This is a genomic window from Fulvivirga sedimenti, assembly GCF_020328055.1.
Genome location: NZ_JAIXNE010000005.1, coordinates 288,357 through 345,868 on the forward strand (window position 1 = coordinate 288,357; position 57,512 = coordinate 345,868).

A 57,512-nucleotide genomic window follows, 5' to 3' on the forward strand; every position below is an offset into this window, starting at 1 on the left:
TGATCAGAAAAAGAAAGACGCCTCCATCAAGGATTTCGATGGGGTAATCGTAAACGAAGGGGTTCTTGAAATGATGCAGGACGGATATGGTTTCCTGCGTTCTTCAGATTATAATTACCTCGCCAGCCCGGATGATATATATGTTTCTCCGTCGCAGATCAAATTATTCGGACTGAAGACCGGGGATACGGTTCGCGGCCAGATTCGTCCGCCCAAGGAAGGAGAAAAATATTTTGCGCTATTACGGGTTGAAACCGTGAATGGCAAGACCACCGACGAAGTTCGTGACCGGGTTTCTTTCGAATACCTCACACCGTTGTTCCCTGAGGAGAAAATCAGACTCAGTGGAAAACCGGATAATTACTCTACAAGAATTCTGGACCTGTTCTCACCTATTGGTAAGGGCCAGCGCGGAATGATCGTGGCACAGCCAAAAACTGGTAAAACTGTACTGCTTAAAAACGTCGCGAATGCGATCGCCGAAAATCACCCCGAGTGTTACCTGATCATTCTGTTGATCGATGAACGTCCGGAGGAAGTTACCGATATGGCACGCAGTGTAAAGGCTGAAGTGATCTCGTCTACATTTGATGAGCAGGCCGAGCGTCACGTGAAAGTATCAAGCATGGTGCTGGAAAAAGCCAAACGAATGGTAGAATGCGGACATGATGTAGTCATTCTGCTGGATTCAATCACACGACTGGCAAGAGCATATAACATGGTGGTACCTTCATCAGGAAAAATTCTTTCCGGTGGTGTGGATGCCAATGCACTACACAAGCCCAAGCGTTTCTTTGGTGCCGCCCGGAATGTTGAAAACGGTGGCTCTCTTACCATTATCGCTACCGCGCTGATTGAAACCGGATCCAAGATGGACGAAGTGATTTTCGAAGAATTTAAAGGTACGGGTAATATGGAATTACAACTCGACAGAAAATTATCCAACAAGCGAATTTACCCTGCGATTGATGTGCCTGCTTCAGGTACCAGACGTGAAGATCTGCTGCTTTCAGATGAGGAACTTCAGCGCGTATGGATATTAAGAAAATTCATGTCTGACATGAATTCTATAGAGGCCATGGAATTCCTTCTTTCAAAAATGAAGGGAACCCGAAACAATGAGGAGTTTCTGATTTCCATGAACGGATAAATTCCTGACATAAATTAAAAAAAGCCATCTGCCAAAAACAGATGGCTTTTTTGTTTTATAATGTCCCTATCTTTGCCAAAACAAACGATTGCATTATGGGATTCAAACTCACAGATTTTGCCGGCTGGAAGGCTTATTGCCTGGAGAACGACCTGCCACTGTATCGCCCGATACTGGAATATGAGCTGGAGCAAAAAGGCAATACGGAGGAAGTGGTGTGGGAACGGCTTTCCTATGCATTCAATGTAATGAAAGAAGCCGTTGAAACAGGACTGAGTAAGGAGATGGAATCCCGCTCTGGCATGATCAAAAGCGGAGCAAGAAAAGTATATGGGTGTGAAATCACTGTTCTTTCCCCTGAATTTCAAAGACTCGTTTCACGTGCACTCGCAGCAAAAGAAGTAAATTCCTGCATGGGAAGAGTAGTGGCTGCACCAACAGCCGGCGCTTCAGGGATATTGCCCGGAGTCCTGTATACCCTCCAGGAAATTCATGATCTGGAAGAACGAAAGATACTGGAAGGCCTCCTCATCGGTGCAGGTATCGCTCTCATCATTGAACAAAGAGCATCACTGGCAGGTGCAGTAGGCGGATGCCAGGCCGAAACAGGAAGCGCAGCCGCAATGGCCTCCGGCGCGGTCGTCTATTGCCTTGGAGGATCTATAGACCAGGTATTCAATGCTGTGGCCATCACCATTCAATGTACCCTCGGATTAATTTGCGATCCGGTTGCCGGTCTCGTAGAGGTTCCCTGTGTGGTAAGAAACGCAAGCGCGGCGGCTATCGCTAATAGCTCGGCGCAAATAGCACTTGCCGATGTAGACAGCGTAATTCCCGTTGATGAATGTGTCGATGCAATGGGAGAAGTGGGACAAAGCATGGAGGACCGTTACAAGGAGACAGCTTTGGGCGGACTGGCGGCAACACCTACAGGCCAGGCTATTTCCAAAAAAGTTCTTATTCAGCAGATAGAGATACTGCCGGACGAAGATCAGCCGGACGAATAAATTCCGGAATGATTTCCTGACCGAAAGTATAGATAAGTGTGGTGAAAAAGAGCGACCAAAACACGGCGCTGATAAACATCGAGAAAAAAACCTTTCCTCGGGGTGCTCCCATACTTGCCATCAACAATGTTCCACCTATGGGAGTAAATATAAGCGGTGTTAAAAAGGCAACGCCCCTTAAACCATATTTATTCCAGACCATTACAAAACGGCGATTACGCTTTGTGAACTTTTTCCGCCGTGTAAACAACCTGTCGAGTACATGTTTCTTAAGTGTAGTTCCCAGGTAGGTAAAAAGAAAGACACTACTCATCATCCCGGTAACCGTGATGGCAATTGTTACCAGGAAATGAAATCCAGCCGCATACCCCCCAAGCGGGCCAGCGATAAATTTCAGCATTGTAAGCAGGTATATGGAAATTATTTTCCAGGTCACAGATCAATTAAGTTATTACGCTATAAGTATAGTATACGTAGAGTAACAACAAAATTCCTCCGGAAATTCGGCCAATGACCCTTTTATACAGCATCATGGGCAAAATGATAATCGTGACAAGAATCATTGCCATCAAATCATAACGAATGATTTCAGCGCCAACCGCAATTGGTGTAATGATGCTTGTAATACCCAGGATAGACAGAATGTTAAAAATGTTCGACCCCATCAGGTTTCCAACAGCCAGATCCGTTTCTCCCTTAACCGCCGCCACAATGGCCGTTACTAATTCCGGAAGACTGGTACCCAGTGCGAGGACTGTAATTCCGATCACGCGTTCACTAACCCCCAGCAGCATGGCCAGATCCCTTGCACCGCCCACAAACCAGTCTGAGCCGTAATAAAGTCCCACGCACCCAATGAGTATAAAGCTCACATCGCGAAATACATTTCCGGAACCTTTGGGAATATCGAAGTTCGCATCCTCCAGAATCTGGGCCTTCGTTTCCCGACGCGATTTCATAATGATAAACAGTGTGTAGCTGATCAGTATGGTCAGGAATAAAATCCCGGTCCAAACATTCAGAAGAGGATTCCATTTCAGAATAAAATACAGTAACAGGCTGCTCCCGATAGCTACAGGCCAGTCAATTTTAATACTATTCGCATTTACATTGATCGGCCCTATCAGGGCAGTAAGACCCAGCACAAGTGCCAGGTTACAGATATTGGAACCAACTACATTACCCATGGTCATATCAGGACTACCTGCCAGGGCTGCTTTTACACTGATCAGTAATTCCGGTGCCGAGGTACCAAACGCGACAATGGTCAATCCCACTACAAGCGGGGAAATCTTTGCTTTCAACGCAATGCTGGATGATCCGCGCACGAGTAATTCACCTCCTAAAATAAGGATTATCAAACCTGCGATCAATATGGCTACTTGTGAAAACATACTCTATATCTTGGCCCCGTACGAAAGGTCACCGGCATCTCCCAATCCCGGCACAATGTATGCCGAAGCATTGAGTTTCTCATCGAGAGATCCTGTCCAAATCTCATACGGTAATTTATTTTTTTCGCGAATATAATTTACACCTTCCGGCGCCGCAACTGCTGATACATAGTATATCCTGGCAGGCTTCCCGCTTTCGCTGATCAGCTGTGCAGCATCGATCATTGAATGGCCAGTAGCCAACATAGGATCAACAAGTATGACAGTCTTACCAGCTGTCTCCGGCAGCGCTTTGTAATTCATCTCAATGGCCGGTGCTGAATCGCCCGATTCCATTCGATACGCACCGATAAACCCGATGGTGGCGTCATCAAAAATCTCCTGAAAACCTTCAAGAAAAGCACTTCCAGCGCGCAATATAGTGATTAGAACGAGGTCCTCAGAAAGAACCTTCATCAATTTACTTCCAAGTGGGGTCTCCACCTCCACACTTCGGTATGACATTTTTTCTGACATCTTCAATGCCATGGCCATACCCAACCTTTTCATATTATTTCTGAAACGCCCTCTGTGCTTTTGAATATCTTTGTGACGCATTTCAAAGAGAAATTGGTTGGCTGCAGAACTGGTTTCAGTTAAAATTGTAAGCATGAAAAAAAATGCCGTTTCCCGTTGAAATGTAAAATTACGGTGGTAAAGATATAAAAATTAGTATTTGATAAAACAGGGATGACCATATATAAGTATAAAGACACCGGTTTACTCAGGAAGTTGTGCTCAATTCATGCTCCTTCCGGGGAGGAATCAGCAATGAAGGATTTTCTGCTGGCATACATTTCTGAAAATCAGCACCGCTGGAAAACCAGGCCGGAAATCATTGAGGGCGAAGATCTGCATGATTGTATAATGCTGCGTTTCGGGTCACCGCGAACGGCCGTTTTTGCACACATGGACAGCATTGGTTTTACCGTTCGTTATCATGATCAGCTTGTAGCTATCGGCGGACCTGATACCGATGGACCCCACTTACTTGTAGGAGAAGATCCTCTCGGACCAGTAGAATGTTGCCTGCGCACCACTCCTGAAGGACATCTTTTTTATGATTTCCCCAGGGCAATTGAAACAGGAACCTCACTTGTCTATAAGTGCAATTTCAGGGTAACTAAAGATTATATTACGAGCTGCTATCTGGATAACCGCCTCGGTGTCTACAATGCTCTTAAACTTGCCGAAACCCTGGAAGATGGCCTGATCATTTTCAGTACCTACGAAGAACACGGAGGAGGATCTGTCCCTTTTCTAGCTAAAATCATGGTTGAAAAATATAATGTTCGACAGGCCTTGATTTCTGATATAACCTGGATTACTGACGGGGTTGTTCCCGGCAAAGGAGTTGTGATTTCTCTACGTGACAGAAATATTCCGCGTAAAACCTACCTGCAAAAGATTCTCAGTGCAGCTGTTGGCTCAGGTTTACCCCATCAACTGGAAGTGGAAGGCGCCGGATCGTCGGATGGTCGTGAACTGCAGCAATCGCCTTATGCAATCGACTGGTGTTTTATCGGGGCGGCAGAACAAAATGTTCATTCCCCTGATGAAAAAGTCCATCGCGCTGATATCGATTCCATGATTGACATGTATAAGTATCTGATGAAACATCTTTAACCAAGACATCGAAGATAATTTCTATATTTGTGTCCTTGTAAGTGGCTTTGTCTGACCGGAATGATCATAAAAGATAAAAAATTTGTAAAACTGATTGATAATGAGCAGATCGGCCAGAGCATCCGGCGCCTCGCAAGAAAGATCAACAAGGATTATAAAGAGCGCAATCCTTTATTTATTGTAGTATTGAACGGAGCATTCATGTTCGCCGGAGACCTGATGAAGGAGGTGAAATCTAAAGTCCGCATTTCATTCATCAAAGTGTCATCCTACGACGCGATGGAAAGCACCGGAAACATTAAGCAACTGATCGGCCTGAATGAAAATATTTTTCAGCAGGATGTGGTAATCGTTGAGGATATTATTGACAGCGGACAAACCGCAAAAAAAGTTACTGATGAATTACAGACACTGGGAGCCAGGTCGGTAAGCATTGTAACCTTGCTCAGAAAGAATAAAGAAATCCACACTAAGCTGCCTGTAGATTACGTGGGATTTGATATTGAAAACAGGTTCGTTGTTGGCTATGGTCTTGACTACGACGGACTGGGAAGAAACCTTAAACATATTTATGCTCTGAAATGAGCTCCATTGCGTAAAAGAATAAGCATGTTAAATATTGTACTATTTGGCCCTCCGGGGGCGGGAAAAGGCACTCAAAGTGAAAGACTGATCGAAAAATTCAACCTTACACATATTTCGACCGGCGATTTATTCAGAAAACACCTGAGTGAAGGAACCGAACTCGGAAAGCTGGCACAAAAATTTATGGATGACGGCTACCTCGTTCCTGATGAAGTAGTTATTGGGATGGTGGAAGATCGGATCAAACAGGATGATGTCGTTAACGGAATCATCTTCGATGGTTTTCCCAGGACAGTCAATCAGGCGGAAGCCCTTGACAATCTGCTTCAAAAAAATGGCGAGCATATCTCAGGCATGATCGCACTGGAAGTTCCCCATGACGAACTTAAAAAACGCCTTCATGCCCGCGGTAAAATTTCAGGCCGTGCCGATGACCAGAACGAAGAAAAGATCAATAATCGAATAGAAGTGTATCTCAGGGAGACATTGCCTGTTTCAGAATTTTACAGAAATCAGGACAAGTTTTATGCTGTTAACGGAGTTGGCAGCATTGATTCGATCTTCAATTCCATTGTAGAGACGATCGAAAACCTTTCCTGACTTGGCGTCCTCCAATTTCATAGACTATATCAAATTCTGCGCCCGATCTGGCGCCGGCGGACCGGGTTCTGCGCATTTCAGGCGCGAGAAACATGTTCCTAAGGGAGGTCCGGACGGCGGTAACGGAGGTCGCGGAGGGCATATCATCCTGCGGGGAAATTCACAGCTATGGACTTTGTTACACCTCAAATACCAGAAACATGTGATCGCCGGAAACGGCAACCCCGGGGAAGGGGGCAAACGAACCGGAGCTGATGGTCAGGATATTGTCCTGGACGTCCCCTTGGGTACTGTTGCTCGTGAAGCTGAAAGCGGAAACCGGCTATTTGAAATCACCGAAGACGGGGAAGAGCGTATTTTGCTCGAAGGTGGTCGAGGGGGCCTCGGGAATGATAATTTTAAAACCGCCACAAATCAGGCTCCCCGTTATGCACAACCCGGCGAAGCAGGACAGGAAGTATGGATGATACTGGAACTGAAGCTTTTGGCCGATGTCGGCCTTGTTGGGTTTCCGAATGCCGGAAAATCAACACTTCTGTCAGTACTTTCTGCCGCAAAACCTGAAATCGCTGATTATCCGTTTACAACCCTCACTCCAAACCTCGGAGTAGTGGCTTATCGCGACCACCGCTCGTTCGTAATGGCCGATATACCCGGCATTATTGAAGGAGCCGCCGAAGGCAAGGGACTAGGAACCCGTTTTCTTCGTCACATTGAAAGAAACTCTGTCCTGCTGTTCCTAATCCCATCCGATGCCAGCAGTATAAGGAATGAGTATGACATCCTGTTGAACGAACTGAAAAAGCACAACCCTGAGTTGCTGGATAAGAAAAGACTTCTTGCGATTTCAAAATCAGATTTACTTGACCAGGAATTGATGGAGGAGATGCGCAATGAGATACCTTCAGAAATCAATTCAGTCTTCATTTCATCGATTACACAGTTCGGATTAACCGAACTCAAAGATGAACTTTGGAAAATGCTTCAGGACAAATAATGTCAAATTGACAGCATTAGTTGTTTGGCAACATAATTGTAAAATTAATCTGACTATCATATAGACCTATTTTTAGCAATGAAAAAGGAGAATAAGGAAAACCTGTCAAAAGAATCAATGAACGACATTGAAAATATGACAGATGAAAATATAAATGAAATGGATCAGGATCAGGAGTTGAGTGAAGATATTTCAGACGAGGCAGGCGATGAAACGATTCATAAACTTGAATCAGAACTTTCTGAAAGTAAGGACAAATACCTGCGTCTGTATTCAGAGTTTGAAAACTTCCGTCGACGGACAGCCCGGGAAAAATTGGATCTGATTGACACTGCAAATGAAGGTCTTATGTCTGCTTTACTCCCCGTTCTGGATGATTTCGAACGTGCCCTGAAGTTATCGAACGAGGAGACTGATGAGAAGTCTATCCGTGAGGGAATGGACCTGATACACCAGAAACTTCGCAAAACACTGGAACAAAAAGGACTGGTGAACATGAACACCCAAATTGGTGATGCATTTGACCCTGATTTTCATGAGGCCATTACACAGATACCAGCGCCGGAAGCGAAACTGAAGGGTAAAATTGTCGATGTTATTGAAAAAGGTTATCTGATCAAGGAAAAAGTGATCCGGTACGCTAAAGTTGTCACGGGAAGTTAAAAATTATGTCAAAAAGAGACTTTTACGAAATATTAGGGGTTGACAAATCAGCCACCCCGGAAGAGATTAAAAAAGCCTATCGTAAGGTGGCAATTAAATTTCACCCGGATAAGAATCCGGATAATCCGGAAGCTGAGGATAAGTTCAAAGAAGCGGCAGAAGCTTACGAGGTACTGAGCAACCCGGAAAAACGTGAACGCTACGACAGGTTCGGTCATGCCGGCATGAATGGTGGCGGTTTCGGCGGCGGCGGAATGAACATGGAGGATATTTTCTCCCAGTTTGGTGATATTTTCGGTGGTGGAAGTCCGTTTGACAGCTTTTTTGGAGGCGGAGGATCACGCCGCAGACAACGCAAAGGCTCTAATCTTCGCATCAAGCTGAAGCTAAACCTGGAAGAAATTGCCCACGGTGTAGAAAAGAAAATTAAGGTAAATCGTATGGTAAAGGCCGACGGTGTTACCTTTAAAACCTGTACAACCTGCCAGGGTAGTGGCCAGGTGAGAAAGGCCGTGAATACGATGCTGGGTCAGATGGTTTCGACCAGTACATGCCCTACCTGTAATGGCAGTGGTCAACTTATCGATCACCGTCCTCCCGGAGTAGACAGCTCCGGACTGGTTCCCAAGGAAGAAGTTATCTCAATAAAAATACCTGCCGGAGTAAGCGACGGTATGCAGCTTTCCATGTCCGGTAAAGGAAATGAAGCTCCCGGTGGTGGCCCTGCCGGTGATCTGCTGATTCTGGTGGAAGAACAGCATACAGGCCCGCTGAAACGTGAAGGAAATAATGTGGTGTTTGATTTGTATATCAGCTTTATCGATGCTGCATTGGGTACATCCGTCGAAGTACCCACGATCAGCGGCAAGGTCCGGATAAAGATCGATGCAGGAACACAAAGTGGAAAAATTCTTCGCCTTCGCGGCAAGGGCATCGAAGATCTCAACGGATATGGAAAGGGTGACGAATTAATCCATGTGAATGTCTGGACTCCCAAACATCTGACCGCGGATGAAAAAACCGCACTCGAAAAACTTCGTAATTCTCCTAACTTCGAACCAAAACCGGGGCGAAATGAAAAAGGATTCTTTGAGAAAATGCGCGAATTCTTTTAATTAAGAGCAGATTTCTTTTGACCCGAATATCGCTGTGTGTTTTTTTTACACATTGTGAAACCCCACGTGCATAACTTCCGTATTTAACCAACATGCAGCGTAACGTTATTTCGTTTTTGGTAATCGGTCTGCTTCTTGGTGTCTCGTCGGCACATGCCCAGGTGAAGAAGCAGTTTTCCGTAGAGGGGGATGCTAATGTAGAGCAAATCAATTTGAAATTTGCCGTCAATAGTGGGATATGTTCCATCAAAGCTGGTGACGGCGATGAGTCGGTAACAGTTTACAGTAATCAGGATTACGATAATTATAACCACTCTTTCAATAAATCTATCAGTGGTAAAGTAGCTACTATAGATCTTTCCCTGGAAGATAAAGTTAATCCGGGTATCAGTCAGTCTATAAGCCGGAGTGTTTTCGGATCAAAAAAGGATATCGAATCTAATCTTTGGCGCGTTTACCTGAACCGCAATAAAATCTATACCCTGGACCTCGTGTATGGATTGGGTCAGGCGGATATTGACCTTTCAGGGGTAGCGGTAAGAAATCTCAAAGTTCATACCGGAAGCGCCGATATCAATGTGGGTTATTTTTCAGAACTCGAAAATTCAGTTCAGATGGACACCTTCTATGTGAAGGTTGATATGGGCACCATTGCAGTGAAACAACTCAATCACGCCAACAGTAAGTTCGTCAAGGCTGATGTTGGATTCGGAGATTTGTTGCTTGATATGACCGGAAAGAATTCTACATCCAGTTCGGTTCATGGCAGTGTGGGTGCAGGGAATCTTTATATCTTACTACCCAACGAGCAGACTCCCATGATCGTACGCGTTCACGATTCATGGCTTTGCCAGGTAAAACTTAGCAAAAGTTTCAAACCGTATGGTAAAAACACATTTGTAAATGAAGCCTTCAGCGAAGACGCAGAAAATCTGATCTCCTTCTTTTTGGACGTAAGTATGGGCAATATCATTTTCAAAGAACGATAACCAAGCATCTGATTTTCAATTGATTTCTGAAACGTTCAGCCAAGAAATAAACCGCTGAGCGCAGTTCTTTAAATTTTCTTGCTATTCATTGTAATTTCAGGGTTGGTTCTAACACTAACAGAACAAACAACCTAAACAATGGAATATATGCTTCAGGCAGAGGGCATTACAAAGCGCTATTCACAACACGTAGCACTTAGTGATGTCACTCTTAACATTCCCGTGAACAGTATTTACGGGCTACTCGGCCCTAATGGCGCGGGCAAAACGACGTTTATCCGGATTATCAATCAGATCATTGAAGCCGATGAAGGTACCATTAACATTGAAGGAACACCATTAAATCCGGATCACATCGCCATCATCGGTTATCTCCCGGAAGAACGTGGGCTTTACAAGAAAATGACCGTTGGTGAACAACTTGTTTACCTTGGACAACTGCGCAATATGACCCGCAGGGATGCCATTGCCCAGAGCAAGGCATGGACAAAAAAACTGAGCATAGACGACTGGTGGGGCAAAAAAGTCGAAGACTTATCGAAAGGAATGGCGCAGAAAATACAGTTTATCGCTACGGTATTAAACAGACCCCGGCTGATAATTCTTGATGAGCCCTTTTCAGGATTCGACCCGGTAAATGCTAATCTAATCAAGGACGAAATCCTGCAACTGAGAGATGAAGGAAGTACGATCATTTTCTCAACACACCGCATGGAGTCTGTTGAACAGCTCTGCGATCATATCGCACTTATAAATAGATCGAAAAAGATCATGGAGGGCTCTAAGGCAGAAATTAAAAACCAATACCGATCCAATACCTATATCGTAGAGCATTCTTCAGAACTTTCTGCAAGTGGAACATTGTTTGACATCCTGTCGACCGAACCTGCAGAAAACGGATTGCGACGGACTACCCTCAGGATTCCTGGCACGAGCAGTCCGAATGAATTACTTCGATACCTGATCAACGAGACAGAAGTTCATGGGTTCACAGAAAAGATACCCAGCATCAACGATATATTCATTTCATCTGTAAACGGCGAATCTCATGAATAAGATATTCCTCATCATACAACGCGAATTCAGCAGCCGGGTAAAGAAGAAATCCTTCCTGCTGACAACCCTTCTGGTCCCTATTCTGTTTCCCAGTATCATTGGCCTGATCGTTTATTTCAGTCAGAATGAACGCGACAAAGCTGCAGCAGAAACTATATATGTACTGGATGAATCAGGAAACTTCAATTTCAATAACGAAGAGGGTGTTACCAAATATGTAGAGATCGAGGGAACACTGGAATCTGCACGTACAGCCTTTCTGGAGTCTGATGCATACGCCTTACTCTACATCCCTGAATATGATTTCGAAAGCCCGGATGGTTTTGAGTTTTTCACCCAATCGTCGGCTAAGGATCCGGTGGTATCGGCTGTGGAAAACCGGCTTGAATCAATGGTAAAAAACCAGCGGCTTGCCAATTACCAGATCGATGAGGCGACCTTGAAAAAGCTGAATGTAAACGTTTCACTCTCTCCATTGAATATCAGCGAAGGAGAGGGTACCCGCTCCAATGCGAAAATCAACATTGCCATTGGATATCTTACCGGTTTTCTGATTTATATGTTCATGTTCGCCTACGGCGGTCAGGTAATGCAGGGCGTGATTGAAGAAAAATCAAATAAAATCGTTGAGATCATTATTTCAACCGTTCGCCCGTTCCAGCTTATGCTGGGTAAAATCCTGGGTATCGCACTTGTCGGACTCACACAGGTGACGATCTGGATTGTCCTCATGTGGGCGGTTTGGACAGGCGTTATGTTCTTCCTCGGACCAGATTCAATGCCTGATGCAGGTGGAATGAACAGCGCTCAGATAGCAGAGGCAGCCAGTAGTCAGAGCAATGAAATACTGCAGGTGATTGAATCCATTCCGTTCGTGAAAATCATTCTGCTTTTCATCTTTTATTTTCTTGGAGGATACCTGCTGTACGGTGCACTCTTTGCCGCAGTCGGCTCAGCAGTGGATTCACCTTCGGAGGCCCAGCAATTTATGCTGCCCATTATGCTGCCATTGATCGTTGGTTTTGTGGGGATGAGTACGATTCTGGACAATCCCGACAGCAGCCTGGGCTTTTGGCTTTCCATGATACCCTTTACCTCGCCCATCGCCATGATGGGACGCATCGGTTATGACGTGCCCCTTTGGCAGCTTCTGCTGTCGATGGCCCTGCTCATCGCAGGATTCATAGGGACAACCTGGCTGGCTGGAAGAATATACAGAATTGGCATTCTTATGCATGGCACTAAAGTCAATTACAAAGTGCTGGCAAAATGGCTTACCATGAAATAGCTATGGAATAACATCGATAAAGCCGGATCAGCTAATATTGCTGATCCGGCTTTTTTCGTTTAATTTGTTTGAATTCTACGTTCTGCATGGCCCAATCACCGCTTACTACTGGATTTGATTTTTCTCAGGACCGCTCCAATCTGAAGTGGATTGTGCTCATTTTTAGTGTACTCATCAGCTTCGGTTCAATTTTCTACACAAATGTGCTCATCGACCAACTCAAAGAGCGCGAAACCCAGCAAATTAAATTGTATGCTAAAGCACTGGAATATACAATTAATGAAACGATGGACCAGGATATCTACTTTGTGACTGATGAGATTCTGATTCAGAATAATTCCATCCCCAGAATCCTGATATCAGAAAATGGGGAAATAATCAGTTACAGGAATATTGACGTGGATTCGAGCCTGAGCCCTGCCGACCAGAAAAAATTAATTTATGAAGAATTGGAAGAAATGAGAGATGATTACGATCCCATCGAAGTGGTAGACCGGGACAGCGAAACCAATGAGATCGTAACCATTAACTATGTTTATTACAAAAACTCCTTCCTGCTCACCCAACTCTCCTATTATCCCTATGTGCAGTTATCTGTAATTGCCATTTTCGGATTTATCTCCTACATGGCCTTTAATTATTCCAAAGCAGCCGAGCAAAACAGGGTATGGGTGGGTCTGGCGAAAGAAACCGCCCATCAGCTGGGAACACCTATTTCTTCTCTGATGGCATGGGTTGAGTACTTCAAGGAAGAAGCATCCATAAAGGATAAATCCCTGATTTCCGAGCTGGATAAGGATATTCAGAAATTACAGGTGATCACAGAGCGATTTTCAAATATTGGTTCGACACCCGTACTTAAAGAAGTGGATGTTGAGGAACTGGTTCAATCTGTAATTGATTATCTGAGACCGCGAATTTCACCTAAAGTTAATATCTCCATACATGCCCTTACCCCGGGTATCACAGCGCAACTAAATCCGCCCCTTTTTGAATGGGTAATCGAGAACCTGTGCAAAAATGCTGTAGACGCAATGGGCGGTAACGGAGAAATTCGTATTGACGTCCTTAAAGGCAGCGAAGGGCGCGTTTTCATCGACCTGAGCGATACAGGCAAGGGAATCCCGAAGTCAAAGATTAAGCAGGTCTTTAATCCAGGATTTACTACAAAGAAAAGAGGGTGGGGCCTGGGCCTCACACTGGCTAAACGGATTATTGAAAACTATCATCAGGGTAAAATTTTTGTTAAAAGTTCTGAAGAGAACCAGGGAACCACTTTTCGCATCTCCATTTGGGCTTAAAAATCCACCCCCTAAGTTTGGTTTATATATTATTCGGCGTACTTTTGCACTCTGAAATTCTGAGCGAATCATTACACGTATCATAAACAGATTATAATGGCGAATATTGGTAAAATTACCCAGGTTATCGGACCGGTAGTGGATGTTAGTTTTGAAGGAGAGAACTCCAAACTTCCGAACATACTTGACTCACTGGTAGTAACAAAAGAAAATGGCCAGAAGGTTGTACTGGAATGTCAGCAACACCTCGGTGAAGACAGGGTTCGTACAATCTCCATGGAAAGCACTGAAGGACTTGTACGCGGTATGGACGTGATCGATACCGGTAACCCGATTGAGATGCCTGTCGGTGATAATATTAAAGGACGTCTCTTTAACGTGGTTGGTGAAGCTATCGACGGTATCAAGCAGCCAGATTGTGAGCGCGGATTACCTATTCACCGCCATGCGCCAAGATTCGAAGATCTATCGACTTCTCAGGAAGTATTATATACTGGAATCAAAGTTATCGACCTGATTGAGCCTTATTCAAAAGGTGGTAAAATTGGTTTGTTCGGTGGTGCCGGTGTAGGCAAAACCGTACTTATACAGGAACTTATCAATAACATTGCCAAGGCATATTCTGGTCTTTCAGTATTCGCCGGAGTTGGGGAACGTACTCGTGAAGGAAATGACCTTCTGCGCGAAATGCTTGAGTCAGGAATTGTAAATTATGGTGACGCATTCAAGCACTCCATGGAAGAAGGAGGCTGGGATCTTTCTCAGGTTGATTTTGACGCACTGAAGGAATCCAAAGCCACATTTGTTTTTGGTCAGATGAACGAACCTCCGGGAGCACGTGCAAGGGTAGCACTTTCAGGTCTTACCATTGCTGAATATTTCCGCGACGGAGATGGCGAAGGTCAGGGACGTGATATTCTTTTCTTTATTGATAACATTTTCCGATTCACACAGGCAGGATCTGAAGTATCCGCACTTCTTGGACGTATGCCCTCAGCGGTAGGTTACCAGCCCACACTGGCGACAGAAATGGGTGCCATGCAGGAACGCATTACCTCAACAAAAAATGGTTCCATTACTTCGGTACAGGCGGTGTATGTACCTGCGGATGACCTTACAGACCCGGCACCTGCTACAACATTCGCCCACCTTGATGCAACAACGGTACTTTCACGTAAAATTTCTGAACTTGGAATTTACCCGGCGGTGGATCCCCTGGATTCAACTTCGCGAATTCTGAGCGCTGAAATTCTTGGTGATGAACACTATAACTGTGCTCAGCGCGTAAAGGAAATTCTTCAGCGTTACAAAGAGCTTCAGGATATCATTGCCATTCTTGGTATGGATGAACTTTCTGAAGAAGATAAAATGGTTGTTCACCGTGCACGTCGTGTACAGCGATTCCTTTCACAGCCTTTCCATGTGGCAGAGCAGTTTACAGGAATCCCCGGAACACTCGTGGATATCAAGGAAACCATCAAAGGATTTAACATGATCATGGATGGTGAGCTGGATCATTTGCCTGAAATGTCTTTTAACCTGGTTGGAACAATAGAAGACGCGATTGCAAAAGGCGAAAAGATGGTTGCCGCAGCGAAAAAATAAGTTGAGATTAATTGTCTGAATCACTATGTATCTTGAAATAGTTACCCCCAGCGCGAAAGTATTTGAAGGAGAGGTTTCGGTAGTCACTTTCCCTGGAACGGATGGATCCTTTCAGGTAATGAACGATCACGCTCCAATGGTAAGTACCCTTACCGCGGGGAAACTCGTCTACAAGAACAAGCAGGGAACGCAAAGTACACATATTACCGGCGGTGTTATGGAGGTTCTGCGGAATAAAATAGTGGTGCTGGCCGACGGGCTGACCGAAACGGTTCAGAACTAAAAATTAAATAAAAGCCCCGCCTCAGGGGCTTTTTTATTATGTTGAAACGTCTACTGCTGATATCAATCCTGATTTCATGGTTCGGGTCACTTTCCGGCCAGGACAAGCCTGTGATCAATACAGATCGTCCTTCACAGGCCCCATCCACAGGAATTCTCCATCCAGGACGAATACAGTTGGAATCGGGTATTCTTTATCAGTCAATTCCGGTTGCGCAATCATTTTCATTCAACAGTTTATGGCGTTTAGGGCTGAATGAATATTTTGAATTACGGGCCTTTATTGACTACCGGACGCTCAACCTGCAGCTGGACGGCGGTGATACCGAAGAGTCAGGATGGGCACCTCTGCAGCTGGGAACCAAAGTGAAGCTTACCAACGCCAATGGATGGATCCCCGAAACAGCCCTGATTGCCATGTTCGTCCTGCCATCCGGACAGGGTGCTTTTGAAACAAACCGTGTAATACCGGATATCCGAGTTGCGTTCTCCAACGATCTGCCCGGAAATTTCGATCTTTTCTACAGTCTTGGAATATTCTGGACTCCAGAGTCATTCACGCCCATTGAATTGTATACACTCGGTACAGGTTTTACTATATCTGACCGTTGGTGGTCTTTTGTAGAGGTGTACGGATTTTTCAGGGATTTCGCCTATTCTCCAAGCATAAATGCGGGTTTCACGTATTTGGCCGGCAACCAGGTTAAGATTGATCTAACCGGCGGGGTTGACTTACGGGATAATGGCGGAGGATTCCTGAGTACAGGTGCGAGCTTTTTTCTAGGACGTTGACTTGCTTCCAAAAATTCGTTTAAAAAACCGCTTTTCGAAATCCCAGAAAAAACGAAATTGTCCGAAAATGGCCCCGTAAAAAAGCAGTATAAGATTATAGAGCGGAAATATCAGGATATAATAAAGTACGCTAAGCCAGATACTGCGTTCATCAGGTGGGCCGAAATATGAAAGAATGGGTTGTTTGAGGAATAATACCGAGAAACCTGTGCAGGCAAATACCAGCAGGATGATAAAAACCCGCACCGTACTCACATTCCAGCGGGCTTCAAGTCTTGATATCCATCCCGGTTTTTTCATACACCCCTGAACATTTGCCAGATTTGATCATCCGGAAGTGAAGCAGTAATGCGCAATGGTTCCTTTTTAACCGGATGGGGTATCACAATTTCCCGGGAATGGAGGTAGATTCGCCCATCCTTTGACTTATCAGTTGCCCCATATTTCAAGTCTCCTGATATCGGGCAACCCATTTTCGCCAGCTGAACCCTGATCTGATGTGGTCTCCCGGTATCCGGTTTAACTTCCAGCAGGTAGTAATCGCTAAGCCGTCCGATCAATTCATAGGATAGTGAGGATTTCAATGCTCCTCCTCCCGGCTTATTGAAGGCTACCGCTTTATTCGTGTTTGTGTTTTTCTTGATCCAATTCACGAGGGTCCCCTGAACTTGCGGAGGCCTGTTTTTCACCAGGGCCCAGTAGACTTTTTCAACCTTTCGATCACGAAAAGATTCATTAAGCCTCTCCAGAGCTTTAGAAGTCCGCGCCAGCACCACCGCCCCGCTAACAGGCCGGTCAATCCGGTGTACAATTCCCAGGAAAACATCTCCGGGCTTATTGTATTTATTCTTGATATATGCCTTGGCCTGATCAGCCAGTGTCTCATCTCCTGTTCGATCACCCTGCACGAGTAAACCCGCCGGTTTATTTACGACCAGAAGATGATTATCCTCAAATAAAACGGTTTTGGGTGCAAGTGTCATCTCTAAAATTCTGAAGTGAAGTGAAATTCAATTTCAGGAAAATTATCCTGAACCATCGTAAGCCATGATTTTGATTCAGCCATGAATACCAGCTTGCCATCCTTATCCCGCGCGATATGGCGGTACTTAGAGTTGACAAATTCCTTGAGTTTCTTCTGATCCTTGCTGTGAATCCAGCATGCCTTGTACAGGTTCATCGAAACAAAATCGCAGGAAGCTCCATACTCATGCTTAAGACGATACTGGATGACTTCAAACTGAAGCACTCCTACCGTACCAACCACTTTTCGCGAACCGATCTCATAGGTGAAAAGCTGTGCCACTCCTTCTTCCATGAGCTGATTAAGTCCCTTCTCAAGCTGTTTGGTTTTCATCGCATCCTTGTTGATGACTTCCTTGAAAATCTCCGGACTGAAACTGGGTATTCCTTTAAATACACCTTTTTCACCCTGGGAAATGGTATCCCCAATTTTCAGGTTACCGGTATCATATAATCCGACAATATCTCCGGGCCATGCTTCATCAACCATTTCCTTGTCCTGGGCCATGAACATGGTGGCACTCGAAAAACGTATCTTCTTATCGGTGCGTACATGGTAATAATTCTGACCGCGTTCAAATTTGCCGCTGCATACACGAACAAACGCAATGCGGTTGCGATGGTTGGGGTCCATATTGGCATGAATCTTAAATATGAATCCCGAAAAATCCTTTTCCGAAGGCTCTATAAGACGCACATCCGTCTCCCGCGGCCTTGGTTTCGGCGCAAATCGTATAAAACAATCCAGCAGCTCCTTCACCCCAAAATTATTGACAGCACTTCCAAAGAACACCGGGGCAACCTCGCCCTTCAGATAATCATCCACGCTGAATTCAGGATAGACGCCCTCAATCAGCTCAACATCTTCACGCAGCTGCTCTGCATCACGCTCACCAACCGCTTCATCAATACGACTGTCAGACAGATCGGTAATGTGCAGCCCCTCCTCAAGTTTTGACTTGCTCGGCTTAAATAATCTTAAACTACTGTCAAATAAACTGTAAACACCCTTAAATCCTTTACCCATTCCAATAGGCCATGACAACGGACGAACCTTGATCGAGAGCTTTTCTTCAATTTCATCCAGCAATTCATAGGGATCCCTTCCCTCCCGGTCAAGTTTATTAATAAAACAGATCACAGGAGTATTACGCATCCTGCAGACTTCCATCAGTTTCTCGGTCTGGATCTCCACCCCCTTTACACAGTCAATCACCATGATCACGCTGTCCACCGCTGTAAGTGTTCTGTAGGTGTCCTCCGCAAAATCCTGGTGACCCGGAGTATCCAGCAGATTGATCTTAATGCCATCGTAATCGAAGCCCATTACCGAAGTCGCTACCGATATGCCCCGCTGTTTTTCGATTTCCATCCAATCGGAACGTGCATGCATTTTGATCTTATTGGATTTTACCGCACCGGCAGACTGTATCGCACCGCCAAAAAGCAAAAGCTTTTCCGTCAGGGTGGTTTTTCCGGCATCCGGGTGACTGATAATGCCGAAGGTTCTGCGCTTCTCTATCTCACTGGTAATCTGCATGTCATTCAAATAAGGCGCAAAGTTAGGTCGTTTTGTACGGATATAATAATATTTCTGTGACATTCAGTACAGACAAAAATCCAAACTATGACATTATGTCACAAATCACGTATTGGCACATCCCTTGTTACTTAATTGATCGAAAGAAATTGAATTATCATTAAATAACATATTATACAATCATGGGAAAAATTATTGGAATTGACTTAGGAACCACCAACTCGTGCGTTGCCGTTATGGAAGGTAACGAGCCTGTGGTAATTCCGAACAGTGAAGGAAGAAGAACCACACCTTCGATCGTGGCATTTCTGGATGATGGAAAAGGCGAACGTAAAGTAGGTGATCCGGCTAAGCGTCAGGCAATTACCAACCCCAGGAATACAGTAAGCTCTGTGAAGCGTTTTATGGGTAAGAAATACTCTGAAGTTACCGAGGAGCGAAAGACTGTTTCTTACGAGCTGGAAAAAGGAAATAATGACACTGTTCGCGTGAAGATCGGTGATCGTAACTATACGCCCCAGGAGATATCTGCTATGATTCTTCAGAAAATGAAGTCTACTGCAGAGGATTATTTGGGAACAGAAGTGAAAGAGGCGGTAATTACCGTTCCTGCATATTTTAACGATGCGGAGCGACAGGCAACCAAGGAAGCCGGACAAATCGCTGGCTTGGAAGTAAAACGTATCATCAACGAACCTACCGCTGCGGCATTGGCATACGGACTGGACAAGAAGACCCAGGATATGAAGATTGCCGTTTATGACCTTGGTGGAGGAACTTTTGATATCTCCATCCTGGAACTTGGCGATGGTGTTTTTGAAGTAAAATCAACCAATGGTGATGTTCACCTTGGTGGTGATGACTTTGACCAGGTAATTATCAACTGGCTGGCCGAAGAGTTTCTGAAGGATGAAAATGTTGATCTTCGGAAAGATCCAATGGCACTGCAGCGTTTGAAAGAAGCAGCGGAAAAGGCTAAAATAGAGCTCTCCAGTTCAACTGAAACAGAGATCAATCTGCCTTATATCATGCCTGTTGACGGTGTGCCAAAACACCTGGTTCGCAAGCTGTCCCGTTCGAAATTCGAGCAACTGGCTGATAACCTGATTCGCAGAACACTTCACCCCTGTGAGCAGGCGATGAAAGATGCAGGCGTAAGCCCATCTGATATCGATGAAGTTATCCTTGTGGGTGGATCAACACGAATCCCGAGAATTCAGGAGGAAGTAGAGAAATTCTTTGGCAAGAAGCCATCGAAAGGTGTTAACCCGGATGAGGTTGTTGCAATTGGCGCGGCCATTCAGGGTGGTGTACTAACTGGTGAAGTTAAAGATGTTCTTCTGCTCGACGTTACGCCGCTCTCACTGGGTATTGAAACCATGGGTGGGGTATTTACCAAGCTGATTGAATCTAACACTACAATTCCTACAAAGAAATCTGAAGTGTTCTCAACGGCGGCTGACAACCAGCCATCAGTGGAAATCCATGTACTACAGGGTGAGCGTCCAATGGCAAAAGACAACAGAACCATCGGCCGTTTCCACCTCGACGGAATTCCACCGGCACCTCGCGGCGTACCTCAGATTGAAGTAACGTTTGATATTGATGCCAACGGTATCATGAACGTTTCGGCAAAAGATAAGGGTACTGGCAAAGAGCAGAAAATCCGAATCGAAGCATCTTCCGGCCTCACTGATGAGGAAATTAACAAGATGAAGGAAGAAGCTAAAGCCAATGCAGATTCAGACAAGGAAGCCAAGGAGAGAGCCGAAAAAGTAAATATGGCCGACTCACTGATCTTCCAGACTGAAAAGCAGCTGAAGGAGTATGGTGACAAGTTATCTGACGATAACAAAACCAAGATCAGCGGAGCACTGGAAGATTTGAAAAAAGCTCACCAGTCTCAGGATCTTGCCGCCATCGATTCTTCAATGGAGGCATTGAATAAAGCCTGGGAAGGAGCAGCACAAGAAATGTATGCTGCCAGTGGAGCTGAAGGCGGTGCCGCACAGGATGCGGGGGCAACCGGTGCTGATCAAGCCTCAGGAAGTGCATCTGATAACAACGTTTCCGATGTGGAATACGAAGAAGTCGATGATAACAGCAAGAAATAACAGCATTGCTGACAAAACTAAAGCGACAGGGATTCCTGTCGCTTTTTTTATGCCTGTATACGTTAAAATACCGTGAATAATGGCACTTGAACGATATGAGCTGACGAAATCCGGTTACTGAACGTTACTTCACCAAATAAAGAGTTGAATTAATATCATTTATTATGAAAAACCTTGGAAAAGCATTCGCAGTATTCACGTTGATCATAGGTATTGCCGTTGCATCATGTGACAGCAATGAAGGATCCACAGGTACACTGAAGCTTTCACTTACAGATGCTCCCCTGGATAATCCGGATATTGTAGCCGTTAACCTTTCGGTGGTAAGAGTTGATATCAAAGGTAATGATGGCTGGGAAGTCCTGGATGATTTTGAGGATCCGGTTGATGTGAATCTGCTTAACTACCGGGATGGAAATTCATTTTTGCTTACTGAAGAAGAGTTACCCGCAGGTGGTTATAAGGAAATAAGACTTGTGCTGGATATTGCAGAACACGACGGTGGCGACGCGGCAAATCGCGGGACTTATCTCGAATTTTCAGATGGAACTCGCGAACCTCTGTTCGTTCCAAGTGGAGAACAGTCAGGGTATAAAGCAAAAGGGAACTTTACCATTCCACCAGATGGAATCGTTGGAATAACACTGGACATTGACGCACGCCGTGCCGTAGTTGAAGCTGGTAACAGCGGAAAATTCCTGCTAAAACCAGTGGTCCGGCTGGTTGAAGACAAAGATGTCGCAATGATCAAAGGATCTATCACGAGTGAAACAGCTTACGAGTCCTTAAAGGTCTTTGCATACGAGGAAGGTTCCTATACGGAGGATGAGCTGATCGTTGAACCAGAGTCTGTTGAATTCCCGAATTCCATAACCAGTGGGAATGTTAGTGAGGATGGTGCGTTTACGCTGGGTTTCATCAATAGCGGCACTTACGACCTGGTTGTCGCATTATATGACGAGAACCAGGAATTTGTGGAAGTAGTTGCGATCATTGAAGATGTTTCCGTGGATCCGGGACAGATTTTAAGCCTTCCGGTAGTACTACCATAGGGAAGCAACACTTATAGCATTGTTCAAAGCGCACTTCGGTGCGCTTTTTTTATATCGTTTTGACGGGAAGATTTGTAAATTAGCGCCCCAAACAATTGAAATATGGTCATTTACAAATTTGGAGGCACGTCAGTCGGTGCTCCGGAACGCATGCAAAAGGTAGCCAGACTCATTACCGCAGATAATGAGCCTAAAATCGTAGTGCTGTCTGCAGTAAGTGGAACGACCAACAAGCTTGTTGAAATAGGCAATGCCCTGCTTGAAGTCAGGAAATCGGTTGCGCGCGAAGCGATAGCCCGCCTGCGGGAAGAATATGACACATTTGCAGACGGACTATTCAGTACCGAGGATGGCAAGAAAGAAGGTGTAACAATACTTAACAATTTCTTTGAAGACCTTACGGCACTGGCGGGCATTCCTGATTTCAATGAAGGGAACAATAAAACACTTCTGGCCATAGGTGAGCTTATGTCCACCCATTTGTTCAACGCGTTTCTAAAGGAAAGAAATATCAAATCGGTTTTACTTCCGGCGTTGAATTTCATGTCAATCGACAGAAACGGAGAACCTGAGATTCCTCGTATCTCTGAAAAACTGAATGCAATGCTGGCAAATTACCCTGAGGATATCCTTTTTGTCACCCAGGGATTTATATGCCGGAACTCTAACGGACAGACAGACAACCTGCAGCGTGGTGGAAGCGATTATACTGCTTCATTAATAGGTGCAGCCATTAAAGCACGGGAAGTGCAAATATGGACCGACATTGATGGCATGCATAACAATGACCCCCGGATTGTTGAGAATACAAAGCCAATTTCGGCGCTAACATTTGACGAAGCAGCGGAGCTTGCCTATTTCGGGGCTAAAATTCTTCACCCGTCTTCTATCCAGCCGGCGCAGAAATTTGGCATACCCGTTTGGCTGAAAAGTACACTGGATGAAACGGCTTACGGAACCCTGATAGGAGAACCTACCGATGAAGTAAAGATCAAAGCCATCGCAGCCAAGGACAATATCACCGCAATAAAGATCAAGTCCAGCCGCATGCTATTGGCACACGGTTTCCTGCGAAAAGTTTTCGAAATATTTGAAAAGTATGCGACATCCATCGATATGATCACCACATCAGAGGTTGCGGTTTCCTTGACCATCGACAACACATCCCACATGGATAAGATCATTCATGAACTTGAAACCTTTGGTCAGGTGGCAGTAGATCCCAACATGTCGATTATCTGTATCGTCGGCCACATGATCTCCGAGAAAAAAGGCGTAATCAGGCAGGTTTTTGACGCACTCGATGATATTCCAATCCGTATGGTTTCAATCGGCGGAAGTAAGAATAACATTTCAATACTCGTCGAGACACGTGTAAAGAACGACGCCCTCAAAGCACTGAACAAGGGACTTTTTTAGAGGAAGGCAAAAAACACCAGCCAGACGAGGATCAGCAGAGGTAACAGGAATGGAATACTGAAACGGATGATATATCCGAAGAAAGACGGCATCTTAATACCTACCTGTTCGGCAATCGATTTGACCATGAAATTCGGACCGTTACCGATGTAGGTAAATGCACCGAAAAATACAGCGGCTATGGATATCGCCTTCAGATCCAGTACGGAGTCATGGAATGTCCCGCCATTTGCAAAGGCCGCCACATCAGCGATCAGGTTGATATTACCATTCTGTGATGCAAGGGCTGCCGTTAAGAAGTTTATGTAGGTTGGGGCATTATCAAGAAATCCAGACAAAATACCTGTCCCCCAATAAAGGGTATTGTGCGTAATAAGTTTCGATCCTTCCGGTGATGCCGCAAAATTACCAACCAATTCAAGTGCAGGCATCATTGTACCGAATATACCGATGAATATAAAAGCAACTTCACGAATCGGCTCAAAGCTGAACTCATTGCCCTGAATGGCTTTCTTATCGGCAAATCTGAATGAAAAGTATGCCACGCTGAACATGATGACCTCTCTAACAAAAGAGAACTTCTGACCATCATAATGGATTGCCGGAACCCACTCGATCACATTTGGGTCAAGGAATACTGATCCGATGATAACCAGCAACCATAGAAAATTTCGGCTTCCGATAAGGCTGATGCTATTTGAATATTCCACATCATCCTCACCAAAATTCTGCTTGTTCCGGACATCGAATAAATAGAAGATCACCACCAAAATAAGCAGGGCAAAAGCCCATGGAATAATATTATGTTCTAACGTCCAGAAAAAAGGAACACCTTTCAAAAACCCCAGGAACAGAGGCGGATCTCCAATGGGAGTAAGTGACCCTCCGATATTGCTTACGGCAAAGATGAAAAAGATAATATGGTATGCTTTAATCCTCGTTTTGTTCAGCCGTATGAACGGACGAATCAACAGCATTGAAGCCCCGGTTGTACCAATGAGGTTTGAAACCACTGCACCTGCCAGCAGCAGCAATACGTTTGCAAGCGGAGTGGCCTTTTTATCGATATCAATCATGATCCCTCCACTGGCGATATACAGAGACGCCAGTAACGCAATGAACTGTACATATTCCGCCAGGGCATGCACAGGACCATGTGTATTATGCAGAACGAACAGGTAATAGATCACGACCAGCAATGCCAGTGCTACCGCAATTTTCGGATAATTCTTATGCCAGAAATGTTCGTAAAAAAGAGGGCCTGTAGCGATCATGAGTAGTAGCAGGACGAAAGGAATTACCGTCCAGCCCGGTGGAGCATGGTGCTCCGCCTCGATTTCATCACCATGAAATTGATCCTGAACAACAGTTTCCTGATCATGTTGTTGAGGCAAATTGTCCAGCGCGCTCACTGGAGAAATTGCAGTCAAATTGAGTACAATGAAAACTATGCAATAGAGAAGCGCTCTGCTCACAGACAATTAACGTTTTTTGCTAAAATAACCGAAATAATGCGATTTTCACAACACAGCCGGATTATCAAATTACGAGGGATCAAATTAATTGACCAAGGGCAATTTCAAAGGATGTTTGGGCAATGCCAAATTTAGAAGTGCTCTTTTTATAGGTGTTTTCAAGTGCCAGCCTGATCCGTTCTGAAACATCTGTAAATATCGCTTCATCTTCCATGCTCACTTCATTTTCCATGAAATAAGCAAATACCCGTGCCATTCCGCAGTTGGCAACAAAATCAGGAATAACTGAAAAGTGATCATCTGCATAAAGACCTGTCGGACCGAAGAATATTTCCGGATCATCAAATGGAACATTGGCTCCGCAGCTGAATACTTCAAGCTTGCTGTTTACCATCCGGTCCACCTGGTCACGTGAAATCAACCGTGACGAAGCGGCTGGCACAAATACCTCAAATTCAAGATCCCATACTCGCCGGTTCATCTCTTCATAGGGAATCATATCCTTACTGGCCAGCTGATTTCCATTACGGTTCAGGAATAACTGTCGGATTTCCTCGTACGAGAATCCTTCCTCTTTGATCACCCCCCCTTCACGATCGATTATCGCGACAATATTAACCCCCATTTTAGACAGGTAGAATCCGGCCGACGCGGCCACATTACCCCAACCCTGGATCACTGCTCTTTTCACGTGAAGATTTCCTCCCCAGAGGGCATAATAATGCTTCACAGCTTCTGCCACACCAAAACCCGTCACCATATCGGCAATCGTGTATTTCCGGCTTACATCCGGTGAGTAGCGTTCATCTTCGATTACCTTGATCACTCCCTGCCGCAGCTGACCGATCCTGTTGATCATCTGGGCTTCACGGGGCTGAAAGTGTCCATTAAAAACTCCTTCCTGCGGATGCCAAACACCGACGTCCTCTGTGATTGGGATCACTTCATGAATCTCGTCTACATTCAGATCTCCGCCGGTTCCATAATAATATTTCAATAAAGGTTTTACCGCCGCAAACCAGCGTTCGAGAACACCTTCCTTCCGGGGATCACGAGGGTCAAAATTAATACCGGATTTCGCACCTCCGATAGGCGGTCCGGAGATTGTGAATTTAATTTCCATGGTCTTTGCCAGGGAAACAACCTCGTGCTTATCCAAACCTGCCCGCATGCGCGTCCCGCCACCGGCAGCACCGCCTCTTAATGAATTGATGACAACCCAGCCTTCTGCCTCGGTCTCCGGATCTTTCCATTCAAATACAATTTCCGGTCGCTTATTCTCAAACTCCTTCAGCAGATCTTTCATAGTATTTTTTTAAACAGACGCAAAACTACAATATTTTTGGAAGGGATCTACCCCAGGGCCTGGCCTGAGATATGATCTCTTTCTGCACCTGTTACGGATGACAAAACGTTTACTCTACCCCATTCGTGCATAGCGCCCAGAAAAGCAAAAATGATCGCTTCCTTAAAATTTACAATTAGTGGATCCGGATAAATCAGTTCAAGATCAGGCCGAAAGTTCGCAAGCCGCTCCCTGAGACAGGTGTTATGTGCACCTCCGCCGGTCATCAGTAACGATCCACCCACAGGACATGCCCGACTGATCTGTTCGGCTATGTGGTCAACAAAAGTACTCAGAAGATCATTTACAGGAAGATCGGCAGATAGCAAAGGGAATATTTCTGCTGAAATCTGCTCAAAGCCCAGGGATTTGGGTGGTGACTCCATCAGATACGGCCATTTGTTCAGCTCAGACAAAAGTTCCGGGATACTATTTCCCGATTGGGCCAGATTCCCGCCTTCATCATACTCCTTTCCAACACGACCTGCAAGATGATTAAGCACCATATTGCATGCGCATATATCGAATGCCTTTCGCCCGTCATCCGTACGGTATGAGATATTGGCAATACCCCCGAGGTTCAGGCAATAGGTATATTCGCCGAACAGCAGGTCATCACCGATCGGCACAAGAGGGGCACCCTGTCCTCCAAGCGCAACATCCAGCGACCGAAAATCACTTATAATACGCATTCCCGTGGCAGCATATATATGGGCAGCGTTTCCAATCTGAACGGTAAATCCCCTTTCAGGCTGATGAAATATTGTATGTCCGTGTGAAGCAATCAGATCCGGCCTGGACTTTCCCCCCTCAATAAACTCTCCCACCCGCTTTCCAATCCATTGGCCCAGTTGAGCGTCAAGCGCAAATAAATCTTCCGCTCCGAGCGAAACAGCATTTTCAAGCTGGCGCTTCAACCCGGATGGATATTCAATGGTTTTTGCGGCGAGTACAGTAAAATGAGGGCGTTCAGCATCTGTGAAACGACACCAGGCCATATCAAGTCCGTCCAATGATGTACCCGACATCAAACCAATAACTTCTATATCGCCCTTCTTTTTCATACTTTTGCGTGTCTTATCGCAAAGGAAAGTTAATGGAATCTTTTAGCAAAGTATGAATCTGATTCTTGATTTTGGTAATTCATCGGCAAAGGCGGGTCTTTTTAACGGGCTTGAACTGGTTAAAGTATACGACCGGCTCGCGCTTGATGAAATATCGGAATTGGCGCGTTCCCGGACATTTGAATATATTTTCGCGAGTACGGTGAGCGTTGGGAAGGATACTATCCGGGAAAAGATCGGGCAGGAGGTTTCGTTTCTTAGTCATGAGACTTCGGTACCATTTCAAAATCAATATAAAACCCCGGAAACCCTGGGGCTCGACCGCATCGCAGCTGTTGCGGGCGCTCAGCAGCGGTTTCCCGACACCAACTGCCTCGCCATCGATATAGGTTCATGCATAACCTATGATCACATTACGGCATCAGGAGATTACTTCGGAGGGGGCATTTCACCTGGACTGGATATACGATTTAAGTCGCTGCACACGTTTACCGCAGGGCTGCCGTTGATTGAATTTCAGGAAGAGGCTGAGCTGGTCGGCAATAGCACGAGAAATTCCATTCTAAGCGGGGTAATATTTGGAATGCAGGCTGAAATTGAAGGAATTATTCGCATGTATGAAGACAAATTCGGAGATTTGAAGATTATTTTATGCGGGGGTGGTTCCAAAGTTTTTGAAAACAGGCTGAAAGGGGCCATATTTGCAGCCCCCCATTTAGTTTTAGAGGGGTTGAACAGGATTTTAAGCTATAATGTTTCGTAAATTTTCTAACTACATACTGGTGATCACACTGATGAGCATCGCTACAATCAGTTATGGTCAGGCCACGAAATCACCGTTCAGCCGACTGGGAATCGGGGATATTGTCGAACCCAACCTGGTGAATAACCAGGGGATGGGCGGTGTAGGGATCAGCAACGGGAATATCTGGCACCTCAACTACAAAAATCCGGCATTACTCCCACGAAATACACTAACCGTTTTCTCTGCGGGCTATATTGGTGGATATCAAACCTTACGCGACTCCGTTAAGACGGAAAGTAATGGCGGAGGAAATTTGAACTACCTGATTCTGGCCTTTCCGGTGATGCCCGGAAAATGGACAACATCAGTTGGAATTTTACCCTACAGTGTCATCGATTTTGTGCAAACATCCCGGGAACCTGTGAGCGGATCCCCGTCTGATACGACGCTTATTACAGAAGAAGGGTCGGGCGGACTCAATAAGTTCTTCTGGTCGAATGGATATACACTGAACAAGAATTTCTCGATCGGCCTGGAAGCCAGTTATATTTTTGGATCAGCCACAGCCGAATTTTCAAATACTATTCTTACTTCGGAAAACTCGTTCAACTATTCTCCAACGGTTAGTACCGAGATCAATGTAAACGACTTCCTCTTCAAAGCGGGTGTGGCTTTTCGGAAAGACTCGATTATGAATAGCGCCACCCGGATCCAGGCTGGAATAACGTATGATTTTGCCACGGATCTGAGTGCCAAACGTACACAAACCTACGAGAGAAGATTACTTGGTCAACCAACCAGCAGGGACACACTCAGCTTTGAAGAACCGGGATTTTACCGCCTTCCAAGCGCACTGGGAATAGGATTATCATTCACCCAGGAGTTCAAATGGACCGTTGGAATGGACCTGAAATTGCAAAACTGGTCAGAGTTCTTAGATTATAACGGCTCAAACCAAAACTTTAAAAATACGTTTTCAATAGGTGTGGGTGGAGAATTTACTCCGGATGCATCATCTGTTGATAGCTATTTAGAGCGCATAACTTACAGATTTGGTGTAAATTACACTACATTACCCTATGTACCCAGGCTGGCGTCAGGGGAACAGGTAAAAGACTTTGGCATAAATTTTGGCTGGACATTACCAGTAGGACGTTTTTCAAGTATTGACATGGCTTTTAAAGTAGGCCAGAGAGGAGATGTCCAGAATAACTACATAAAAGAAAACTATTACAAGATATACATTGGATTTACTTTTAACGATCAGTGGTTCATTAAAAGGAAATACGATTAAGATTAAACCGACTATGAAAATGAATGTCATGAAGCAGATTTTACTAACCGCCGCCCTTGCATTTTCTACTGTATTTGCACACGCCCAGTGTGCAGGCTGGAACTGGCCTGAGGACGCGGCCATGCGATCCAAAGCAGAAGAGAAAAATGTACTGTATACAGATGCATTAAATGCGGAAAATTTTGCGGGTGCTCAGAAACATCACCTTTGGTTGTTGAATAATACACCCAATCTGAACACGTCCATTTATATAAATGGAGAAAAAATCTATAACGGGCTTATTGACGGTGCAACTGATGAGGCAAAGAAGAATATCTATATTGATTCATTGCTCCTTTTGTACGATATGCGTATGGAATACTGCAATGAAAAACAGGAAGTGGTAGCTCGTAAGGCATATGCAGCTTACAGAAACAACGTAAAAAAACCGGGAGAGCTTAAAAATATCCTTGACCTGTTCAAGGAAGCTCATGAACTGAATGGAAATGATCTTCCCGATTATATGCTGCTTCCCTACATGAGTGTGGTTTATTACAACGTAAAGTATCTTGATAACCTCACTCCTGACCAGATACTGGAATATTATGAAGGAATCAATGAAGCGATCGATTACAAGATTTCAAATGAAAGTGATGCCAGTAAAAGGGCAAAACTCGAAGATTATAAGAATAAGATCGACGGTTTCTTCGTGCAGATTTTCAAGGTAGATTGCGCTTACGTAAAAGAAAAACTGGAGCCGCGTTTCCGAGCGAACCCTACAGACATCAAGCTGGCAAAAACTATCTTCAAGTTCATGCTGGAAGGAAAATGTACTGATGATCCGCTGTGGCTGGATGCCGGAAAAGTGATTGCTGAAAATGATCCTTCTTATGGTTTATTTAAAAACCTCGGGTTGAAAGCAAAGGCCAGCGGTGACAATGCACAGGCAGAAGAACTTTTCAACAGAGCCATGGAATATGCACAAACTCCTCAGGAAAAATCAGAGATGTACATGCAAATGGGTTCTATGAAGTCGGAAGCCGGTCAGAAATCTACTGCCCGTGAGCTGTACAAAAAGGCACTGGCCGCTGATCCTAATGCAAAAGAGGCTTACACACGCATTGGCTACCTCTATTTCACCAGCTACGAACAGTGCAGGGGTGGAGAAGACCAGGTTAAAGACCGTGGTGTGTTCCTGGTAGCGTATGACTACTTCATGAGAGGTGGAAATGGCAGCGCGGCTGGTGATGCAAAAGAGCAATTTCCTTCGAAAGAAGAGGTATTTACCTACAATTACAATTCAGGTGATAACCTTTCGATCGGATGCTGGATCGGTGAAACAACCACGATCCGTACACGTGATTAATGAAATATAGTAAATCAAAAAGGCCACAGGGATTCCTTGTGGCCTTTTTTCACATATGAGGAATTCTGTTTCAATTTTTATGCTTCTTGTTTCCATCGCATGCCTTACGGGATGTGAGGAAGAGAAGAAGGCGCCTTCGGAAATTCTCGAATATGAAGGACCTTTTCAGGAAGCTGAAGATCTTGTCATGCTTTACAGCGAATCTGCCAAGGTTCAGATCAGACTAACTACCCCCAAGTTGTGGGAATATGAAAATGGAGACCGGGAATTTCCGGAAGGGATATTTCTGGAATTTTTTAATGATGAGGGAGAGATTGGGAGTACGCTGCGGGCAGATGAAGCATTTTTTTTCAAGGAAGAAAATAAATGGAGGGGGCGCGGGGACGTGGAAATAAGGAGTATGGAGAACAATCAGCAACTTGATACTGAAGAATTGTACTGGAAACCTGCCGAGCAAATCATGTATACCGATAAGTTCGTGACCATTATAGATGGTGATGAAATTATGACAGGAACCGGAATGCGGGCCGCACAGGACTTCTCCTGGTATGGATTTGGCAACCCTGAAGGAACATTTAACATTAGCGAATGAAGCGGCTCTTTCTGATCATTCTTTTTTCTCTGGCAGTAACGGCATTTATCATTGCTGTTCATCAGTTAATGACTGTGGGCCTGTCTGCTTCATATTGGATTTTTATGTTAAGTCTTATCCTGCTATTTTTATATCAATTATTGAAGGGCAGAAAAGATAACCCGCTTTCATGATCAACCCCGACTTACTTTTACCCATCATCATTACCCTGCTGTTCTCGGCCTTTTTTTCGGGTATTGAAATCGCCTTTGTATCGGCAGATAAGCTTCATATTGAACTTCAAAGCAAAAAAGGTCATGGCACCAGCCGGATTCTCACCCGTTTTATGCAGAATCCTTCTCAGTTTATTGGCACCACACTTATAGGAAATACGATCGCCCTTGTAATTTATGGCGTATTCATGGCAAAGCTGCTGGATCCTGTGATTCAGGCATACCTCCCCGATATTCTGAACAATGAAGCAGGATTACTGGTGGTTCAAACCATCCTTTCAACGATCGTTGTATTAATTACCGCGGAATTCCTTCCCAAAAGTATCTTCATGATCAACCCGAACTGGATGTTGTCTATACTGGCCTATCCGATGTATGTAATCTACTGGTTGATGACACCGGTCGTTTGGGTTATCGTAAACTTTTCAAAACTCGTCATCACACGAGTCCTCGGATTGGAGTATTCCGAGGACAGGCCTGCATTTCGTCTGACAGATTTGGACAACTATATCAAGAATACACTGCTTTCTGATGAAGAAAGTAATGTTGAACTCGATACCCGGATTTTTAACAATGCCCTGGAATTCAAAACAATCCGCGTGCGTGAATGTATGATTCCCCGAACAGAAATCGTTGCTGTGGATATTGAAGACAGTATCGAGGAGCTTCGGCAGGCTTTTACCGACAGCGGTCATTCGAAAATCCTGATTTACCGCGAATCGATTGACGATGTAATCGGATACTGCCATTCACTGGAGTTATTCAAAAAGCCTAAATCGATTGGCGATATCCTCACACCCATTTTGATTGTACCAGAAACGATGCTTGCCAATGAACTGATGATCCAGTTCATTTCAGAACGTAAGAGCATTGCCCTGGTGGTGGATGAATACGGAGGCACAAGCGGCGTGGTGAGTATTGAGGATATAATTGAAGAGATTTTTGGAGAAATTCAGGACGAACATGATGACGAGGACCTCACAGAACTTGCCATTGATGAAAACACCTACCTGTTCAGTGCAAGACAGGAAATTGATTACCTGAATGAAAAATATTCCTGGGAATTACCCGTCGGAGATTATGAAACACTGGGCGGGCTTATCCTGTCAATTACAGAAGACCTGCCAGAGGAAGGAGATACACTGGATCTCGATCCCTACATAATTACGATCCAAAATGTACATGATATAAGGATCGATACCGTAAAGATTACGGTACATAAGACCGAAGATTGATTATCTCCTTCAACTTCTGTTTGATATTACTTTCTAACTCCCTAAATTTGCGCCTCTTTGCATCAACTGTAAGTACTTAATACGAAATGGCATTAATAAATACGTTAAGAAATAAAATGGGGAAGTTTGTGGTGGTTGTTATTGCCATTGCAATCCTTTCATTTGTAGCCGCAGATATTCTGGGCCCGAATAGTTCACTCCTTGGCGGAAGTGAAAATGAAGTGGGCGAGATTGCGGGTACCACTATCCAGTTCCAGGAGTTCCAGGAAGCAATCGATGAGCGGGAACGCGACTTTGCGATCTACACCGGGCGTCAGCCTTCTCAGCAGCAGGCAGCTACCATACGTGAGCAAGCCTGGGAATTACTCATCAACAGGTATGCATTCCAGCAGCAATACGATGAACTTGGCATTACAGTTCCGGCTGATGAGGAATGGGATCTGGTTCAGGGACGTAATATCGACCCTACTGTTCAGAGTATTTTCACAAACCCTCAGACGGGTCAGTTTGACCGGGATCAGTTGATCAATTTCCTGCAGAATATGGAAACATATCCGCAGCAATACCAGGTATTGTGGAATACGGTTCGCAGTTCCCTGGTACCCGGACGTACGCGTCTGAAGTATGAGAATTTATTGGTTAATGCCAATTATGTAACAAAGGCAGAGGCTGAGCGCTCATATCATGCACAGAATGATGTCGCTGAGGTAAAGTATCTTTACATCCCCTATCCTTCCGTTAGCGAATCTGAGGTCTCGGTTTCCGATGCTGAAATGAAATCATATTACAACGCACATAAGGAAGACTATAAAACGGAGGCTGTTCGCAGTATGAAGTTTGTATCATTCCCGATCATTCCTTCACCTGAAGATTCATTGTATGTACGGGAAGAAATCCAGGGCCTTGTGCAGGCTTTCACAGAGGTTGAGGATGATTCAGTGTTTGCAGAGCGCCAGAGTGACTCCAGGGATTTTTACCTCACCTATAATGCGCAAACCCTACCCATCTATCTGAAGCCCATGGCTGATAGTCTTCAGCAGGGAAATGTATACGGCCCCTATCTTACTCCAAGTGGATACAGTCTTTATAAGGTGAGTAAACTATATCCTGATACCACGTTATATGATATCGCACGAGTTGTTAGAAATGTAATCGCGTCTGATGAAACACGAAACATCGCAGCCCGTGAAGCGGATCTTTTCGCATCTAACGCCACTGATATTGCTTCTTTTGATAAAGCTGCACAGGAAAAAGATTTGATCGTTCTCCCTGCAACAGGTTTGCGTCAGAATGATCAGCGTGTCGCTGGTCTCGGAGATGCGCGTGAATTGGTTCGATGGCTGTTCAAAGACGCCAGTGTGGGAGACGTATCTGAAGACCTTGAGATCAATGAGCAATATGTAATCGCTGTTATGACTGAAGAAATTCCTAAAGGCACTTTACCGCTTGATAAGGTTAAGGAAGAAGTTAGCAGGCAGGTGGCCAATGAGAAAAAAGCCGGCATCATCATGGAAAAACTGGGCAGCCCCACAGGTACACTGGAGGAAATCGCCGCAACCTATGGTGAAGGAGCTAATGTTTATGAAAGCAGTGATCTGCGTCTCGACGCAAATATTTTGCCTAATGTTGGGTTTGATCCGATGGCAATCGGAATCGCATTCTCCCAGGCAGGCGGTGAGCGTTCGAAACCTTTCGCAGGAGAAAGCGGAGTTCTGATCATTGAAACACAGAATATTACCGAAGCGCCTGAAATTGCAGATTACAGCGCATTCGCACAGCAACTGCGCAATACAAAAGCACAACGAACAGCTGAAAATATTGCTGAAGCGATCAAAGACAATTCTGGAATTGTCGATAATCGTTACAAATTCTATTAAATTTAAAGCGGGCCTGGCCCGCTTTTTTTTTCACATGGAACCACTGCCATGTGCCTGGTGCAAAATTAAAGGCTGATGAAGCATAAAGATTCCATAGATTCCTTTCGCCGTCAACTTGAGAATGAGTATGAATGGCCCTCTCTTTATACGTTTAAATTCATTGTACCAAAGGACAAGATCCAGCAGGTGAGGGAGCTTTTTGCAAAGCATGACGTGTCTGAAAGAGAATCAAGTAAAGGGGCATACATTAGCTTAACAAGCCGTGTTATGGCAGATTCGAGCGACCAGATTATCGATATTTACGTTAAGGCAAACGAAATTGAAGGAATAATCGCACTCTAGTATGCGAATCATTATTCCTATACTGTTGCTTTTTATGCTGTCATGCAGCAAACCTCAAAGTGACGCGCCACGGGAAACATGGGATACCACCGGCACAGGTTCTGCCGGATCGCAGGTATTCGATAACAACAATATCAAAGAATCGCAGCCACAGGCATTACCCGGCGACAGGCAGTATTGGCAAAATCCGGATCTTGTACTCGATAAGCTCGGGAATCTGGAGAATAAAACTGTCGCCGATATTGGAGCCGGAACCGGATACTTCACTTTCCGGCTTGCTGAACGGGGCGCGAATGTAATCGCCGTTGATATTGATCCGGATTATCTTACCTACATAAGTGACCGCAGGGACCAGCTTAGCTCAAGCAGGCAGCAACAGATAGAAACCCGTCTTTCTGAACCCGACAGCCCGCCACTCGAACCAAATGAGGCTGATTTCGTTCTATTGGTGAATACATATACTTTCCTTCCGGATCGTGTTGAATACCTTAAAAAGGTTTATGCTGGTCTAACTGAGAATGGTTCGATATGTATTGTTGATTATAAAAATGATGAGGTTCCGGTTATATCCGATGAAACTCCGGTCCTGAATCCAACCGTAGTACGAAACGATCTGACAAAAGCCGGGTTTCAGAAGATTCAGCTGGATTCAGTAAGTCTGGAATATCAATACATTTTCACTGCCAAAAAATAACATTATGAACTGGAAAGAACAGGATAATTCGTTAAATCAAACTTTCGAATTCAAAAATTTTGTTGAAGCATTCGGTTTTATGACCCAGGTGGCGATCCTTGCTGAAAAGATGAATCATCACCCCTCCTGGCATAACGTTTATAACACCGTAACCATTTCCCTGTCGACCCATGATGCTGGTGACATTATTACCGAAAAGGACAGGAAACTGGCTGCTGAAATTGATAAATTGCTTGCATGACATCATTATACCTCATTCCAACCCCCATTGGTAACCTTGAGGACATTACCCTCCGGTCGCTGCGCTTGCTGAAGGAGGTAGATATGATATTGGCAGAGGATACCCGCACGTCGGGCAAATTACTGAAACACTATGGTATCGAAACTCCCCGACAGAGTTACCATATCTTCAATGAACACAAAGCCATCTCGCCTCTCATTCAGCGAATGAAAAATGGGGAGATCATGGCATTGATCACCGATGCCGGTACCCCGGGTATATCGGATCCCGGCTTTTTACTCGTACGTGAATGCATCGCTGAAGATCTGGTAGTGGAATGCCTTCCGGGCCCTACGGCCTTCGTTCCTGCCCTTGTGAAATCAGGCTTACCATCGGACAAATTTGTATTTGAAGGTTTCCTTCCTCACAAAAAAGGGAGGGCTACGCGGATTAATGAATTGAAAACTGAATCACGAACGATCGTTTTTTATGAAAGTCCGCATAGATTGATAAAAACCCTCCATCAATTGCATGAGGCATTCGGCGATCGAATGGCATCGGTAAGCAGGGAACTTACCAAGATCCACGAAGAAACCCGTAATGACACATTAGCCAACCTGCATTTACATTATGAGAAACACCCACCAAAAGGAGAAATCGTACTAATTGTTGAAGGCACCAGGTAAATATATTATCCCGCTGCTGGCAGGAATCAGCTTCATTGCATGGGTAATTGCATTTTTATTGCCCCAGTTTCCATGGACGATTACCCTGGCTGTGGCACCAATCTTTGCACTTTATGCATTCCATAAGGAAAAAAATCTGCCATTTACCTCGTTTGGCATATCTGTGGCTGGTACGCTGGTACTGAGCTATGTTGTTATTGCCAGCTTTATTAAGAATGGGTCCCCCGGAATCCCCTTATCGATCAACTATGGCATTATCATGTCATTCGCATTTTTTGCTTACTGGCTTACCGATACGCATGCCAAAAACCGACTGGGACTGGTTACAATAGTTATCTTCTATGCCGGTATAGAATATATCTCCATGATATTTGTTCCCGAGTATGCTCATTTTCTACTGGGCAGCAGCCTCTCAGAATTTCCGGCAATCCAACGGTGGAATACTCAATCTGGCATAACTGGTGTTTCGGCCTGGATTCTGCTGGCAAATATCGGGACATACTTTGTTCTCTTCCGGAACATGGCCATATTCAACGGCATTTTTAGATGGAGATCCCTGCTGCTATCCGCGGTTCTGATAAGCATCCCCGGAATCATTTCTTATTGGATCCTCGATCCAACAATTGGTGCTCTCAATGCAGGTGAGGTTGCCGATGGGTTCAGGAATATCATTACTTCTGGAAAATTTGACAGTGCGGGAGAAATTACCGGCCGCACCTGTGCATGGGTAACTGTTCTTATTGTAATTTACGGACTTGTTAAAAGAAAAGTAACACCATGAGACAATCTGTGCTCACCGAAGCGATACACCTTGTAAGGTCTGTCGGAGAATTTATCCGCGCGGCATCACGTGAATTTTCAGCAGATAGTATCGAAAAAAAGGGGTTCAATGACCTTGTTTCCTTTGTGGATAAGGAGGCAGAAAAAAAGCTGGTTGCCGGTTGCCGGGAAATTCTGCCTGAAGCAGGGTTTATCACGGAGGAAGGAACTGCCGACCACCGTTCGGAAAGATACAACTGGATCATAGATCCCCTGGATGGAACAACAAACTTTGTCCACGGACTCCCCGTGTATGCCATCAGCCTTGCATTAACAGACCGTAATGAGGTGGTACTTGGAATTGTCTATGAAATTTGTGGAGATGAATTATTTCATGCACGTCGGGGTGATGGTGCATTTTGCAATGGCAACCCAATCAACGTCTCTTCTATCAATCAATTGAGTGATTCGCTGCTCGCTACGGGTTTTCCCTATTATGATTTCGGACAAATGCCTGTCTACCTTGATATTCTCAACGACTTCATGCAAAATACCCATGGATTACGCCGACTGGGCAGTGCTGCAGTGGACCTGGCATATACCGCATGTGGAAGATTTGAGGGATTTTTTGAATACAACCTCAATGCATGGGATGTAGCAGCAGGAATCTTACTCGTCGAAGAAGCTGGAGGATCCGTAACGGATTTCTCAGGGAATCATAACGCTTTATTTGGAAGAGAAATTATCGCCGCCGGACCGGTTCATGCTTCCATGATGAAAATCATTCAGAGTCACTGGCATCGCACGAACTAATCGGCTAACTTCGCCGTTACCAAAAGAAATGCAGGAAATTCTACTTGTCATATTATTCATCGGTGCCATCATTTATGTGGCACGCCATATCTACCTTCAGAATAAACCTGGTCAGGAAGGATGCGGTCCGAAATGCGGATGTGATTCACCTGCACGGCAGTCGCTGTTGTCACGCGCTAAGCCCAAATAGCAGTACCTTCCGTACAGTTATTGCATATTTCTATTTGATTTCTTCCCTTCAGAAGCGCTTTCCTGAATTGCGTATAGGATGTCCCCATCCAGATCTCACGAAATGATTCATTGCCAATTGCTCCAAGTGCATGCTGCGCGTCCTTGTCAAAACAACAGGGCACAATCTTCCCATCCCAGGTAATCACACAGCTATGCCACATTTTCCAGCAATGGTCAAGCAGTTTATTCTTGATTTGCCAGGTGCCGTCAGCCTGCTCCCGATACCTGGCATATCGATCATTTGAGGGAATCAGGGGAGATCCATGCTGGTAATCATATATCTGTGCTGTTTTGAATCGCACCTCGTCGACACCGAGCGACCTTCCTAATTCCTTAACCTCATGAATTTGGTGTTCATTCGGGGCAACAACGAGAAATTGAAAGATGATATGGGGCGTCTTCGATTTTAGTTTCTTCTTCCACTCAATCAGCCGCCTTGTCCCGTCAAGTACTTTTTGCAGAGAGCCACCCACGCGATAGGATTCATACGTTTCCTGGGTTGTACCATCGATCGAAATGATAAGCCGGTTCAGGCCGGATTCAACTGTTTCTTTGGCCTTCTGATCGCTCAGGTAATGAGCATTGGTGGATGTAGCTGTATAAATATTCCTGGATCCCGCGTATCGAACCAGATCCAGAAATTCAGGATGTAAATAAGGCTCACCCTGAAAATAAAAGGTGAGATAGAAAAGATCGCTGCATACTTCATCAATAACATTCCGAAACAGCTCTCCCTGAAGCATTCCCGTAGGCCTGGAGAAAGATCTGAGGCCTGAAGGGCATTCCGGACAGCGCAGGTTGCACGATGTTGTAGGCTCAAAGGCAATACTCACCGGCATTCCGAACTGGCGTGGATTCCGCGTAATTCTTGATAAGAAATAACCTGAAACAATCTTTAAGGCGTTCCAGCATCGACGAAACGTCAAATGAGCAAGCAGATTCCAGGTATCATTTCGGAAAATCATGTTTAAAAATACACGAAGCAGAATGCATTTGGCAACTATCCATTCAATTCCTTTACACGGAATCGAACAATTCGCTGAACCAGACTACATGGAATGTCATTTTCAAGTGGAAATTGTACCGCCCCTTTAGAGGTATGAAACTCCCGCAGGTCGTTTTTGAATTCACTGATGGCAGAGGGCGTTGGATAGAAACCAATATGATGCTGATATCCGGCAAAATGTACCAGCGCCCTACTGAGTTTATAGGTTGGCATGCCATAACTGATACACTCAAATGCTTCGGGGCATGCTTCACGTATACAGAACCTCATATGTTCCAATTTGGATTGAATATCAGGCGGAAAATTGGCGATATACTCATCTACCGTTGCATGCTTCCTGCGTTGGCTCATTTCACTTCATGGACGTACTGATTGTGAAGATACAAATCACAACCTGAAAGAATTCGCTGCGATTGAAGAAATGATTTTCCTGAAAAAGTACAGATTTTGACTCCCAACCTGATTATCGGATAGTGCTAGTTTAAATTATCCTGTATATTCGGGTGCATGAAATCAACATTGACCGGTCTGCTCATACTTGTCCTTGGATTTTCATCCACAGCTCAGGTGCGGCTTTCGCCGGATGCGGAAATTCGCATTCTTACATGTGGCCCTTATCAGGGTGAACTATATTCGGCCTTTGGACATAGCGCCATACGTGTTACAGATCCTGTCAGGGGTTTTGATTATATCTTCAACTATGGGGTTTTTGATTTCAATCAGCCCAATTTCTACCTGAATTTTGCTCGTGGATTCCTCAACTATCAGCTTGCGTTATCTGAATACTCCTACTTCCGTGACGCCTATATTCGCGACAACAGGTACATTCATGAACAGGTACTGAATCTGAATACTTCGGAGAAACAGGAATTTTTCAACTTCCTGCAGTGGAATATTCAGGAAGAGAACAGATTCTATTATTACGATTATTTCTACGATAATTGCGCCACGCGGGTAAGGGATGCGCTCATTCGTACATTTGGCGATTCGATTCAATTCGACGGAAGTTACATCACCACAGATTATACGATCCGCGATCTCACGGATATTTACTTACAGGAACAGCCCTGGGGCGACCTGGGTATTGACCTGTGCCTTGGATTGCCCATGGATACGGTTGCAACACCTCCAATGTATATGTTTCTCCCTGATTACATCGAGCAGGGATTTAATCATGCCTATATAATTCGCGACGGACAGCGTGTTCCGCTGGTTAAAGAAACAATTGTCACCTATGATTCTACCCCTGAACCTGATCAATCCAGCCTGATCACACCCTTCATTACTTTTTCAATTGCTCTGGTATTTGGCATCTGGCTCACATGGAAAGATTACAAAAGAAAAAAGAGATTCCGTTGGCTTGATTTTCTGCTTTTCACCATAACCGGTCTGGTTGGATGGTTGCTGGCAGGGCTATGGTTTGCCACCGATCATAATGCTGCCGCCCGAAATCTGAACCTGCTGTGGGCAATTCCTTTGTACTTTCCTGTATCCTTCTGGTTGCTAAAAAATGAAAGTCCCCGCTGGGTACGAAAGTTCTTCATGTTTACCGCCGGATTCATGATAATTCTCGTGTTCCTATGGGCATTACTTCCTCAGGATCTCCATAATTCACTGATTCCCTTTGCCTTATTACTGGGAATACGGTCCTGGAGAATTTCAAAACCCTTCTGACCATTCGACGTCATTTTCTTCATTTCAAACCGAATAACTGCTGCTAACAGATTTGGAAATACGAAATGGCAAGGATTCCGTTAACCTTGTATCAATAACCTATTTATACAGATGAATACTAAAGTGGCGCCGTCCCCCAGGAAGATACGTCTTCGCAGAGCGCTTATCCTGGGAAATTTTTATGATCGGCAGGTACAAATTGAACAAGCGCAGGAAGACGGAGAAGAGACAATCGTAGATGCTGTCGTAGGCATCAGACCGGAAGGGATCATAACCAAGAGTGGCAGAAATATCGCTCTTCATTCCATAAAATCAATTTATCAGCTTTAACAGAGCTTACCGGTTGATGAAAAGTGCCACAAGGCACTTTTTTTATTTTCTCTTCAGCACAAACAACCGGGCCTTCCGGCCCGAACCTTCGCTCGAAATAAACAAGTTTCCACGGGCATCAAATGAGAGCCCTTCAGGCTGCCGATAGATCTTTTTATCAAGCAGCACCACTTCCAGCAGGGCTCCATCCTGTGTAAAGACACTCAAAATATGATCTGCGGAAATGATGTAAACGTATCCTGAAATCGGATCTACTGCGACTCCGGACGGGTCAAAATCATTAATGCGCACGTCAGGCAGTCGCTTCCGAATCCATTTTTCCAGCATTTCTTCGTCCAAAATGATGATCGGTTTTGGTTGAACCTCCAAATCGCCGTTTAGTGAATAGATTGCTTTTCCCCTGATGTCATTTTTTTTAACCTCCGGATCGGCTTTGCAGGCTACCAGGAACTGATTATTAAAAACGGCGAGGCCCTCGATATCATTGGCAGATGAAAAGTCCGTATCCAGCGTTTTAATATCATTCACCTTTCCCTGGTGTAGCGTAAAATGGGTAAGATCTCCGTTGCTTTTCATTACATAAAATCTGTCGCCAAGTTTTTCAACGGCTTCGTAATCACCTCTCTTACCAAAATCATATGTTGCATGTATTTTGCCATTTGATGCATTGAGAAAATATAGAATGCCGTTTTCGTCCTCAATGGCAGCCAGCATGCCATTTCCGGCATCGGTCAGACCGCTGATCTCGCGCAACTCTTCAGGAAGTGTAAATGACTGGTCTGGCTCATACAGTTCAAAAGGAACCAATGAACGATCATAGGAGGTAAATATCTCCTCGGGTGGCTGGGAAGCACATCGTGATCCGGAGAAAACCACCCAAATCAGTAACAGGCGGAAACAAGCCGGGCGTACGGAAAATATCAGGTTGCTGTCCACAGGTGAAAGATAAGGAATTCGGTTATCTTTGCGCCATGGAATTAAGGAACGACCTACTTTTACGCACGATCCGGGGTGAAAAAACGGAACGTACACCTGTTTGGCTCATGCGGCAAGCTGGCAGGATTCTTCCGGAATACCGTGCACTTCGAAATAAATTAAGTGGATTCAAGGAATTGGTAGAAACACCTGAACTGGCCGCTGAGGTAACAATCCAGCCAGTCGACCACCTTGATGTTGATGCTGCCATCATATTCAGCGATATCCTGGTAATTCCCGAAGCAATGGGACTTCCTTATGACATGGTCGAAAAGAGAGGTCCGCTTTTCAGAACTACCATCGCCACAGAAAGTGATATTAACAAACTTCATGTCGCTGAAGGGGGTGATATCCAGTATACACTTGACGCCATTCAAATCACAAAAAAAGAATTGAATGGCCGTGTGCCTCTGATCGGATTTGCCGGTGCTCCATGGACTATTTTCGCCTATATGGTCGAAGGTTCGGGCAGCAAAACTTTTTCCCGGGCGAGGGCGATGCTTTATCGTGAGCCTGAGCTGGCTCACAGGCTGTTGCAGATGATCACGGATAGTACTATAAATTACCTGCATGCCCAGGTAGAAGCCGGCGCTGATGTGCTTCAGGTATTTGATTCCTGGGCAGGTATTTTACCCCCAAATCAATACGAGGAATTCTCCCTGTTTTATCTGCATCAAATCTGCGCCGCCATCCAGGACACACCATTAACGGTGTTTGCAAAGGATGTACGAATCTCTGCAAAAAAGCTCAATGAACTTGATTGTGAAACAATCGGACTTGACTGGTGTATGAATCCTGCTACGTTTCGGCAAGAAATGCCTGGCAAAGTTCTGCAGGGAAATCTTGATCCCTGTGTGCTATACGGAAGCCCGGATGTCATCATGGAGGAAACCAGGCGTATGCTCATTAATTTTGGCACAAAGCGCCATATCGCCAATTTGGGACACGGCGTCTACCCTGATATTTCACCAGAGGCAGTTAAAACCTTTATTTCAGTGGTAAAGGAGTATTCGGCAGAGCTGCGTTAATCTTTCAGCATCGTCAGCAGTGTGGTAAGCCTGCTTTTCAGATTTCTTCGATCTACAATGAAGTCAAGGAATCCATGATCCAGAACGAATTCTGCACTCTGAAATCCCTTGGGAAGATCTTTTCCAATAGTTTCACGAATCACTCGCGGACCTGCAAAACCAATGAGGGCTCCAGGTTCAGCAATATTAAAGTCTCCCAGCATGGCATAGGAAGCAGTTACGCCTCCCGTAGTGGGGTCTGTAAGCAATGAAATGTAGGGAATGCCCGCTTCGCTGAGCAAAGCCAGTTTCGCTGATGTTTTCGCCATTTGCATCAATGACAACCCGGCTTCCATCATTCTGGCGCCGCCTGACTTTGAGATCATCAGAAACGGAGTTTTAGTTTTGAGCGAATGATCGATGGCCCGGGCAATTTTTTCTCCCACCACAGAGCCCATTGAACCGCCTATAAAGCTAAAATCCATACAGGCAACCGTGATGTCTATACCATTCATTTTTCCATAGGCAGAGCGCACGGCATCTTTCAGGCCGGTCTTGGACTGACTTTCCTTGATTCTTTCAGGGTACTTTTTGCTATCAGTGAATTTCAGGGGATCAGCAGATTCTATCTTCGCATCCAGTTCTGTAAATTTATTATTGTCGAATATGATCTGGAAATATTCGGCAGAGCCTATACGTACATGATAGCCGTCTTCCGGGCTCACGTAGGCATTGTTCTTGAGTTCACGGGTGTGAATTATCTTACCGCTGGGAGTTTTGAACCATAATCCGTCCGGCGCTTCGCGCTTTGCTTCGGTTGGTGTCTGAATACCCTTATCTTTTCTTTTAAACCAGCTCATAGTTAGTATAGTCGGTGGAGCAATGGACAATTAACGAACAAATATCCGTAGTAAACGCCAGCTTTCAAAAATTCGGCAGAACAATGTCAAACGACACTGAAATAGTTATCTTTACTATCCAAATTCAACTACAACTATTAATTAGCAAGCTATGTCTTCAGCATTCAAACCCGGAGTTTTAACGGGATCCGATGTTCAGCGTATGTTTCAATTTGCCAAGGAGAAAGGATTTGCCCTTCCCGCGGTTAATGTAACAGGAACAAATACCGTGAACGGTGTCCTTGAAACATCGGCCAAAACCAAATCACCAGCAATGATCCAGTTTTCCAATGGCGGATCTATTTTCTATGCCGGTAAAGGAATGGACAATACAGATCAGAAAGCCGCTATTGCCGGAGCTGTTTCAGGTGCCCATCACGTACATCACATGGCAGAAAAGTATGGTGCGACTGTAATACTGCATACCGATCACTGCGCAAAGAAATTACTCCCCTGGATGGATGGAATGCTCAGTGCCGGTGAAGAGTTTTATAAAGTGCATGGTCATTCGCTGTTCAGTTCCCACATGATCGATCTTTCTGAAGAGCCCCTTGAAGAAAATATTGAGATCTGTAAGCGTTATCTTGACCGTATGAGTAAAATGGACATGACCCTTGAAATTGAACTCGGGGTAACCGGTGGTGAAGAAGACGGGGTGGATAATACAGGCGTAGACAGTTCAAAACTGTATACCCAGCCTGAAGAGGTGGCCTACGCGTATGAAGAGTTGAGAAAAGTGAGCGATAAATTTACGGTGGCTGCGGCCTTCGGAAATGTTCACGGAGTTTATAAACCGGGCAATGTGAAACTCACTCCGGTTATTTTAAAAAATTCGCAGGATTACATCCAGGAAAAATTCGGAACCGGCCCACAGCCGGTTGATTTCGTATTCCATGGAGGATCCGGGTCAACGGTTGAAGAGATCAGGGAGGGCATCTCGTATGGGGTTATCAAAATGAATATTGATACCGATACACAGTGGGCTTTCTGGGATGGAGTACGTAATTTCTATCTGGAGCACTCTGCCTACTTACAGGGTCAGATTGGAAACCCTGATTCTGATGATGCTCCGAATAAAAAGTATTATGATCCGCGCGTATGGCTGCGTAAAGCTGAAGAATCTTTTAATGCCCGTCTTATCAAGGCACTGGAAGATCTCAATGCCCTGGGCGCACTCAATTCATAAACAGATAAAAGGAAAGCGGCAAATTGCCGCTTTTTTTTATGCTTTTTTGGACATGGCTCCCTTGATAAACCCTACGATCAACATCACAATTCCCCCGCCAACGGTACTTGCACCGATTGTAGCCAGCATACTGTCTCCCCCCAGGCCAAGCATGCCAAGAATCTGACCGCCCAATCCACCTCCGATTATCCCGGCGATGGAATTCCCAAGTATTCCAAGACTCTTATTTTTCATTAATGACCCGGCAATATTTCCGCCAAGACCGCCTGCAATCAGGCTCACAATGATTTCTTCCATGGTTTCTGTTGTTTGGTATTACAACAAAGTATGAAATCTTTTGGAGAGAATTTGAAATTGCTGGTGAAAATTGTCAGGGGTAAAATAAAAAAGGCCGCCATAAGGCAGCCTTTCACAATGTTTAACGCAAACGCCTTAAGCGCGTTTGTGTGCAAGTTTCTCTTTAATACGAGCCGCTTTACCCTGACGTCCGCGCAGGTAGTAAAGACGGGCACGACGCACTTTACCTTTACGTACAATCTCGATCTTGTCGATGCTCGGTGACAGTAAAGGGAAGATTCTTTCCACACCGATACCGTTTGAAACTTTACGAACTGTAAAGGTTTCACCGTTCGTATTAGGATGACGGCGCTGGATAACAGTACCCTGAAACTGCTGGATTCGCTCCTTATTACCTTCAGTGATCTTCACGTGAACGTTCACGGTATCACCAGCTTTAAAATCAGGGAATGCATTACGTACTTCAGTACCTTCTGCCTCCAGGGATTTAATTATATCGTTCATGGCTATGTAGCTATTCTATATTTTTCTCAAAACGGACTGCAAATATAGATATATTTTTTAACATGAAATACATTCCGTTCAAATTATTTATGCTATTCAAATCAATCTGAGAGCAGATCCGGTCTCCGCTCGCGTGTTCTCTTTTGTGCCTGCTCAAAACGCCAATTCTCAATTTTCTGTTCATGGCCCGAAAGCAGTATTTCAGGGACTTTAAGACCTTCGAATTCAGCCGGCCGGGTGTATACTGGTGGTGCCAGAAGACCATCCTGAAATGAATCCGTCAACGCGGATGTTTCATCAGACAATACATTGGGAAGCAGACGAACTACTGCATCGGTAACCACCGCAGCCGCCAGTTCACCACCCGAAAGCACGTAATCTCCAATACTGATTTCCCGGGTAATAAATTTCTCGCGAATCCGTTCATCGACACCCTTGTAGTGACCGCACAGGATCATGATATTTTCTTTTAGCGACAATTCGTTTGCAGTACGCTGGACAAACGGTTCGCCATCCGGGCTCATATAAATAATTTCATCGTAGTGCCGGTCAGCCTGTAGTGACCGGATACAATTGGCGATCGGCTCGACCATCAGCACCATTCCTGCACCGCCTCCGTAGGCATAGTCATCAACCCGCTGATGTTTATCGGTGGCATATGCTCTTAGATCATGCACTTCAATAGTGACCAGGCCCTTCTTTTGGGCCCTCATCAGGATGGAATCGGAAAAGGGGCTTTCCAGCAATTTCGGCAGGCAGGTGATGATATCAATCCGCATAATTATTCATTCAGGTATAGGTCAAGCAATCCTTCAGGCAGGCTGAGCACTACTTTCTTTTCATCACGATTGATGCGCACCAGAATATCATCGTGCACCGGAACAAGTATTTCCTTCGAATTAAAGAGGATTGAAAACAGGTCCTGCGGACCGGAGGAATAAACCGTATTGATGACGCCGATCTCGCCATGGTGGACATCCTGAGCTGTAAAACCCTCAATTTCGTGATAGTAGAATGACTTATCATCCAACGGCGGCAACTGGTCAGCAGGAAGATACAATCCCATTCCCCGCATAGATTCCGCATCCTCCAGGGAATCAACCCCTTCAAATTTCACAATTGCACGGTCTTTACGAATCTCGATGTTATCAATAAAAAATGGAACCAGCTTGTTCTCAATCTGAACAAACACTGATTCCATTTCCTGATAGTATTCAGGGACATCGGTATCAAGAAATATAGATACCTCCCCCTTTAATCCATGCGGCTTAGTGACGTACCCTAGCTGGAAACAGTCTTCCGCGCGCATCGGATTATTTTTTCTCTTCGCCTTCTTCTTCGGCTGATTCGTCTTTAGCAGGTGCTTCTTCCTCTGCTGGAGTTTCTTCAGCTACAGGTGCTTCTTCTGCTGCCTCTGCCGCAGGAGCTTCTTCTGCTACCTCTGCCGCAGGAGCTTCTTCTGCTACCTCTGCTGCAGGCGCTTCCTCTGCTGCCTCTGCTGCAGGCGCTTCTTCTGCTGCTTCTGCTGCAGGCGCTTCTTCTGCTGCTTCTGCTGCGGGAGCTTCTTCAGCCACCTCTGCTGCAGGCGCTTCTTCAGCTGCCTCTGCTGCGGGAGCTTCTTCAGCTGCTTCCGTTGCAGGTGCTGCTTCCGCTGCAGGTGCTTCTTCTGCCTCTGCTGCAGGAGCTTCCTCTTCAACCTTATTCTTTGTTGCCAATGCAGCAGCACGTGCTTCTTTCACCTTTGCTTCGGCTTCCTTACGTGCTTTGGCACTATCAGCAGCTTCTCTAGCAATGCGATCTCGCTTCTGCTGGATCTTGTTTTCCTTGTCGTCCAACCACGCCTGGAAGCGCTTATCAGCTTCTTCCTGAGTGATTGCACCTTTATTAACACCTACCTGAAGATGTTTTTTCATAAGGATTCCGCGATATGAAAGAATCGCGCGAACAGTATCGGTAGGCTGAGCACCGTTCATAACCCAGTCAAGGGCACGATCTTCGGCCAGTTCAATGGTTGCAGGATCGGTATTTGGATTGTAACGTCCTACTTTTTCAATGTAGCGTCCATCCCGTGGAGCGCGCGCATCTGCAACAACGATGTCGTAGATGGCCTGTTTTTTCCGGCCTCTTCTGGCCAAACGAATTTTTACTGCCATTTTTATTTTTCAGTTTATACCATGCGGAACACGTCCGCGGTTAAAATTTTTGGACTGCAAAGATAATGTTTTTTTTATTATATACGATCAAAGGGCTAAATATTTTAGATATGGATGGTTCAAAGTCGGGAAGCATCTTACATCTATATATTCGTTTATGCGTGTATACAATTTTTTAATGCAATCTATTCTGCATACCTTTGGTTTTCAACGAAAAGGTGACGAGCATAAAAGATGGACACGTATTCCTATATATCCAACGCTCATGGAAGCTATATTGATCAGCTTTATGCTGATTACCGTAAAGATCCGGAAAGCGTAGATGAATCCTGGAGAAAATTCTTCGAAGGATTTGAGTTTTCACAAGAACGCCCGACCAACGGAGTGGTGGTGGACACCACCCTTTCCAACAAAGAGACGGCCGTACGTAATCTGATTCACGCCTACAGAACCAGGGCACACCTAAAATCAGACACCAATCCCGTAAGACAGCGCCGTGATCACAAGGTATCGCTGGACCTTGAAACATTCGGACTCTCGGAGTCTGACCTTGACGAGGAGTTTGTTGTAGGAGAAGAAGTGGGTCTTGGTAAAACTAAATTACGCAACATCATCCAGTTGCTGGATTCGGTTTACCTGGGTCACATCGGGTATGAATACATGCACATCCGTGATGGCGAAATCCTTCAGTGGTTCAAGGAAAAATGTGAACAATTCGGAAGAGATACCGAGCCTGACCGTAAGCAAAAAAACAGAATCCTGCAGAAGCTTAATGAAGCAGTTGTTTTTGAAAACTTCCTTCATACCAAATTTTTAGGCCAAAAACGATTTTCGCTTGAGGGAGGCGAAAATACAATCCCGGCACTTGATACCATCATCACCAAAGCATCGGAAATGGATGTAAAAGAGGTTGTGATCGGAATGGCGCACCGGGGCAGGCTTAATGTACTTGCCAACATTATGGGCAAGACATATGAAGAAATTTTCAGCGAATTCGAGGGTACAACTGATCCCGATCTGACGATGGGAGACGGCGATGTAAAATATCACCTTGGCTATTCCAGTCAAATTAATACCCCCGCTGAAAAGAACATCTACGTTAAACTTACACCCAATCCGTCACACCTTGAAGCAGTGGATCCGGTCGTTCTGGGATATACGCGCGGACAGATCGATGATGAATATGATGGTGATTTACGAAAAGCCATGTCGGTTCTCATTCATGGTGATGCCGCCCTGGCTGGCCAGGGATTGGTTTATGAAATCGTTCAGATGTCGCAACTGCCCGGATATCAGACCGGTGGAACCATCCATTTTGTGATCAATAACCAGGTTGGTTTTACGACTGATTATGATGACGCGCGTTCAAGTATCTACTGTACAGATATCGCAAAGATCATCGACGCCCCTGTTTTACATATTAACGGGGATGATCCGGAAGCCGTCGTATTTGGGGCAAAGCTGGCCGTGGAATACAATCAGCGGTTTGGAAAAGATTTCTTTATTGACCTGTTATGCTACAGAAGGCATGGGCACAATGAAAGTGATGAACCCAAGTTTACACAGCCTCTGCTTTACAATAAGATCGCAAAACATCCAAACCCGAGGGAGATCTATGTTAAACAATTGATCGAAAGAGGTGACATTGATGAAACCAAAGCGGAAGCTCTTGATAAGGAATTCAGAAACCTTCTTCAGGATCGCCTGAATGAAGTAAAGCAGAAGCCCCTTCCATATAAACCCCAGAAGGTTGAAAAGGAATGGGAACAGATGACCCGGTCTAAAAGCGATGACTTCATCAGTTCGCCGGACACAAGTATTTCTGGCGGGACTATTACCCGGATCGGCAAGGCTTTAACAACCCTTCCGAAAGGGTTTAAGCCCCTGAAACAAATCGAACGACTGATCAAGGAACGAAAGAATAATTTCTTTGAACGTCAGGAGTTAAACTGGGCAGATGCTGAATTACTGGCGTATGGCTCTTTGTTGATTGAAAACAAGATCGTCCGAATGTCAGGACAGGATGTAAAGCGTGGAACATTTTCCCACCGACACGCCTATGTCTTCGATGCCAACAATAACCAGCCGTACTGCAACCTTGATCATATTGAGGAAGGTCAGGAACCTTTCCGGATATACAACTCCCTGCTATCAGAGTTTGGAGTACTCGGATTCGAATACGGTTATGCCATGGCCACTCCCAATTCACTGGTTATTTGGGAAGCTCAGTTTGGCGACTTTGCCAATGGGGCACAGGTTATGATCGATCAGTTTGTAACCAGTGCCGAATCAAAATGGCAGCGTATGAACGGGCTGGTAATGCTTCTCCCCCATGGTTATGAGGGACAGGGACCTGAACACTCTAATGCCCGGCCAGAAAGATTTCTGCAGTTATCGGCAGAAGAGAATCTCATCGCTGCCAACATTACCACACCTGCTAACTTCTTCCATCTGTTGCGGCGTCAGGTTACGTGGAACTTCAGAAAACCATGTGTGGTCTTTTCTCCAAAGTCATTGCTGAGACACCCTGCAGTGATGTCACCTTTCAGTGAGTTCACCGATGGTAAGTTCCAGGAGATCATAGATGACAATGTGGTTAACAAAAAAACTGCAAAACGTGTCATTTTCTGTACAGGCAAGATTTATTACGAGCTGGAGGAAGAACGCACAAAAGAAAATATCAAGGATATCGCCATCGTGAGGATCGAACAACTGGCACCATTCCCGGTAAAGCAATTCGAAGCATTGCTCAAGAAATACCCGAAGGCCGACAAATACTGGGTTCAGGAAGAACCTGCCAATATGGGTTACTGGACATTTATTCTACGAGTATTACCGGCCCATAAGTTTGAACTAATCTCAAGAAAGGCCAGTGCCTCTCCTGCAACGGGTTATTCGAAAGTCCACAAGGAAGACCAGGCCAACATTATTAAAAAAGCATTAACACTCTAAATACCATTTTCAAATGAGTATAAAAATTACGGTCCCGGAAGTCGGGGAATCCATTACCGAAGTGACCATTGCATCATGGCTGAAAAATGACGGTGATTATGTGGAACAAGATGAGATCATCGCAGAATTAGAATCTGATAAAGCCACATTTGAACTGCCTGCTGAAGCGGCTGGTACGTTGAAGATAAAGGCCCAGGAAGGCGATACACTTGAGGTTGGCGCATTGATCTGCGAAATCGACGATTCCGGCAAAAAGCAGGAAGCAAAAGAAGAGAAATCAGCCCCATCTTCAAAAGGGGATGAACCGTCAGCAGCGCAGCCAAAAAAGACCGGAGAAATAAAAGAGATGGTTGTCCCTTCAGTGGGAGAATCTATCACTGAAGTCACCATCAGCTCATGGCTGAAGGAAGACGGTGATTTTGTTGAGCTCGACGAAATTATCGCAGAGGTAGAATCAGACAAGGCCACTTTTGAATTACCGGCCGAAGCTTCGGGAAAATTGCAAATTGTTGCAGGCGAAGGTGATACGCTGGAAATCGGTGCTACCATCTGTAAAATCGAGGTTATGGAAGGCGGAGCACCCGCTGCAGCATCTGAATCGAAACAGGCTGATCAAACCCCTTCCCAATCGAACGAATCAGGTTATGCCGCAGGACATGCTTCCCCGGCAGCAGCAAAAATCCTGAGTGAAAAAGGGGTCGATACCGCAGATGTAAAAGGTACCGGTGTTGGCGGTCGCATTACTAAAGAAGATGCACAGAATGCTTCCAAAGCTGCTAAACCCGCTTCATCCGGTCAATCCGCACCAGCCAGGACAGAAGCCCCGCCAGCTCCTGCAGGTGCAAGGAACGATCGCCGTGAAAAAATGACCACCCTGCGCAAAACGATCTCACGCCGACTGGTATCCGTTAAAAATGAAACGGCCATGCTCACGACCTTCAATGAAGTGAACATGAAGCCGGTCATGGATCTGCGTTCCAAATACAAGGAGAAATTCAAGGAGAAATACGGTGTTGGTCTCGGGTTCATGTCATTCTTCACGAAGGCCTGTTGCCAGGCATTGCTGGAATGGCCGGCAGTGAATGCCGCAATTGACGGAGAGGAAATGGTTTATCACGATTATTGTGACATTTCTATTGCTGTCTCCACGCCTAAAGGACTCGTAGTACCTGTCATACGAAATGCTGAGAATCTTGATTTCCAGGGAATAGAAAAAGAGATAATCCGTCTTGCTGGAAAAGCACGTGATGGTAAACTTTCCATTGAGGAAATGAGCGGTGGCACTTTTACCATTACCAACGGGGGGATCTTTGGTAGTATGCTGTCTACACCGATTATCAACGCGCCACAATCTGCCATTCTTGGCATGCACAACATCGTTGAGCGTGCTGTTGTGGAAAATGGCGAGGTTGTGGTAAGACCTGTAATGTACCTTGCCCTTTCTTACGACCACAGAATCATCGACGGCCGCGAGTCGGTAAGTTTCCTTTACCGCGTTAAGGAACTGCTCGAAGATCCTGCCAGACTAATGATCGGCGTTTAACCCTCAAAATGAATCAAGATGCAATATGATGTAACGATAATCGGTTCAGGACCTGGCGGATATGTGGCAGCAATTCGTTGTGCCCAGCTTGGTTTTAAAACCGCACTGATTGAAAAATACCCAACGCTGGGCGGGACTTGCTTAAATGTAGGCTGTATTCCGTCTAAAGCGATGCTGGATTCCAGTGAACATTTTCACAATGCAGAACATACCTTCGCTGAGCATGGGATTAAGATCAATAAGCCCAAGGTTGATCTGGCTCAAATGATCAAGCGGAAATCAGATGTTGTGAAACAAACCTGCGACGGTGTGGAATATCTGATGAAGAAAAACAAGGTGGATGTGCTTACTGGTATTGGATCATTTGTTGATAAAAATACCATCAAAGTAACCCCAGAAAAAGGCAAACCCACAGAAATCACCACGAAAAACGTGATCATCGCCACGGGTTCCAAACCGGCAGATCTTCCATTTGCCAAAATTGATAAGAAACGGATCATTTCCAGTACCGAGGCGCTGGAATTAAAGGAATTGCCCAAACACATGATCGTCATTGGTGGCGGCGTAATCGGAATGGAGCTGGGTTCTGTTTATGCGCGAATTGGCTCGAAGGTGACAGTGGTGGAATACATGGACCGATTAATACCCACCATGGACAGCACCATGGGTAAAGAACTGCAGAAAGCCACTAAGAAACTGGGTATCGAATTTGCGCTTAGTCATAAAGTTACCGCGGTAGAAAATACCGGTAAGGGTGTTAAAGTTCAGGCGGAGGACAGGAAGGGAAATAAAGTAGAATGGGAAGGCGATTATTGCCTGGTGGCGATTGGCAGAAAGCCCTATACGCAGGGGCTTGGTCTTGAAAATATTGGGGTTAAAACAAATGACCGCGGACAGATCGAGGTAAACGATCACCTTCAGACGGCAGTCGATAATATTTATGCCATCGGGGATGTTATCCGCGGGGCTATGCTGGCCCACAAAGCTGAAGAAGAAGGTATTCTCGTAGCAGAACAGCTGGCAGGGCAAAAGCCTCATATCCATTACAATCTCATCCCGAATGTCGTCTATACATGGCCTGAAGTTGCCGGGGTTGGAGCAACCGAAGAACAGCTGAAGGAAAAGAACTCAGCCTATAAAACAGGATCATTCCCGTTTCGGGCGTTGGGCAGAGCCAGGGCAAGTATGGATATCGATGGTGTTGTAAAAGTATTGGCCGATAAGAATACCGATGAAATTCTGGGTGTACATATAATTGGCGCCAGAGCAGCCGATATGATCGCAGCGGCGGTAACTGCAATGGAGTACCGCGCCTCAGCCGAGGATGTATCGCGTATGTCACACGCTCATCCCACCTATATGGAGGCAGTTAAGGAAGCCTGCCTTGCCGCAACAGAAAACAGACCACTTCATATCTAAACAAGGGCCCGCAAAGGGCCCTTTTATCTTATGTCATTGACATTAATTTTTCTCCTGATCACAATAGCAGCCAGTCTTGCGGCCTGGAATAATGCAGCGCTGATGAACAAGTGGATCTTCAATCCGTATCAGGTATCGAACAAAAAACAATACTACCGATTCATAACCAGTGGATTCATACATAAAGATACGCTTCACCTGATCTTTAATATGTTTGTGTTTTACCTCTTTGGGGGAATTGTGGAGAATATTTTTACCGGAATTTTTCCTGCTCCATGGGGCTCAGTACTATTTGGGGTGTTGTACCTGGCCGGAATAGTTGTTTCAGATATTCCTACTTACGTAAAACATAAAAATCAGCCCTACTATAATGCCCTGGGTGCTTCAGGTGGGGTGGCGTCTGTACTATTCAGCTATATTCTTTTCCAACCCCTTGAAAAACTATGTCTGTATGGCCTGCCATTTCTTTGTTTCCCAGGTATTCTGTGGGCCGCGGTTTACCTGCTCTATTCATACTATTCCGGAAAAAAAGGAGCAGGAAATATAAATCATGACGCTCACCTTTACGGGGCAATATTCGGAATAATATTCACCATCGTTGTGTTTCCTTCCATCATTTCAATCTTCATTGAACAAATGAAAGGATTCACACTCTTCTAGCATAATGAAGATTAAATTTTGCCTACTCCTATCTATGTGGATTTGAAATCCAAAAACCTGGGTACCCGACAGAAATATGAATGAAGTAACATTCATTGTAGATTTGGAAAATAATGTTGAATTTATGCAGCAATAAATATTGACCAGGACCAGACTGCATAGTTGTCCCAATCATTAAATTCCTTAAAAGCCAATATGAGATTGATTTTAGGGAGAATATGGTTGAAGGCCTGTATTTCTTAAGTGTTGCAGGTTTAGCACCGGTCAAAAAACATACATGGATCAATGAATAAGCCCAAATTACCAATGCAGGCCCTCCGAGGAACGGCCTGCATTATAACCGGTGACCTTTATAATACCATCAATGCCAAAACAGCTCACGGACTTGTAAGGGAATCACAGCGCTTTCAAATTCTTGGAATCATTGATACTGTTTCCGCAGGTAAAGATGCAGGTGATCTTCTTGATGGACATCACCGTGACATACCGATTGAATCAACCCTGGATCATCTGCTTAATAAATGTGGGAAAACTCCTGAATATGCTATTATCGGAATGGCCACGAAGGGAGGATATCTTCCGGAAAGTCTGTATCCAATCATTGAAGAAGTTCTTGGCCGAGGTATTGATGTAATCAATGGTCTTCACCAACCACTCTCTGAAATACAGATTTTCAAGGATTTATCAGAAAAAAATCAGGTACATATCTATGACATCCGAAAATCAAAGCCCTTTAATGAACTCCATTTCTGGCAAGGAAAGACAAAGGATGTTCCTGCCCTGAAAATTGCAGTTCTCGGCACCGATTGCGGCCTGGGCAAAAGAACTACTGCCAAGCTTCTTACCAATGCACTAAATATGGCTGGTATAAAAACCGGGATGATCTATACAGGACAAACCGGATGGATGCAGGGAATTCAACATGGATTTATTTTTGATGCCACACCTAATGATTTCATTCCAGGTGAACTTGAACATGCCATTGTTTCGTGCTATGAAGATTTGAAACCGGAAGTAATTCTGATGGAGGGCCAGGCCAGTCTCCGAAATCCTGGAGGACCCTGTGGTTCAGAGTTTATTATCTCAGCAACAGCTAATGCTGTGATTCTTCAACATCACCCAGCACGAACCCATTTTACACACCTTGAAAATTATCCCGCTTTTATTCCAGATCCTGCAGATGAAATAAAGTTAATTCAACACCTGGGAGCTCCAACATGGGCGGTCACCCTCAATACTTCGGGCTTAAGCCCTGAAGAAATTTCCAAAAATAAATCGAGGATTGCGGCCAGCCTGGATATACCGGTAGTTTGCCCGCTTGAAGACGGACTTGTTGAAATAGTGGAATTGATCAAAACCAAACTAATTTCTAAAATATGAAAATCAGTAAAATCAAGGTTTGGATAAAAGACCTGGGAAATAAACGACCATATACGATTGCATTTAAGACTGTAAATGATGTAGCCAGTGCTTTTGTCTACCTTGAACTCGAAAATGGGATTTATGGTATGGGCTCAGGCAACCCCAGTCAGCAGGTAGTGGGAGAATCCCTGGAAGATACAATGGCTGCACTGGACGAGGAGAATACATCCTTTCTCATTGGACGCAACATTAATGAATTCTATACCTTATTGAAGGAGGTGCAGCAGAAGTTCCCAAAAACGCCAGCGGCCAGGGCGGCACTCGATATCGCCTTACATGATTTATTTACAAAATATCTTCGGGTTCCATTAGGGGTATTCCTCGGACAGGAAATTCTCAGTCTGCCTACTTCAGTAACAATTGGTATTAAGAATGTCGAGGAAACATTAGAAGAAGCAATGGAATACAAAGGATTAGGGTTCCGTATTCTGAAGGTTAAAACCGGCCATGATGTTGATATGGATATTGAGCGAATGGCCCGGTTATATGAGAACTTCGGCAGCTCAATGCTGGTAAGAGTGGATGCAAACCAGGGCTATTCACAGGAGGACCTGATCAAATTCTATGAAAAAACAAAATCGTTTGGGATTGAGCTCATTGAACAGCCTATCCCAATGCGGGAAACCGAATTGATGAAATCCTTGCCGGATGAGGTTAAAGATCTGATCGCGGCTGATGAAAGCCTTCAGTCCCCGCGTGATGCCTTTGCATTGGCAAATGCACCTTATGCCTGTGGCATATTCAACATCAAGCTGATGAAATCCGGGGGAATCTTTCCAGCCCGCCAGATCGCCCAGGTAGCTGAGGTATCGGGGACAGACTTAATGTGGGGCTGTAATGACGAAAGTGCAACCAGCATAAGCGCTGCACTACATACTGCATTAAGTTTTAAAAATACTAAATACCTTGATTTAGACGG

59 protein-coding genes (2 of these 59 cut by a window edge) are annotated in these 57,512 nt (G+C 45.0%); 41 read left to right on the forward strand and 18 right to left on the reverse strand.

Annotated elements, in window-relative coordinates; all coding sequences use genetic code 11:
* Both rho and sdaAA read left to right on the forward strand, forming a co-directional pair.
* Window positions 1-1,150, forward strand: partial view of a transcription termination factor Rho gene (rho, locus tag LDX50_RS25005; RefSeq protein WP_225699008.1) — the 3' portion only. The gene continues 485 nt to the left of window position 1, outside the view; only the last 1,150 of its 1,635 coding nucleotides appear in the window; its start codon lies beyond the left edge, outside the window; it ends in the stop codon at window positions 1,148-1,150.
* Window positions 1,151-1,245: 95 nt separating this feature from the next.
* On the forward strand, window positions 1,246-2,157 hold the full coding sequence (sdaAA, locus tag LDX50_RS25010) for an L-serine ammonia-lyase, iron-sulfur-dependent, subunit alpha (protein ID WP_225699009.1): 912 nt from the start codon (window positions 1,246-1,248) through the stop codon (window positions 2,155-2,157).
* On the opposite strand, the gene LDX50_RS25015 is transcribed toward sdaAA, so the two are convergent.
* The 3 genes from LDX50_RS25015 to upp are packed head-to-tail and all read right to left on the reverse strand — an operon-like array spanning window position 2,108 to window position 4,202.
* On the reverse strand, window positions 2,108-2,593 hold the full coding sequence (locus LDX50_RS25015; protein WP_225699010.1) for a hypothetical protein: 486 nt from the start codon (window positions 2,591-2,593) through the stop codon (window positions 2,108-2,110). The genes sdaAA and LDX50_RS25015 overlap by 50 nt on opposite strands.
* Before the next feature lie 7 nt (window positions 2,594-2,600).
* Window positions 2,601-3,551 carry a calcium/sodium antiporter gene (locus tag LDX50_RS25020; RefSeq protein ID WP_225699011.1) on the reverse strand — a complete coding sequence of 317 codons (951 nt, stop codon included), beginning with the start codon at window positions 3,549-3,551 and terminating at the stop codon, window positions 2,601-2,603.
* Between the two features lie 3 nt (window positions 3,552-3,554).
* Window positions 3,555-4,202 (reverse strand): uracil phosphoribosyltransferase, encoded by a 648-nt coding sequence (gene upp / locus LDX50_RS25025; protein ID WP_225699012.1) that lies wholly within the window; start codon window positions 4,200-4,202, stop codon window positions 3,555-3,557.
* 78 nt (window positions 4,203-4,280) lie between these two features.
* Here upp and LDX50_RS25030 point away from each other — a divergent pair, with 78 nt between their 5' ends.
* The 13 genes from LDX50_RS25030 to LDX50_RS25090 all read left to right on the forward strand — a co-directional run bounded on the left by LDX50_RS25030 (window position 4,281) and on the right by LDX50_RS25090 (window position 16,489).
* Window positions 4,281-5,216: a M20/M25/M40 family metallo-hydrolase gene (locus LDX50_RS25030; RefSeq protein ID WP_225699013.1), complete on the forward strand. Its 936-nt coding sequence runs from the start codon at window positions 4,281-4,283 to the stop codon at window positions 5,214-5,216.
* A gap of 60 nt (window positions 5,217-5,276) precedes the next feature.
* The gene (gene hpt, locus LDX50_RS25035) at window positions 5,277-5,801 is read left to right on the forward strand and encodes a hypoxanthine phosphoribosyltransferase (protein ID WP_225699014.1); all 525 of its coding nucleotides are present in this window, start codon (window positions 5,277-5,279) and stop codon (window positions 5,799-5,801) included.
* A gap of 24 nt (window positions 5,802-5,825) precedes the next feature.
* Window positions 5,826-6,401, forward strand: a complete 576-nt coding sequence (locus tag LDX50_RS25040; protein WP_225699015.1) for an adenylate kinase — start codon at window positions 5,826-5,828, stop codon at window positions 6,399-6,401.
* Between the two features lies 1 nt (window position 6,402).
* Window positions 6,403-7,398 (forward strand): GTPase ObgE, encoded by a 996-nt coding sequence (gene obgE / locus LDX50_RS25045; RefSeq protein ID WP_225699016.1) that lies wholly within the window; start codon window positions 6,403-6,405, stop codon window positions 7,396-7,398.
* A 78-nt stretch (window positions 7,399-7,476) separates the two neighbouring features.
* Window positions 7,477-8,061, forward strand: a complete 585-nt coding sequence (locus LDX50_RS25050) for a nucleotide exchange factor GrpE (RefSeq protein WP_225699017.1) — start codon at window positions 7,477-7,479, stop codon at window positions 8,059-8,061.
* Window positions 8,062-8,066: 5 nt separating this feature from the next.
* The gene (gene dnaJ, locus LDX50_RS25055) at window positions 8,067-9,176 is read left to right on the forward strand and encodes a molecular chaperone DnaJ (protein ID WP_225699018.1); all 1,110 of its coding nucleotides are present in this window, start codon (window positions 8,067-8,069) and stop codon (window positions 9,174-9,176) included.
* A 92-nt stretch (window positions 9,177-9,268) separates the two neighbouring features.
* Entirely contained in the window at window positions 9,269-10,165 is an 897-nt protein-coding gene (locus LDX50_RS25060) for a hypothetical protein (RefSeq protein WP_225699019.1), read from the forward strand.
* 138 nt (window positions 10,166-10,303) lie between these two features.
* On the forward strand, window positions 10,304-11,221 hold the full coding sequence (locus LDX50_RS25065; protein ID WP_225699020.1) for an ABC transporter ATP-binding protein: 918 nt from the start codon (window positions 10,304-10,306) through the stop codon (window positions 11,219-11,221).
* A complete protein-coding gene (locus LDX50_RS25070; protein ID WP_225699021.1) occupies window positions 11,214-12,509 on the forward strand; it encodes an ABC transporter permease in 1,296 nt (431 codons plus the stop codon). Before LDX50_RS25065 ends, LDX50_RS25070 begins: the two co-directional genes overlap by 8 nt.
* Window positions 12,510-12,595: 86 nt before the next feature.
* Window positions 12,596-13,810, forward strand: coding sequence for a sensor histidine kinase (locus tag LDX50_RS25075; RefSeq protein ID WP_225699022.1), 1,215 nt, complete (start codon window positions 12,596-12,598; stop codon window positions 13,808-13,810).
* Window positions 13,811-13,906: 96 nt separating this feature from the next.
* On the forward strand, window positions 13,907-15,415 hold the full coding sequence (gene atpD / locus LDX50_RS25080; RefSeq protein ID WP_225699023.1) for a F0F1 ATP synthase subunit beta: 1,509 nt from the start codon (window positions 13,907-13,909) through the stop codon (window positions 15,413-15,415).
* A 25-nt stretch (window positions 15,416-15,440) separates the two neighbouring features.
* The gene (gene atpC / locus LDX50_RS25085) at window positions 15,441-15,698 is read left to right on the forward strand and encodes an ATP synthase F1 subunit epsilon (RefSeq protein ID WP_225699024.1); all 258 of its coding nucleotides are present in this window, start codon (window positions 15,441-15,443) and stop codon (window positions 15,696-15,698) included.
* Window positions 15,699-15,736: 38 nt separating this feature from the next.
* Window positions 15,737-16,489 carry a transporter gene (locus LDX50_RS25090; protein ID WP_225699025.1) on the forward strand — a complete coding sequence of 251 codons (753 nt, stop codon included), beginning with the start codon at window positions 15,737-15,739 and terminating at the stop codon, window positions 16,487-16,489.
* Here LDX50_RS25090 and LDX50_RS25095 read toward each other — a convergent pair.
* Genes LDX50_RS25095 through LDX50_RS25105 form a run of 3 tightly spaced genes read right to left on the reverse strand, consistent with a single transcriptional unit; the run spans window position 16,478 to window position 19,052 of the window.
* Complete coding sequence (locus tag LDX50_RS25095) at window positions 16,478-16,789, reverse strand: DUF6787 family protein (protein ID WP_225699026.1); 312 nt, start codon at window positions 16,787-16,789, stop codon at window positions 16,478-16,480. The genes LDX50_RS25090 and LDX50_RS25095 overlap by 12 nt on opposite strands.
* Window positions 16,786-17,472, reverse strand: coding sequence for an RluA family pseudouridine synthase (locus tag LDX50_RS25100; RefSeq protein ID WP_225699027.1), 687 nt, complete (start codon window positions 17,470-17,472; stop codon window positions 16,786-16,788). The genes LDX50_RS25095 and LDX50_RS25100 overlap by 4 nt, the downstream gene beginning before the upstream one ends.
* A gap of 2 nt (window positions 17,473-17,474) precedes the next feature.
* Complete coding sequence (locus LDX50_RS25105) at window positions 17,475-19,052, reverse strand: peptide chain release factor 3 (RefSeq protein ID WP_225699028.1); 1,578 nt, start codon at window positions 19,050-19,052, stop codon at window positions 17,475-17,477.
* A gap of 182 nt (window positions 19,053-19,234) precedes the next feature.
* On the opposite strand from LDX50_RS25105, the gene dnaK reads away from it, so the two are divergent.
* The 3 genes from dnaK (at window position 19,235) to LDX50_RS25120 (ending at window position 23,637) form a co-directional block, all read left to right on the forward strand.
* Window positions 19,235-21,166, forward strand: coding sequence for a molecular chaperone DnaK (dnaK, locus tag LDX50_RS25110; protein ID WP_225699029.1), 1,932 nt, complete (start codon window positions 19,235-19,237; stop codon window positions 21,164-21,166).
* A gap of 164 nt (window positions 21,167-21,330) precedes the next feature.
* Complete coding sequence (locus LDX50_RS25115) at window positions 21,331-22,218, forward strand: DUF4382 domain-containing protein (protein WP_225699030.1); 888 nt, start codon at window positions 21,331-21,333, stop codon at window positions 22,216-22,218.
* A 102-nt stretch (window positions 22,219-22,320) separates the two neighbouring features.
* Window positions 22,321-23,637, forward strand: coding sequence for an aspartate kinase (locus LDX50_RS25120; RefSeq protein ID WP_225699031.1), 1,317 nt, complete (start codon window positions 22,321-22,323; stop codon window positions 23,635-23,637).
* Here the strand turns inward: LDX50_RS25120 and LDX50_RS25125 are convergent.
* From LDX50_RS25125 to LDX50_RS25135, 3 genes are all read right to left on the reverse strand, one after another.
* Window positions 23,634-25,112 carry a sodium:proton antiporter gene (locus tag LDX50_RS25125; protein ID WP_225699032.1) on the reverse strand — a complete coding sequence of 493 codons (1,479 nt, stop codon included), beginning with the start codon at window positions 25,110-25,112 and terminating at the stop codon, window positions 23,634-23,636. The two genes, LDX50_RS25120 and LDX50_RS25125, sit on opposite strands and share 4 nt — an antisense overlap.
* 79 nt (window positions 25,113-25,191) lie before the next feature.
* Window positions 25,192-26,418, reverse strand: a complete 1,227-nt coding sequence (locus LDX50_RS25130; protein WP_225699033.1) for a Glu/Leu/Phe/Val dehydrogenase dimerization domain-containing protein — start codon at window positions 26,416-26,418, stop codon at window positions 25,192-25,194.
* 47 nt (window positions 26,419-26,465) lie between these two features.
* The gene (locus LDX50_RS25135; RefSeq protein WP_225699034.1) at window positions 26,466-27,521 is read right to left on the reverse strand and encodes an anhydro-N-acetylmuramic acid kinase; all 1,056 of its coding nucleotides are present in this window, start codon (window positions 27,519-27,521) and stop codon (window positions 26,466-26,468) included.
* A 52-nt stretch (window positions 27,522-27,573) separates the two neighbouring features.
* On the opposite strand from LDX50_RS25135, the gene LDX50_RS25140 reads away from it, so the two are divergent.
* From LDX50_RS25140 to LDX50_RS25200, 13 genes are all read left to right on the forward strand, one after another.
* Window positions 27,574-28,284, forward strand: a complete 711-nt coding sequence (locus LDX50_RS25140) for a type III pantothenate kinase (RefSeq protein ID WP_225699035.1) — start codon at window positions 27,574-27,576, stop codon at window positions 28,282-28,284.
* Window positions 28,274-29,560 carry a BamG family beta-barrel-assembly machinery protein gene (gene bamG / locus LDX50_RS25145; protein ID WP_225699036.1) on the forward strand — a complete coding sequence of 429 codons (1,287 nt, stop codon included), beginning with the start codon at window positions 28,274-28,276 and terminating at the stop codon, window positions 29,558-29,560. Before LDX50_RS25140 ends, bamG begins: the two co-directional genes overlap by 11 nt.
* 28 nt (window positions 29,561-29,588) lie before the next feature.
* Complete coding sequence (locus LDX50_RS25150) at window positions 29,589-30,905, forward strand: tetratricopeptide repeat protein (protein WP_225699037.1); 1,317 nt, start codon at window positions 29,589-29,591, stop codon at window positions 30,903-30,905.
* 79 nt (window positions 30,906-30,984) lie between these two features.
* The gene (gene lptC / locus LDX50_RS25155) at window positions 30,985-31,497 is read left to right on the forward strand and encodes an LPS export ABC transporter periplasmic protein LptC (protein WP_225699038.1); all 513 of its coding nucleotides are present in this window, start codon (window positions 30,985-30,987) and stop codon (window positions 31,495-31,497) included.
* A 172-nt stretch (window positions 31,498-31,669) separates the two neighbouring features.
* Window positions 31,670-32,944, forward strand: coding sequence for a hemolysin family protein (locus LDX50_RS25160; RefSeq protein ID WP_420828567.1), 1,275 nt, complete (start codon window positions 31,670-31,672; stop codon window positions 32,942-32,944).
* Between the two features lie 86 nt (window positions 32,945-33,030).
* On the forward strand, window positions 33,031-34,821 hold the full coding sequence (locus LDX50_RS25165) for a peptidylprolyl isomerase (protein ID WP_225699040.1): 1,791 nt from the start codon (window positions 33,031-33,033) through the stop codon (window positions 34,819-34,821).
* Between the two features lie 75 nt (window positions 34,822-34,896).
* Window positions 34,897-35,163 (forward strand): DUF493 family protein, encoded by a 267-nt coding sequence (locus LDX50_RS25170; protein WP_225699041.1) that lies wholly within the window; start codon window positions 34,897-34,899, stop codon window positions 35,161-35,163.
* Window position 35,164: 1 nt separating this feature from the next.
* Window positions 35,165-35,857, forward strand: a complete 693-nt coding sequence (locus tag LDX50_RS25175; protein WP_225699042.1) for a class I SAM-dependent methyltransferase — start codon at window positions 35,165-35,167, stop codon at window positions 35,855-35,857.
* Window positions 35,858-35,861: 4 nt separating this feature from the next.
* The gene (locus tag LDX50_RS25180; protein ID WP_225699043.1) at window positions 35,862-36,098 is read left to right on the forward strand and encodes a 4a-hydroxytetrahydrobiopterin dehydratase; all 237 of its coding nucleotides are present in this window, start codon (window positions 35,862-35,864) and stop codon (window positions 36,096-36,098) included.
* On the forward strand, window positions 36,095-36,763 hold the full coding sequence (rsmI, locus tag LDX50_RS25185) for a 16S rRNA (cytidine(1402)-2'-O)-methyltransferase (protein WP_225699044.1): 669 nt from the start codon (window positions 36,095-36,097) through the stop codon (window positions 36,761-36,763). Before LDX50_RS25180 ends, rsmI begins: the two co-directional genes overlap by 4 nt.
* Window positions 36,747-37,544, forward strand: coding sequence for a hypothetical protein (locus LDX50_RS25190; protein ID WP_225699045.1), 798 nt, complete (start codon window positions 36,747-36,749; stop codon window positions 37,542-37,544). The genes rsmI and LDX50_RS25190 overlap by 17 nt, the downstream gene beginning before the upstream one ends.
* Window positions 37,541-38,335: an inositol monophosphatase family protein gene (locus tag LDX50_RS25195; protein ID WP_225699046.1), complete on the forward strand. Its 795-nt coding sequence runs from the start codon at window positions 37,541-37,543 to the stop codon at window positions 38,333-38,335. Before LDX50_RS25190 ends, LDX50_RS25195 begins: the two co-directional genes overlap by 4 nt.
* 28 nt (window positions 38,336-38,363) lie before the next feature.
* Window positions 38,364-38,525 carry a FeoB-associated Cys-rich membrane protein gene (locus LDX50_RS25200; protein ID WP_225699047.1) on the forward strand — a complete coding sequence of 54 codons (162 nt, stop codon included), beginning with the start codon at window positions 38,364-38,366 and terminating at the stop codon, window positions 38,523-38,525.
* On the opposite strand, the gene LDX50_RS25205 is transcribed toward LDX50_RS25200, so the two are convergent.
* Window positions 38,512-39,531 carry an SPASM domain-containing protein gene (locus LDX50_RS25205; RefSeq protein WP_225699048.1) on the reverse strand — a complete coding sequence of 340 codons (1,020 nt, stop codon included), beginning with the start codon at window positions 39,529-39,531 and terminating at the stop codon, window positions 38,512-38,514. The two genes, LDX50_RS25200 and LDX50_RS25205, sit on opposite strands and share 14 nt — an antisense overlap.
* A gap of 35 nt (window positions 39,532-39,566) precedes the next feature.
* The gene (locus LDX50_RS25210; protein WP_225699049.1) at window positions 39,567-39,923 is read right to left on the reverse strand and encodes an iron chaperone; all 357 of its coding nucleotides are present in this window, start codon (window positions 39,921-39,923) and stop codon (window positions 39,567-39,569) included.
* Between the two features lie 156 nt (window positions 39,924-40,079).
* Here LDX50_RS25210 and LDX50_RS25215 point away from each other — a divergent pair, with 156 nt between their 5' ends.
* Complete coding sequence (locus LDX50_RS25215) at window positions 40,080-41,246, forward strand: lipoprotein N-acyltransferase Lnb domain-containing protein (protein WP_225699050.1); 1,167 nt, start codon at window positions 40,080-40,082, stop codon at window positions 41,244-41,246.
* A gap of 111 nt (window positions 41,247-41,357) precedes the next feature.
* On the forward strand, window positions 41,358-41,576 hold the full coding sequence (locus LDX50_RS25220; protein ID WP_225699051.1) for a hypothetical protein: 219 nt from the start codon (window positions 41,358-41,360) through the stop codon (window positions 41,574-41,576).
* A gap of 42 nt (window positions 41,577-41,618) precedes the next feature.
* Here the strand turns inward: LDX50_RS25220 and LDX50_RS25225 are convergent, their stop codons facing one another.
* A complete protein-coding gene (locus LDX50_RS25225; RefSeq protein WP_225699052.1) occupies window positions 41,619-42,512 on the reverse strand; it encodes an SdiA-regulated domain-containing protein in 894 nt (297 codons plus the stop codon).
* A gap of 35 nt (window positions 42,513-42,547) precedes the next feature.
* On the opposite strand from LDX50_RS25225, the gene hemE reads away from it, so the two are divergent.
* A complete protein-coding gene (gene hemE, locus LDX50_RS25230; protein WP_225699053.1) occupies window positions 42,548-43,579 on the forward strand; it encodes a uroporphyrinogen decarboxylase in 1,032 nt (343 codons plus the stop codon).
* Here hemE and accD read toward each other — a convergent pair.
* Window positions 43,576-44,418, reverse strand: coding sequence for an acetyl-CoA carboxylase, carboxyltransferase subunit beta (accD, locus tag LDX50_RS25235; RefSeq protein WP_225699054.1), 843 nt, complete (start codon window positions 44,416-44,418; stop codon window positions 43,576-43,578). The two genes, hemE and accD, sit on opposite strands and share 4 nt — an antisense overlap.
* A gap of 151 nt (window positions 44,419-44,569) precedes the next feature.
* Here accD and fbaA point away from each other — a divergent pair, with 151 nt between their 5' ends.
* Window positions 44,570-45,643: a class II fructose-bisphosphate aldolase gene (fbaA, locus tag LDX50_RS25240; RefSeq protein WP_225699055.1), complete on the forward strand. Its 1,074-nt coding sequence runs from the start codon at window positions 44,570-44,572 to the stop codon at window positions 45,641-45,643.
* 36 nt (window positions 45,644-45,679) lie between these two features.
* On the opposite strand, the gene LDX50_RS25245 is transcribed toward fbaA, so the two are convergent.
* From LDX50_RS25245 to LDX50_RS25265, 5 genes are all read right to left on the reverse strand, one after another.
* Window positions 45,680-45,940, reverse strand: a complete 261-nt coding sequence (locus tag LDX50_RS25245) for a GlsB/YeaQ/YmgE family stress response membrane protein (RefSeq protein ID WP_225699056.1) — start codon at window positions 45,938-45,940, stop codon at window positions 45,680-45,682.
* Between the two features lie 135 nt (window positions 45,941-46,075).
* The gene (gene rplS / locus LDX50_RS25250) at window positions 46,076-46,444 is read right to left on the reverse strand and encodes a 50S ribosomal protein L19 (RefSeq protein ID WP_255647396.1); all 369 of its coding nucleotides are present in this window, start codon (window positions 46,442-46,444) and stop codon (window positions 46,076-46,078) included.
* 101 nt (window positions 46,445-46,545) lie between these two features.
* Window positions 46,546-47,223 carry a tRNA (guanosine(37)-N1)-methyltransferase TrmD gene (gene trmD, locus LDX50_RS25255; RefSeq protein ID WP_225699057.1) on the reverse strand — a complete coding sequence of 226 codons (678 nt, stop codon included), beginning with the start codon at window positions 47,221-47,223 and terminating at the stop codon, window positions 46,546-46,548.
* Between the two features lie 2 nt (window positions 47,224-47,225).
* The gene (gene rimM, locus LDX50_RS25260) at window positions 47,226-47,753 is read right to left on the reverse strand and encodes a ribosome maturation factor RimM (protein WP_225699058.1); all 528 of its coding nucleotides are present in this window, start codon (window positions 47,751-47,753) and stop codon (window positions 47,226-47,228) included.
* A gap of 4 nt (window positions 47,754-47,757) precedes the next feature.
* Entirely contained in the window at window positions 47,758-48,597 is an 840-nt protein-coding gene (locus LDX50_RS25265; RefSeq protein WP_225699059.1) for a 30S ribosomal protein S16, read from the reverse strand.
* A gap of 234 nt (window positions 48,598-48,831) precedes the next feature.
* On the opposite strand from LDX50_RS25265, the gene LDX50_RS25270 reads away from it, so the two are divergent.
* From LDX50_RS25270 to LDX50_RS25295, 6 genes are all read left to right on the forward strand, one after another.
* Window positions 48,832-51,549 carry a 2-oxoglutarate dehydrogenase E1 component gene (locus LDX50_RS25270; RefSeq protein WP_225699060.1) on the forward strand — a complete coding sequence of 906 codons (2,718 nt, stop codon included), beginning with the start codon at window positions 48,832-48,834 and terminating at the stop codon, window positions 51,547-51,549.
* Window positions 51,550-51,562: 13 nt separating this feature from the next.
* On the forward strand, window positions 51,563-53,092 hold the full coding sequence (gene odhB, locus LDX50_RS25275; protein ID WP_225699061.1) for a 2-oxoglutarate dehydrogenase complex dihydrolipoyllysine-residue succinyltransferase: 1,530 nt from the start codon (window positions 51,563-51,565) through the stop codon (window positions 53,090-53,092).
* A gap of 18 nt (window positions 53,093-53,110) precedes the next feature.
* Window positions 53,111-54,511: a dihydrolipoyl dehydrogenase gene (gene lpdA, locus LDX50_RS25280; RefSeq protein WP_225699062.1), complete on the forward strand. Its 1,401-nt coding sequence runs from the start codon at window positions 53,111-53,113 to the stop codon at window positions 54,509-54,511.
* A 30-nt stretch (window positions 54,512-54,541) separates the two neighbouring features.
* Complete coding sequence (locus LDX50_RS25285) at window positions 54,542-55,171, forward strand: rhomboid family intramembrane serine protease (RefSeq protein WP_225699063.1); 630 nt, start codon at window positions 54,542-54,544, stop codon at window positions 55,169-55,171.
* Window positions 55,172-55,477: 306 nt separating this feature from the next.
* Window positions 55,478-56,551 carry an N-acetyltransferase DgcN family protein gene (locus LDX50_RS25290; RefSeq protein ID WP_225699064.1) on the forward strand — a complete coding sequence of 358 codons (1,074 nt, stop codon included), beginning with the start codon at window positions 55,478-55,480 and terminating at the stop codon, window positions 56,549-56,551.
* Window positions 56,548-57,512, forward strand: the 5' portion of a protein-coding gene (locus tag LDX50_RS25295) for a mandelate racemase/muconate lactonizing enzyme family protein (RefSeq protein ID WP_225699065.1). 121 nt of this gene lie beyond the right edge of the window; 965 of the gene's 1,086 nt are visible here — the first part of the coding sequence; its start codon is at window positions 56,548-56,550; the stop codon falls past the right edge of the window. The genes LDX50_RS25290 and LDX50_RS25295 overlap by 4 nt, the downstream gene beginning before the upstream one ends.

What these genes read in the sequence shown, in the direction of transcription:
- lptC (WP_225699038.1), top strand. Translation starts at nt 30,985, where the DNA reads ATGCTTCTTGTTTCCATCGCATGCCTTACGGGATGTGAGGAAGAGAAG.
- rplS (WP_255647396.1), bottom strand. Translation starts at nt 46,444, where the DNA reads ATGAACGATATAATTAAATCCCTGGAGGCAGAAGGTACTGAAGTACGT.
- LDX50_RS25135 (WP_225699034.1), bottom strand. Translation starts at nt 27,521, where the DNA reads ATGAAAAAGAAGGGCGATATAGAAGTTATTGGTTTGATGTCGGGTACA.
- LDX50_RS25095 (WP_225699026.1), bottom strand. Translation starts at nt 16,789, where the DNA reads ATGAAAAAACCGGGATGGATATCAAGACTTGAAGCCCGCTGGAATGTG.
- atpD (WP_225699023.1), top strand. Translation starts at nt 13,907, where the DNA reads ATGGCGAATATTGGTAAAATTACCCAGGTTATCGGACCGGTAGTGGAT.
- LDX50_RS25130 (WP_225699033.1), bottom strand. Translation starts at nt 26,418, where the DNA reads ATGAAAGATCTGCTGAAGGAGTTTGAGAATAAGCGACCGGAAATTGTA.
- hemE (WP_225699053.1), top strand. Translation starts at nt 42,548, where the DNA reads ATGGAATTAAGGAACGACCTACTTTTACGCACGATCCGGGGTGAAAAA.
- dnaJ (WP_225699018.1), top strand. Translation starts at nt 8,067, where the DNA reads ATGTCAAAAAGAGACTTTTACGAAATATTAGGGGTTGACAAATCAGCC.
- LDX50_RS25065 (WP_225699020.1), top strand. Translation starts at nt 10,304, where the DNA reads ATGGAATATATGCTTCAGGCAGAGGGCATTACAAAGCGCTATTCACAA.
- odhB (WP_225699061.1), top strand. Translation starts at nt 51,563, where the DNA reads ATGAGTATAAAAATTACGGTCCCGGAAGTCGGGGAATCCATTACCGAA.
- LDX50_RS25205 (WP_225699048.1), bottom strand. Translation starts at nt 39,531, where the DNA reads ATGATTTTCCGAAATGATACCTGGAATCTGCTTGCTCATTTGACGTTT.
- LDX50_RS25210 (WP_225699049.1), bottom strand. Translation starts at nt 39,923, where the DNA reads ATGAGCCAACGCAGGAAGCATGCAACGGTAGATGAGTATATCGCCAAT.
- lpdA (WP_225699062.1), top strand. Translation starts at nt 53,111, where the DNA reads ATGCAATATGATGTAACGATAATCGGTTCAGGACCTGGCGGATATGTG.
- LDX50_RS25170 (WP_225699041.1), top strand. Translation starts at nt 34,897, where the DNA reads ATGAAGCATAAAGATTCCATAGATTCCTTTCGCCGTCAACTTGAGAAT.
- LDX50_RS25100 (WP_225699027.1), bottom strand. Translation starts at nt 17,472, where the DNA reads ATGACACTTGCACCCAAAACCGTTTTATTTGAGGATAATCATCTTCTG.
- LDX50_RS25140 (WP_225699035.1), top strand. Translation starts at nt 27,574, where the DNA reads ATGAATCTGATTCTTGATTTTGGTAATTCATCGGCAAAGGCGGGTCTT.
- LDX50_RS25115 (WP_225699030.1), top strand. Translation starts at nt 21,331, where the DNA reads ATGAAAAACCTTGGAAAAGCATTCGCAGTATTCACGTTGATCATAGGT.
- LDX50_RS25050 (WP_225699017.1), top strand. Translation starts at nt 7,477, where the DNA reads ATGAAAAAGGAGAATAAGGAAAACCTGTCAAAAGAATCAATGAACGAC.
- upp (WP_225699012.1), bottom strand. Translation starts at nt 4,202, where the DNA reads ATGCTTACAATTTTAACTGAAACCAGTTCTGCAGCCAACCAATTTCTC.
- LDX50_RS25195 (WP_225699046.1), top strand. Translation starts at nt 37,541, where the DNA reads ATGAGACAATCTGTGCTCACCGAAGCGATACACCTTGTAAGGTCTGTC.
- LDX50_RS25020 (WP_225699011.1), bottom strand. Translation starts at nt 3,551, where the DNA reads ATGTTTTCACAAGTAGCCATATTGATCGCAGGTTTGATAATCCTTATT.
- atpC (WP_225699024.1), top strand. Translation starts at nt 15,441, where the DNA reads ATGTATCTTGAAATAGTTACCCCCAGCGCGAAAGTATTTGAAGGAGAG.
- LDX50_RS25150 (WP_225699037.1), top strand. Translation starts at nt 29,589, where the DNA reads ATGAAGCAGATTTTACTAACCGCCGCCCTTGCATTTTCTACTGTATTT.
- accD (WP_225699054.1), bottom strand. Translation starts at nt 44,418, where the DNA reads ATGAGCTGGTTTAAAAGAAAAGATAAGGGTATTCAGACACCAACCGAA.
- LDX50_RS25245 (WP_225699056.1), bottom strand. Translation starts at nt 45,940, where the DNA reads ATGGAAGAAATCATTGTGAGCCTGATTGCAGGCGGTCTTGGCGGAAAT.
- rsmI (WP_225699044.1), top strand. Translation starts at nt 36,095, where the DNA reads ATGACATCATTATACCTCATTCCAACCCCCATTGGTAACCTTGAGGAC.
- LDX50_RS25220 (WP_225699051.1), top strand. Translation starts at nt 41,358, where the DNA reads ATGAATACTAAAGTGGCGCCGTCCCCCAGGAAGATACGTCTTCGCAGA.
- LDX50_RS25175 (WP_225699042.1), top strand. Translation starts at nt 35,165, where the DNA reads ATGCGAATCATTATTCCTATACTGTTGCTTTTTATGCTGTCATGCAGC.
- hpt (WP_225699014.1), top strand. Translation starts at nt 5,277, where the DNA reads ATGATCATAAAAGATAAAAAATTTGTAAAACTGATTGATAATGAGCAG.
- LDX50_RS25290 (WP_225699064.1), top strand. Translation starts at nt 55,478, where the DNA reads ATGCAGGCCCTCCGAGGAACGGCCTGCATTATAACCGGTGACCTTTAT.
- LDX50_RS25060 (WP_225699019.1), top strand. Translation starts at nt 9,269, where the DNA reads ATGCAGCGTAACGTTATTTCGTTTTTGGTAATCGGTCTGCTTCTTGGT.
- sdaAA (WP_225699009.1), top strand. Translation starts at nt 1,246, where the DNA reads ATGGGATTCAAACTCACAGATTTTGCCGGCTGGAAGGCTTATTGCCTG.
- bamG (WP_225699036.1), top strand. Translation starts at nt 28,274, where the DNA reads ATGTTTCGTAAATTTTCTAACTACATACTGGTGATCACACTGATGAGC.
- LDX50_RS25040 (WP_225699015.1), top strand. Translation starts at nt 5,826, where the DNA reads ATGTTAAATATTGTACTATTTGGCCCTCCGGGGGCGGGAAAAGGCACT.
- LDX50_RS25070 (WP_225699021.1), top strand. Translation starts at nt 11,214, where the DNA reads ATGAATAAGATATTCCTCATCATACAACGCGAATTCAGCAGCCGGGTA.
- LDX50_RS25120 (WP_225699031.1), top strand. Translation starts at nt 22,321, where the DNA reads ATGGTCATTTACAAATTTGGAGGCACGTCAGTCGGTGCTCCGGAACGC.
- LDX50_RS25090 (WP_225699025.1), top strand. Translation starts at nt 15,737, where the DNA reads ATGTTGAAACGTCTACTGCTGATATCAATCCTGATTTCATGGTTCGGG.
- LDX50_RS25285 (WP_225699063.1), top strand. Translation starts at nt 54,542, where the DNA reads ATGTCATTGACATTAATTTTTCTCCTGATCACAATAGCAGCCAGTCTT.
- LDX50_RS25075 (WP_225699022.1), top strand. Translation starts at nt 12,596, where the DNA reads ATGGCCCAATCACCGCTTACTACTGGATTTGATTTTTCTCAGGACCGC.
- LDX50_RS25200 (WP_225699047.1), top strand. Translation starts at nt 38,364, where the DNA reads ATGCAGGAAATTCTACTTGTCATATTATTCATCGGTGCCATCATTTAT.
- LDX50_RS25105 (WP_225699028.1), bottom strand. Translation starts at nt 19,052, where the DNA reads ATGCAGATTACCAGTGAGATAGAGAAGCGCAGAACCTTCGGCATTATC.
- rimM (WP_225699058.1), bottom strand. Translation starts at nt 47,753, where the DNA reads ATGCGCGCGGAAGACTGTTTCCAGCTAGGGTACGTCACTAAGCCGCAT.
- LDX50_RS25030 (WP_225699013.1), top strand. Translation starts at nt 4,281, where the DNA reads ATGACCATATATAAGTATAAAGACACCGGTTTACTCAGGAAGTTGTGC.
- LDX50_RS25215 (WP_225699050.1), top strand. Translation starts at nt 40,080, where the DNA reads ATGAAATCAACATTGACCGGTCTGCTCATACTTGTCCTTGGATTTTCA.
- fbaA (WP_225699055.1), top strand. Translation starts at nt 44,570, where the DNA reads ATGTCTTCAGCATTCAAACCCGGAGTTTTAACGGGATCCGATGTTCAG.
- dnaK (WP_225699029.1), top strand. Translation starts at nt 19,235, where the DNA reads ATGGGAAAAATTATTGGAATTGACTTAGGAACCACCAACTCGTGCGTT.
- LDX50_RS25270 (WP_225699060.1), top strand. Translation starts at nt 48,832, where the DNA reads ATGGACACGTATTCCTATATATCCAACGCTCATGGAAGCTATATTGAT.
- LDX50_RS25265 (WP_225699059.1), bottom strand. Translation starts at nt 48,597, where the DNA reads ATGGCAGTAAAAATTCGTTTGGCCAGAAGAGGCCGGAAAAAACAGGCC.
- LDX50_RS25180 (WP_225699043.1), top strand. Translation starts at nt 35,862, where the DNA reads ATGAACTGGAAAGAACAGGATAATTCGTTAAATCAAACTTTCGAATTC.
- trmD (WP_225699057.1), bottom strand. Translation starts at nt 47,223, where the DNA reads ATGCGGATTGATATCATCACCTGCCTGCCGAAATTGCTGGAAAGCCCC.
- LDX50_RS25165 (WP_225699040.1), top strand. Translation starts at nt 33,031, where the DNA reads ATGGCATTAATAAATACGTTAAGAAATAAAATGGGGAAGTTTGTGGTG.